47 protein-coding genes and 1 other annotated feature (2 of these 48 only partly in view) are annotated in these 57,671 nt (G+C 39.8%); of the genes, 30 read left to right on the forward strand and 17 right to left on the reverse strand.

The annotated features are described in order from the left end of the window. Positions 1-1,477, reverse strand: the 5' portion of a protein-coding gene (locus RDV63_RS07125) for an insulinase family protein (RefSeq protein ID WP_313908807.1). Its footprint begins 1,319 nt before the window's first position; only the first 1,477 of its 2,796 coding nucleotides appear in the window; its start codon is at positions 1,475-1,477; its stop codon lies beyond the left edge, outside the window. Positions 1,478-1,708: 231 nt separating this feature from the next. On the opposite strand from RDV63_RS07125, the gene sixA reads away from it, so the two are divergent. Continuing rightward, positions 1,709-2,194 carry a phosphohistidine phosphatase SixA gene (gene sixA / locus RDV63_RS07130; RefSeq protein ID WP_313908808.1) on the forward strand — a complete coding sequence of 162 codons (486 nt, stop codon included), beginning with the start codon at positions 1,709-1,711 and terminating at the stop codon, positions 2,192-2,194. On the opposite strand, the gene smrB is transcribed toward sixA, so the two are convergent. Then, entirely contained in the window at positions 2,191-2,742 is a 552-nt protein-coding gene (gene smrB, locus RDV63_RS07135; RefSeq protein WP_313908809.1) for an endonuclease SmrB, read from the reverse strand. The genes sixA and smrB overlap by 4 nt on opposite strands. A 52-nt stretch (positions 2,743-2,794) precedes the next feature. On the opposite strand from smrB, the gene prmB reads away from it, so the two are divergent. The 3 genes from prmB (at position 2,795) to RDV63_RS07150 (ending at position 6,162) form a co-directional block, all read left to right on the forward strand. After that, positions 2,795-3,745: a 50S ribosomal protein L3 N(5)-glutamine methyltransferase gene (gene prmB, locus RDV63_RS07140; protein ID WP_313908810.1), complete on the forward strand. Its 951-nt coding sequence runs from the start codon at positions 2,795-2,797 to the stop codon at positions 3,743-3,745. Positions 3,746-3,787: 42 nt separating this feature from the next. Further along, complete coding sequence (aroC, locus tag RDV63_RS07145; protein WP_313908811.1) at positions 3,788-4,882, forward strand: chorismate synthase; 1,095 nt, start codon at positions 3,788-3,790, stop codon at positions 4,880-4,882. Between the two features lie 110 nt (positions 4,883-4,992). Continuing rightward, positions 4,993-6,162 (forward strand): MFS transporter, encoded by a 1,170-nt coding sequence (locus tag RDV63_RS07150; RefSeq protein WP_313908812.1) that lies wholly within the window; start codon positions 4,993-4,995, stop codon positions 6,160-6,162. On the opposite strand, the gene RDV63_RS07155 is transcribed toward RDV63_RS07150, so the two are convergent. Next, positions 6,140-7,528, reverse strand: a complete 1,389-nt coding sequence (locus RDV63_RS07155; protein ID WP_313908813.1) for a coniferyl aldehyde dehydrogenase — start codon at positions 7,526-7,528, stop codon at positions 6,140-6,142. The two genes, RDV63_RS07150 and RDV63_RS07155, sit on opposite strands and share 23 nt — an antisense overlap. A 185-nt stretch (positions 7,529-7,713) precedes the next feature. Here RDV63_RS07155 and RDV63_RS07160 point away from each other — a divergent pair, with 185 nt between their 5' ends. The 3 genes from RDV63_RS07160 (at position 7,714) to RDV63_RS07170 (ending at position 9,874) form a co-directional block, all read left to right on the forward strand. Further along, the gene (locus RDV63_RS07160) at positions 7,714-8,844 is read left to right on the forward strand and encodes an ATP-NAD kinase family protein (RefSeq protein WP_313908814.1); all 1,131 of its coding nucleotides are present in this window, start codon (positions 7,714-7,716) and stop codon (positions 8,842-8,844) included. 1 nt (position 8,845) lies between these two features. After that, the gene (locus RDV63_RS07165) at positions 8,846-9,157 is read left to right on the forward strand and encodes a YfcL family protein (RefSeq protein ID WP_313908815.1); all 312 of its coding nucleotides are present in this window, start codon (positions 8,846-8,848) and stop codon (positions 9,155-9,157) included. Positions 9,158-9,250: 93 nt separating this feature from the next. After that, positions 9,251-9,874 (forward strand): FKBP-type peptidyl-prolyl cis-trans isomerase, encoded by a 624-nt coding sequence (locus tag RDV63_RS07170; RefSeq protein WP_313908816.1) that lies wholly within the window; start codon positions 9,251-9,253, stop codon positions 9,872-9,874. 79 nt (positions 9,875-9,953) lie between these two features. On the opposite strand, the gene RDV63_RS07175 is transcribed toward RDV63_RS07170, so the two are convergent. After that, the gene (locus RDV63_RS07175; RefSeq protein ID WP_313908817.1) at positions 9,954-10,490 is read right to left on the reverse strand and encodes a disulfide bond formation protein B; all 537 of its coding nucleotides are present in this window, start codon (positions 10,488-10,490) and stop codon (positions 9,954-9,956) included. Positions 10,491-10,660: 170 nt separating this feature from the next. Here RDV63_RS07175 and fadR point away from each other — a divergent pair, with 170 nt between their 5' ends. The 3 genes from fadR (at position 10,661) to RDV63_RS07190 (ending at position 16,439) form a co-directional block, all read left to right on the forward strand. Then, complete coding sequence (fadR, locus tag RDV63_RS07180) at positions 10,661-11,377, forward strand: fatty acid metabolism transcriptional regulator FadR (protein ID WP_313908818.1); 717 nt, start codon at positions 10,661-10,663, stop codon at positions 11,375-11,377. A 181-nt stretch (positions 11,378-11,558) separates the two neighbouring features. Then, entirely contained in the window at positions 11,559-13,811 is a 2,253-nt protein-coding gene (locus RDV63_RS07185) for an aminotransferase class V-fold PLP-dependent enzyme (protein WP_313908819.1), read from the forward strand. Between the two features lie 159 nt (positions 13,812-13,970). Beyond that, entirely contained in the window at positions 13,971-16,439 is a 2,469-nt protein-coding gene (locus RDV63_RS07190) for a prolyl oligopeptidase family serine peptidase (RefSeq protein WP_313908820.1), read from the forward strand. Between the two features lie 87 nt (positions 16,440-16,526). Here RDV63_RS07190 and mscL read toward each other — a convergent pair whose 3' ends face one another. Together mscL and RDV63_RS07200 are read right to left on the reverse strand one after the other, a co-directional pair. Next, complete coding sequence (mscL, locus tag RDV63_RS07195) at positions 16,527-16,925, reverse strand: large-conductance mechanosensitive channel protein MscL (RefSeq protein ID WP_313908821.1); 399 nt, start codon at positions 16,923-16,925, stop codon at positions 16,527-16,529. Between the two features lie 113 nt (positions 16,926-17,038). Next, the gene (locus RDV63_RS07200) at positions 17,039-17,728 is read right to left on the reverse strand and encodes an RluA family pseudouridine synthase (RefSeq protein WP_313908822.1); all 690 of its coding nucleotides are present in this window, start codon (positions 17,726-17,728) and stop codon (positions 17,039-17,041) included. Between the two features lie 137 nt (positions 17,729-17,865). Here RDV63_RS07200 and RDV63_RS07205 point away from each other — a divergent pair, with 137 nt between their 5' ends. Continuing rightward, on the forward strand, positions 17,866-18,540 hold the full coding sequence (locus RDV63_RS07205) for an RluA family pseudouridine synthase (protein WP_313908823.1): 675 nt from the start codon (positions 17,866-17,868) through the stop codon (positions 18,538-18,540). A gap of 18 nt (positions 18,541-18,558) precedes the next feature. Here the strand turns inward: RDV63_RS07205 and rrtA are convergent, their stop codons facing one another. Beyond that, a complete protein-coding gene (gene rrtA, locus RDV63_RS07210; RefSeq protein WP_313908824.1) occupies positions 18,559-19,188 on the reverse strand; it encodes a rhombosortase in 630 nt (209 codons plus the stop codon). A 193-nt stretch (positions 19,189-19,381) separates the two neighbouring features. Here rrtA and ggt point away from each other — a divergent pair, with 193 nt between their 5' ends. Beyond that, a complete protein-coding gene (gene ggt / locus RDV63_RS07215) occupies positions 19,382-21,136 on the forward strand; it encodes a gamma-glutamyltransferase (protein WP_313908825.1) in 1,755 nt (584 codons plus the stop codon). 30 nt (positions 21,137-21,166) lie between these two features. Continuing rightward, positions 21,167-21,916: an enoyl-CoA hydratase-related protein gene (locus tag RDV63_RS07220; RefSeq protein WP_313908826.1), complete on the forward strand. Its 750-nt coding sequence runs from the start codon at positions 21,167-21,169 to the stop codon at positions 21,914-21,916. A gap of 25 nt (positions 21,917-21,941) precedes the next feature. On the opposite strand, the gene RDV63_RS07225 is transcribed toward RDV63_RS07220, so the two are convergent. Continuing rightward, positions 21,942-22,397 carry a hypothetical protein gene (locus RDV63_RS07225; protein WP_313908827.1) on the reverse strand — a complete coding sequence of 152 codons (456 nt, stop codon included), beginning with the start codon at positions 22,395-22,397 and terminating at the stop codon, positions 21,942-21,944. A 141-nt stretch (positions 22,398-22,538) separates the two neighbouring features. Beyond that, a complete protein-coding gene (gene cysK, locus RDV63_RS07230) occupies positions 22,539-23,519 on the reverse strand; it encodes a cysteine synthase A (protein WP_313908828.1) in 981 nt (326 codons plus the stop codon). A gap of 111 nt (positions 23,520-23,630) precedes the next feature. Between cysK and RDV63_RS07235 the strand changes: the two genes are divergently transcribed. Continuing rightward, on the forward strand, positions 23,631-24,476 hold the full coding sequence (locus tag RDV63_RS07235) for a MoxR family ATPase (protein WP_313908829.1): 846 nt from the start codon (positions 23,631-23,633) through the stop codon (positions 24,474-24,476). 4 nt (positions 24,477-24,480) lie between these two features. Continuing rightward, positions 24,481-25,653 carry a vWA domain-containing protein gene (locus RDV63_RS07240; RefSeq protein WP_313908830.1) on the forward strand — a complete coding sequence of 391 codons (1,173 nt, stop codon included), beginning with the start codon at positions 24,481-24,483 and terminating at the stop codon, positions 25,651-25,653. A 33-nt stretch (positions 25,654-25,686) separates the two neighbouring features. On the opposite strand, the gene RDV63_RS15270 is transcribed toward RDV63_RS07240, so the two are convergent. Further along, entirely contained in the window at positions 25,687-25,923 is a 237-nt protein-coding gene (locus tag RDV63_RS15270) for a hypothetical protein (RefSeq protein ID WP_409934854.1), read from the reverse strand. 203 nt (positions 25,924-26,126) lie between these two features. Between RDV63_RS15270 and RDV63_RS07245 the strand changes: the two genes are divergently transcribed. After that, positions 26,127-26,504, forward strand: coding sequence for a diacylglycerol kinase (locus RDV63_RS07245; RefSeq protein WP_313908831.1), 378 nt, complete (start codon positions 26,127-26,129; stop codon positions 26,502-26,504). 42 nt (positions 26,505-26,546) lie between these two features. On the opposite strand, the gene RDV63_RS07250 is transcribed toward RDV63_RS07245, so the two are convergent. Continuing rightward, complete coding sequence (locus RDV63_RS07250; protein WP_313908832.1) at positions 26,547-29,789, reverse strand: PDZ domain-containing protein; 3,243 nt, start codon at positions 29,787-29,789, stop codon at positions 26,547-26,549. A 175-nt stretch (positions 29,790-29,964) separates the two neighbouring features. Between RDV63_RS07250 and RDV63_RS07255 the strand changes: the two genes are divergently transcribed. Continuing rightward, entirely contained in the window at positions 29,965-31,230 is a 1,266-nt protein-coding gene (locus RDV63_RS07255; RefSeq protein WP_313908833.1) for an Nramp family divalent metal transporter, read from the forward strand. Between the two features lie 128 nt (positions 31,231-31,358). Beyond that, on the forward strand, positions 31,359-32,666 hold the full coding sequence (locus tag RDV63_RS07260; RefSeq protein ID WP_313908834.1) for a hemolysin family protein: 1,308 nt from the start codon (positions 31,359-31,361) through the stop codon (positions 32,664-32,666). A gap of 38 nt (positions 32,667-32,704) precedes the next feature. Here the strand turns inward: RDV63_RS07260 and RDV63_RS07265 are convergent, their stop codons facing one another. Continuing rightward, complete coding sequence (locus tag RDV63_RS07265) at positions 32,705-34,048, reverse strand: MATE family efflux transporter (RefSeq protein ID WP_313908835.1); 1,344 nt, start codon at positions 34,046-34,048, stop codon at positions 32,705-32,707. Positions 34,049-34,079: 31 nt separating this feature from the next. Then, entirely contained in the window at positions 34,080-34,826 is a 747-nt protein-coding gene (locus tag RDV63_RS07270; protein ID WP_313908836.1) for a pseudouridine synthase, read from the reverse strand. Between the two features lie 134 nt (positions 34,827-34,960). Between RDV63_RS07270 and RDV63_RS07275 the strand changes: the two genes are divergently transcribed. Then, entirely contained in the window at positions 34,961-35,374 is a 414-nt protein-coding gene (locus RDV63_RS07275) for a GNAT family N-acetyltransferase (protein WP_313908837.1), read from the forward strand. 80 nt (positions 35,375-35,454) lie between these two features. Here the strand turns inward: RDV63_RS07275 and RDV63_RS07280 are convergent, their stop codons facing one another. After that, entirely contained in the window at positions 35,455-36,924 is a 1,470-nt protein-coding gene (locus RDV63_RS07280; RefSeq protein ID WP_313908838.1) for an OmpP1/FadL family transporter, read from the reverse strand. Between the two features lie 287 nt (positions 36,925-37,211). On the opposite strand from RDV63_RS07280, the gene RDV63_RS07285 reads away from it, so the two are divergent. The 6 genes from RDV63_RS07285 to RDV63_RS07310 all read left to right on the forward strand — a co-directional run bounded on the left by RDV63_RS07285 (position 37,212) and on the right by RDV63_RS07310 (position 48,222). After that, positions 37,212-38,270 (forward strand): efflux RND transporter periplasmic adaptor subunit, encoded by a 1,059-nt coding sequence (locus tag RDV63_RS07285; protein ID WP_313908839.1) that lies wholly within the window; start codon positions 37,212-37,214, stop codon positions 38,268-38,270. A 70-nt stretch (positions 38,271-38,340) separates the two neighbouring features. Then, a complete protein-coding gene (locus RDV63_RS07290) occupies positions 38,341-41,613 on the forward strand; it encodes an efflux RND transporter permease subunit (protein WP_313908840.1) in 3,273 nt (1,090 codons plus the stop codon). Then, positions 41,610-44,663: an efflux RND transporter permease subunit gene (locus RDV63_RS07295; RefSeq protein ID WP_313908841.1), complete on the forward strand. Its 3,054-nt coding sequence runs from the start codon at positions 41,610-41,612 to the stop codon at positions 44,661-44,663. Before RDV63_RS07290 ends, RDV63_RS07295 begins: the two co-directional genes overlap by 4 nt. Positions 44,664-44,765: 102 nt before the next feature. After that, positions 44,766-45,350, forward strand: coding sequence for an ATP-binding cassette domain-containing protein (locus RDV63_RS07300; protein WP_313908842.1), 585 nt, complete (start codon positions 44,766-44,768; stop codon positions 45,348-45,350). Further along, positions 45,343-46,443, forward strand: coding sequence for a DUF6136 family protein (locus tag RDV63_RS07305; RefSeq protein WP_313908843.1), 1,101 nt, complete (start codon positions 45,343-45,345; stop codon positions 46,441-46,443). Before RDV63_RS07300 ends, RDV63_RS07305 begins: the two co-directional genes overlap by 8 nt. A 69-nt stretch (positions 46,444-46,512) precedes the next feature. After that, complete coding sequence (locus tag RDV63_RS07310; RefSeq protein WP_313908844.1) at positions 46,513-48,222, forward strand: dipeptidyl-peptidase 3 family protein; 1,710 nt, start codon at positions 46,513-46,515, stop codon at positions 48,220-48,222. A 116-nt stretch (positions 48,223-48,338) separates the two neighbouring features. Here RDV63_RS07310 and RDV63_RS07315 read toward each other — a convergent pair whose 3' ends face one another. Then, positions 48,339-49,979 carry a hypothetical protein gene (locus tag RDV63_RS07315; RefSeq protein ID WP_313908845.1) on the reverse strand — a complete coding sequence of 547 codons (1,641 nt, stop codon included), beginning with the start codon at positions 49,977-49,979 and terminating at the stop codon, positions 48,339-48,341. Between the two features lie 47 nt (positions 49,980-50,026). Then, positions 50,027-51,246 (reverse strand): IS3 family transposase gene (locus tag RDV63_RS07320; protein WP_313908846.1). Its coding sequence is split into 2 segments (ribosomal slippage): positions 50,027-50,958 and positions 50,958-51,246, totalling 1,221 coding nucleotides; the frame shifts between segments, so codons are not numbered across the junction. After that, positions 50,852-50,968, reverse strand: a sequence feature (AL1L pseudoknot). Its footprint overlaps the gene before it by 117 nt. 58 nt (positions 51,247-51,304) lie before the next feature. On the opposite strand from RDV63_RS07320, the gene RDV63_RS07325 reads away from it, so the two are divergent. From RDV63_RS07325 to RDV63_RS07335, 3 genes are all read left to right on the forward strand, one after another. Next, complete coding sequence (locus RDV63_RS07325; protein ID WP_313908847.1) at positions 51,305-51,748, forward strand: hypothetical protein; 444 nt, start codon at positions 51,305-51,307, stop codon at positions 51,746-51,748. 242 nt (positions 51,749-51,990) lie between these two features. Continuing rightward, the gene (locus RDV63_RS07330) at positions 51,991-52,365 is read left to right on the forward strand and encodes a BlaI/MecI/CopY family transcriptional regulator (RefSeq protein ID WP_313908848.1); all 375 of its coding nucleotides are present in this window, start codon (positions 51,991-51,993) and stop codon (positions 52,363-52,365) included. After that, a complete protein-coding gene (locus tag RDV63_RS07335; RefSeq protein WP_313908849.1) occupies positions 52,358-53,611 on the forward strand; it encodes a M56 family metallopeptidase in 1,254 nt (417 codons plus the stop codon). Before RDV63_RS07330 ends, RDV63_RS07335 begins: the two co-directional genes overlap by 8 nt. Before the next feature lie 93 nt (positions 53,612-53,704). Here RDV63_RS07335 and RDV63_RS07340 read toward each other — a convergent pair whose 3' ends face one another. Next, positions 53,705-54,352 carry an energy-coupling factor ABC transporter permease gene (locus RDV63_RS07340; RefSeq protein ID WP_313908850.1) on the reverse strand — a complete coding sequence of 216 codons (648 nt, stop codon included), beginning with the start codon at positions 54,350-54,352 and terminating at the stop codon, positions 53,705-53,707. 228 nt (positions 54,353-54,580) lie between these two features. On the opposite strand from RDV63_RS07340, the gene RDV63_RS07345 reads away from it, so the two are divergent. Continuing rightward, positions 54,581-55,036: an isoprenylcysteine carboxylmethyltransferase family protein gene (locus RDV63_RS07345; protein WP_313908851.1), complete on the forward strand. Its 456-nt coding sequence runs from the start codon at positions 54,581-54,583 to the stop codon at positions 55,034-55,036. A gap of 102 nt (positions 55,037-55,138) precedes the next feature. Beyond that, positions 55,139-57,671, forward strand: the beginning of a protein-coding gene (locus RDV63_RS07350) for an alpha-2-macroglobulin (RefSeq protein WP_313908852.1). Its footprint extends 3,356 nt past the window's final position; 2,533 of the gene's 5,889 nt are visible here — the first part of the coding sequence; it begins with the start codon at positions 55,139-55,141; its stop codon lies beyond the right edge, outside the window.

The following is a 57,671-nucleotide window of genomic DNA, read 5'->3' on the forward strand; positions in this document are numbered from 1 at the left end:
TTGCCATATGGGCACTTTTATCTAAGAGGCTAAGGTTGTCAGTTAGGTAAGGGTTAGGCTTAGGTAAATGTAGTTCAGCAAGCAGGGGGGCTTGATTGAGTTGTTGCAATAATTCAGTAGCTATAGGCTCTGTGCTGTAAGGAGTATGATACCACTGAGCTTGTTTATCGACAGCTACCTTAGAAGCCACTAGCATTAAGCGCATATTAGTACTGCAAAAATATTGTAAAATATGCTGATACAAAGATTCGTTTGGGGCCTCCATCCTGTAATCACCAAAAATAATATCGGTAACGGGATAATGTTGCATATTAATTGATAGATGGCTGGCCGTTTCTAACTCATCGGCGGGCTCTTGATATAAATAGGCCCACTCTAAGAGAATTTGTTTTTCTTGGTATAAATCTATAGGTAAAGGCTTAGATTTAAGCAAAGCCAGATAACTAAATAAGCTGCTAACTATAGCATCACGTTGGCTTAAGCCTTGATCGGTTAGTTCAAAAGCTATGGTAAAATCTTTATAATTGCTGCCATCAATACCGCCACCGGCACTAAGTTGATTTACCCAAGCACGCTGTTTTAAGTAACTGAGTAAGGAGCCATCGGCTTCATCACCTATTAGATGAGCTAAAAAGCTAATAATTTTATGTTTATACCAAGTCTGGATGTCGGGTAGGGCAAAGCTGACAACAAGTTTTTGGCTATCTTTATGTGGCCTAATATTTAATTGAATACCTTGTTGTTCAGGTAAATAAAGCGGTTCTGTTAGCATAGGCTTAACTGGTTGTTGATTAGCGATTGCCGTAAAATACTTTTCAACATATCGGCGCTGCTCATCAAGAGGTAAGGGTGATACTAAAACTAAAGTCATGCGCTTAGCACTATATTGTTGCTGAAAAAAATGCACTACTGCTTGGTGCAGGCTCTCATTAGGCAAGTCTGCTAAGGTTGAGAGATTGCCAACAGAGAACTTTGCAAAAGGGTGGGCGGGGTTAACGGTTTCTTTGTGTACTTGATAAATACGTCGGCTATCATCTTTAAGCTTTAAGCTGAACTCGGCTTCAATAGCGTGCCGTTCTTTTTCAATATGTTCAGGGCTTAATAACGGCTGAGTAAACATATCCGAGAACCGAGCTATTGCTTGAGAAAAATAGTCATTATTTATATCAAAAAAAAAGCTGCTATGCTCAGTACCGGTCCAAGCGTTATGACTTCCACCATGATGACTAATAAACTGCTGATACTCACCGGGCTTAGGGTGATTTTTTGAACCCAAAAACAACATATGCTCCAGAAAGTGGGCTAAACCTTGCCGCTCATTAGGATCGTCAAAGTGACCAACATTTACCGTTAATGCTGCGGCACTTTTTTTTGCATCGGTTTGTTGAATTAACAACACGGCAAGCCCGTTTTCAAGTAGCAAATGCTGATAACTACGCCGATCGTTTACACTTTGCAATAGTTGTTGATTTTTCAAACTTGATCCCTTTGTCTCAACATTGATGTTTGAGCTTGATACTTTGGTAGTAAGATGTTGTCATAGCCATTAGTAATAAAACTTTTAGTTTATATGCATTATTAACAGTTACACTTGGTGCGAGTTTTCTTTATGATAGCGCACAATTTAAACTCAGTAATGTGCCGCTGGCATTTTGTTAACTGCTAATATCTCAAAACAGGGTTTATTAAGTAGTATGGTGTTTTTTTAATGGTAAATCTTGTAATTATGCGACATGGCGAAGCTGCGCCTATAGCGTCTGCTGACAAATTAAGACCCTTAACAACTAAAGGGATAGATGATGTAAAGCAGATGGCAACTTGGTTGTATAAGCAATATGGTAGCTTTGATTATATTTGGGCTAGTCCGTATTTGCGTACTAAGCAAACAGCAGAGTTAATGTTAGCTAAGCAACCTAATTATAGCCAGTTAAATTTAATCTCAGATTTAGTGCCTGAAGCTGATGTAGCTATGCTGCAGTCTTACTTGGATGCTTTTTTAGCGACTAAACCAGACGCTAAAGTATTACTTGTGTCTCATATGCCATTAGTGAGTTTTTTAGTTGCTCAATTTACTGACTATAGCCAAACGCCGGTTTTTAGCCCAGCACAGCTAGCCTGTATCGATTATAAACCACAGCAGCGAGGTCAGTTAGTTAAGTTATTTAATACTGCAGATTTAGCGCTATTAAGTTAAGCTTTTACTTTAAGTAATATTAATAAAGCACCGTGCTTGCCCCAACTTTTAGGTGCAGTGTGAAAAGCTCGTACATTAGGGTGTTGAATTAGCCAGTTTGGCACTTTACGGGCTAAAATACCTAAGCCTTTGCCGTGAATAACACAAGCACAATTAAGATGCTTTTGCTCACAATAAGCCAGTAAGCCAGCAAGTTCATTTTTAGCTTCTGCTGAAGTTAAACCATGTAAATCTAAAATGACTTGAGGTTGAAACTCACCACGTTTTAAGCGGCCACTTAAATATACATCATCGCCAGCTTGGACATAGCTTTGACTGCCATTATGATGGACATAACCTTCATATTGATCAGAAAAGTAAAATAAATCGGTTAAAACGGCTTTAGCAGAGACGTCCGCACGTCTTTTTTGCTTGCTCACAGTAGCAACAGGCGGTATCTTATCTTGTATAATAGGCCTAGCGCCTGCTATGGACTGGCGAAATAGTTGACTATCTTCGGCAGTAACGTCCTGCGATGCTGAGGTTAATTTAGTTTTTTTATTCTGCATCGTGCAAGTCTACTTAATATGAATGATTTTTACAAAAGAGCTTATCTAAACCATGGCTGAATCTAGCGAATTATTTTTAAGCGCTGAGTGTATAGCAGATGCTATCGCTGAGCTAGAAACTGTGCACGATTGGTTACGCTTTGCCGTTAGCCAATTAAATCATGCTGATGTTTATTTAGGCCACGGCACAGATAATCCATGGGATGAAGCAGCAGCTCTATTAAGCTTTGTGTTGCATTTACCCCCTTTAACTAATGATAAACTATTAACCGTTCGTTTAATTAAACAAGAGCGAGCAGCTTTTGTTGATTTATTGCAGCAGCGTATAAGTCAGCGTTTACCAGCAGCTTACTTAACTAATCAAGCTTACTTTGCTGGTTTAGCTTTTTATGTTGATGAACGAGTGTTAATTCCTCGCTCACCTATAGCTGAACTAATAGCTGATAAGTTTTCTGGCCAATTGCAGGGCAAAGCTGTGCACAATATCTTAGATTTGTGTACTGGATCGGGCTGTATTGCTATAGCTTGTGCTTATGCTTTTCCAGAAGCAGAAGTTGATGCCGTAGACATTAGCCCTGATGCTCTAGAAATTGCTCAGTTTAATATTGAGCAGCATAATTTGGAGCATAGAGTCTATCCTATTTTATCTGATGGCTATGATGCTTTAGTTGGTACCAAATATGATTTAATAGTGACCAATCCACCTTATGTTGATGCAGAAGACATGGCCGATTTACCTGCGGAATATCAGCATGAGCCTGAACTAGGTTTAGCTTCTGGAGAAGATGGTTTAGCTTTAACTAGGCGTATTTTAGCTCAAGCTGTTGCCTACCTAAATGACGGTGGTGTTTTAGTTTGTGAAGTGGGCAATAGCATGGTGCAATTACAACAACAACTGCCAGAAGTACAATTTGACTGGTTAGAGTTTAAACATGGTGGTATTGGTGTCTTTGCTATTACCAAAGCGGAACTACAGCGCTGTTTGCATTATTTTGAACAGTAAGCAATTTAAACGAAATGTCAGTTAATCAGTTAAGGAGTAACAATGGCCGGCAATAGTATAGGGCAATTATTTAAAGTCACTACTTTTGGTGAAAGCCACGGCCCTGCTATAGGTGGCATTGTTGATGGTTGCCCACCGGGTATGACCTTAACGGCTGAAGACTTACAACTAGATTTAGATCGGCGTAAACCTGGCACCTCGCGCTATACAACTGCTAGGCGTGAAGCCGATACTGTAAAAATATTATCGGGTGTGTTTGAGGATACTACAACAGGCACCAGTATAGGCTTGTTGATTGAAAATACAGATCAACGTTCACAAGATTACTCAAACATAAAAGATGTGTTTCGCCCAGGCCATGCTGATTATACCTATTGGCATAAGTATGGCATTCGTGATTATAGAGGCGGTGGTCGAGCATCTGCTCGTGAAACTGCTGTTAGAGTAGCAGCTGGCGCTATTGCTAAAAAGTATCTATTTGAGCAATGTGGTGTGCAAATACGGGGCTATTTAGCCCAACTTGGCCCAGTTAAAATGGAAAAGCTAGATTGGGATGAAGTGAATAATAACGCTTTTTTTGCCCCTGATGTGGATAAAGTTGCCGAGTTAGATCAATACATGCGTGACTTAAAGAAAGCCGGCGACTCAGTTGGAGCGCGAATTAATGTTGTGGCTTCTAATGTGCCTGTAGGCTGGGGCGAGCCAGTATTTGATCGGCTAGATGCTGATATTGCTCATGCCATTATGAGTATTAACGCCGTTAAAGCCGTTGAAATAGGAGATGGTTTTGCTGTTGTAGAGCAACGAGGCTCTACTCATCGTGATGAATTAAGTCAGCAAGGCTTTAGTGCTAATCATGCTGGTGGCGTATTAGGTGGTATTTCTTCGGGGCAAGATATTACCGTGAGTATGGCACTTAAACCTACTTCAAGTATCAGTATTCCAGGTAATAGTATTAATAGTCAGGGTGATGAAATTGAAATGTTGACTAAAGGTCGACATGATCCTTGTGTTGGTATAAGAGCGGTACCTATAGCTGAAGCTATGCTAGCAATAGTACTAATGGATCATTACCTTCGTCATAGAGCGCAAAATGCTCATGTTCAAGTGGCAACGCCAGATATAGCTCGTAAATAATGTCAATAAGTTAACTTATATTATTGGCAAGCCAAGCGTACAACTCCTAGCTAGTTGTTAGACAAAAGCTATAATTAATAAGCTTCTTTAAAAGTAACTTTAGGTAATTCATGTCTGCTGTTTCAGCTCGGTCAGCGCTAATGCTGGCCTATTTCACCTACTTTGGTGTGCTCGGTGTTTTTGTTCCATATTTTGGCTTGTTTTTAGACGGTCGAGGCCTAGACTCTGCTGAAATTGGCTTATTACTGGCTATTGTAATGGGCAGCAGAATTATTGGTCCTAATATCTGGGCAGCGCTTGCAGAACGCACCGGTAAGCCCTTGGTAATTATGCGCACTGGGGCTTTTTTAGCCATTTTGGGTTGGTGTGGCAGTTTTGCCAATATAGGATTTTGGCCACTATTGATTGGCTTTACATTATTTAGCTTTTTTTGGACGGCAATTTTACCGCAGTTAGAGGTATCAGCTTTTCATTTTTTAAATGATGACACTCAAGCCTATAGTCGAGTGCGCAGTTTTGGCAGTGTCGGTTATATAGTGTTAGTGCTATTTGGTGGCTGGTTATTTGAATTGTTTGGTAGTGAGTTCTTACCGGTTTCAGCTTTAATGTTTTTAATGCTGTTATTGGCTAGTTTATTTTTGTTACCAGCAGTTAGTTTAAATTTGCATACTAAAACGGTTAGTGAACGTTTTTCAGATGTCTTAAAAAACAAATTATTACTGCGCTTTATGTGCGCTGCTTTATTAATCCAAATGAGCTTTGCCCCTTTTTATGGCTTTTTTACCTTATATAGTCGTGATCTTGGTTATAGTGGTACTGAAACAGGTTTATTTATCGGTGTGGCGGTAGTTGCTGAAATAGTTGCTTTTTACTTTGCTGGCAAAATAATGCGTAATCGAAGTTATAAGCTGTTATTGAGTATTTGTTATAGTTTAACGATTTTACGTTGGACCTTAGTGGCGACGGTGGCAGATAACGCTTGGTTATTAGCCTTTAGTATGATGTTACATGCAGGAAGCTTTGCTATAGCGCACTCTTGTGCCATGCAGTTTATTCAGCAGTTTTTTCCTAAACAGTTGCGTAGCAAAGGCCAAGCATTTTATGCCGGTGTTATTTACGGTGGGGGTGGTGCAATTGGCGCTTATATTTCAGGTATATTATGGCAAGATGGCGCAGGGGCAAGTAATACCTTTCTTGCCGCCGCAGCTTTAGCTTTTTTTGCTACTCTAATTGCCATTAGCTTACCTAAGGTGATACCTAGCGCAACAACCATTTCATAATAAGCCGAAATACAGCGCGGTTAAAGGGCGGGTAGACAAAAGTACCGCTGCTAAAACGACCTTTTTTATGAATAGCTTTTTGATGAGAAAAAGTTAAAAAGCCAGCCTCGCCATGATAAGCGCCCATACCGGATGGTCCTATGCCACCAAAGGGCAAGTCATCTTGGCCAACATGCATTAAACTATCGTTAATACAGACACCACCAGCATGAGTTTGCTGTAGAACTTGTTGTTGCAAGGTGCTAGATGGACTAAATAAATATAAGGCAAGCGGTCTTGGTTGTTGGTTAACAAAGCTAATTGCTTGCTCTATATTGTCGTATAACATGATAGGTAAGATAGGGCCAAAAATCTCTTGCTGCCAAAGTGCTGTTTCTAAAGGTGCATTGATTACCAACTGTGGTGCCAACTTACGCTGTGTTGCTTGTTGCCAGTGCTGATCGTCTAAGGCAATAATTTCAGCTTGGGCTTGTTCGGCTTCGGCTAAATAAGTTTGTAACCGTGAATACTGCTGCTCATTAATAATGGCCGAATAATCTTCGCTTTGCACCCCTTTAGGATAAAACTGTACAAAGCAGCGTTTTGCTTGCTGGATAAAGTCGTTTAATTGCTCACGGGGTAATAATAAATAGTCTGGTGCTACACAGGTTTGGCCGGCATTAGCAGTTTTACCAAATAATAGGCGAGGTACAGCTAACGCTAGTTCGGCATCTGTAGTAATAATAGCTGGAGATTTACCACCTAATTCTAAGGTTACCGGCGTTAGGTTTGCTGCGGCAGCTTGCATAACTTTACGGCCAATATTGCCAGAGCCGGTAAATAGCAAGTGATCAAAAGCTAAGCTAGAAAATTCAGCAGCAACTTCGGCATCGCCTTCAATAACAACCACTTGATCTGGTAAATACTCGCTAAGCATAGCTGTAATAACACTGTTAGTAGCTGGAGTATATTCCGACAGCTTTAGCATCACTTTATTTCCAGCTGCTAAGGCTGCCATTAAGGGACCTGTGGTTAAAAAAACAGGATAATTCCATGGCACTATGATGCCAACTACACCTAAGGGTTGCGGCATTAGCTTATTACTGGCAGGTTTATAGCTATAATGCACCTTATGGTTTTTAACTTGCATCCAGCGTTTAATGTTTTTTATTTGATAAGCAATACCACTTAAGGTCGGCATAATCTCAAGCAGCCTGGTTTCATCCATGCTGCGATGACCAAAATCAATGCTAAGGGCATGGCATAGTTTATCATCATAGTGTCGTATAGCTTGCTCTAAGGCTTGTAACCATTGCACGCGTTGTGCAACATCGGGATAGGGACTCTGGCTAAATTGTTGTTTTAGTTTATTAAGTTGTTGTTTCATTATCTTAGTATCCCATTGCTGTTTAATCCTGTTAGCCGACAAAATTACTCTAAAGTAGTCCGATCAGTTATACAAGCAGTGCTGTTAATAAAGATTAACTCAGGCATAGCTGGGAAATTTAGTGTTATGCCTATACAATAACGGCCATTTTTAAGGTCAGTTTTATCTGAATGTTGAGGAAAGATATGGCTATAAAATTTCGTTTAGGCTTAATTATTAATCCTTTAGCTGGCTTAGGGGGCAGTGTGGGCTTAAAAGGCTCTGATGGCCAAGCTGAACAAGCTTTAGCCTTAGGTGCTGTACCACAAGCAATGAATAGAGCCGAAACCACTCTAACTGAACTACTGGCATTAAAATCACAATTTGAAGTTTATACCGTAGCGGGTGATATGGGTGAAAATGTCTGTAAACAGTTGGGTTTATCCTATCAGATTATTTATAAACCCAAGGCCAGTCCTAGTACAGCACAAGATACCGAGCTAGCTGCCCAAGCTTTAGTTGATGCTAAAGTAGATCTTATTTTATTTGCCGGTGGTGATGGTACAGCTAGAAATATTTGTCATGTTGTCGCAGAAAAAACAACAGTATTAGGTATTCCTGCCGGAGTAAAAATTCATTCTGGCGTTTATGCCATATCACCCACAGCAGCAGGTAAATTAGTCGCTAAACTGGTCGCTGGTGAACTAGTCTCGTTAGACAGTGCAGATGTCATGGACATTGATGAGGAAGCTTTTCGCCAAGGAATAGTTAAAGCAAGGCGTTTTGGTGAGATGCGTATACCCGCGCAATTACGTTATGTGCAAAGTGTAAAAGCAGGCGGCCAAGAATCAGATGAATTAGTCTTAGCAGATTTAGCGGCTTATGTTAGCGAGCAAATGGAAGATAACGTGCGCTATGTTATGGGCTCAGGGTCAACAGTGGCTGCTATTATGCAAGAGTTAGGTTTAGATAACACTTTGCTAGGCGTAGATGTAGTCGAAAATGGTCAATTAATAGCTCAAGATGTGACAGCAGATCAGTTGTTTAGTTTAATTGATGGTTATCCTAGTCAATTAATTATTACTTTAATCGGTGGTCAAGGCCATGTTTTTGGCCGAGGCAATCAGCAGTTATCACCTAAAGTAATACGTTGTTTAGGTCGTAGCAATATCCAAGTCATAGCCACTAAAGAAAAACTAGAGCAGTTACAAGGTCGGCCATTATTAGCTGATACGGGAGATACTGCTTTAGATCATGAATTAGCAGGTTTAATTAATATACTCACCGGCTATAACGACTATGTTATGTATCGATTAGGCTGGGAGGAAGAGGAGTAGCATGAATAGTGTCCTAGACAATAGTGTAAGTAGTAGCACCGAAGTGTATATCAATGAGGTGGCCAATTTTTTTGACCAGTTAGTGCCAGTAGCCACTGATGATGAGTTATTTGCATCAGGCTATTTACGAGGGCACTTCGATCTTATTGTAGGCACCTTACAAGTAAGTGGTGCTGCTTTTACTGCCAAAGATGTAATTAACCAAGTAAATACTAGTTTGCAACAGGCAATAAGCCAAGGTGAGTTAGACAAAACAGATCAAGCTAGCGTAGAAAATATTTGGCTGCAAGTTCAGAAGTTAGCAAGCGAATAATCGGCTTAACAAGACATTAGTATTCGTTTGCGCTAGACTGCGTGGCGAAATTAACCTTGGCTTTAATTAGCCAAAATAAATAAAGTGGGACTCATGGCAGATAAATTCACAACCTTAGAACAACATGCAAGTTATGGTATTGGTTTACAAATGGGGCAGCAACTAGCTGATAATCCATTTGACGGTTTAGATATTGAAGCAGTAGCAGCTGGTGTAAAAGCGGCATTTACTGAACAGGATCCTGAAGTAACTGATGAGCAAATTCGTGAAGCATTTGGCGTTATTAGTGAACGTATGCAAGCTCAACAAGCTGAAAAAGCACAATTATTAGCTGAAGCTGGTACAGATTTTTTAGCTGAAAATGCTAAACGTGCTGAAATAACAGTTACTGAGTCAGGTTTGCAATATGAAGTGTTAACTGCTGGTGCCGCAGATGGCGAAAAACCAACAGCGGAATCAACAGTACGTACTCATTATCACGGTACATTAATCGATGGTACTGTCTTTGATAGCTCTTACCAGCGCGGTGAGCCAGCAGAATTTCCGGTGTCTGGTGTTATCGCTGGTTGGACCGAGGCCTTACAATTAATGACACCTGGTACTAAGTTACGTTTATATGTACCGCATGAATTAGCTTATGGTGAGCGCGGCGCAGGTAATGCGATTGCTCCTTTTAGTACTTTAATCTTTGATGTTGAATTATTAGCTATTATCTAAGCTGCTTAGCAATTAGTTATCTCTAGTTAAAAACGCTCTGTAATCACAGAGCGTTTTTATTTTGAGTTGTTCTAAATTCTTACCCTTTATAAGGGTTTGGATTTAATTTAACCCCTTGGCACAGTAAAAAAGCAGTAACAATAATAATATAACCATATAAGGTTATACTGGTCCAAAAGGCCATACTACGATCGAAAAAACGCCAGCTATCATCACCGCAACTAGCTGTTGGCTCAAACACTGCGGGCAACCACTGTTCAAGCGGTAGCCAACTAGGATATTCGGCAAAGAACGAGCAAGTTGAAAAGCCACCAGCAGCGATAATGCGTTCAATTTCTAATAATTCATTTGTTTGTATTAAGCCAAATACAGCTGCTGCTATAACACCCAGTAGAGCAATACAGCGTATAAATGTTATTTTTGCGCCAAAAAAACCAATAACTGCAGCAGCCAACATGCCACTAAAGGCGGCTCGGATATAAACGCATTTAATGCAAGGTTGAATATTCATGCCATGCTGAAAATACAATGCAGTTGCTAGTAACCCGGCAATAGAGACTATTAACAATAACCAGCTTAAGCGTTTACTAGATAATAATTTTACTTTTTTCAACATTAGATAACCTTATTTATAGTACTTCTGCTTGATGCCGGCTAATTTACGGTATTTTTCTCTGTTCTACAATTAGCGTTTAAGCCGTCTATTTTGCTTAGATGCCTTGTTAACTGATTAAGCTCTGGTACAATCAGTAGAATTTAATTCAATAAGTAGACGGATAGATCCGCATGACCAACCTGATAAAAGCGCAAAGCCCAGCCGGTTTCGCAGAAGAATATATTGTCGATTCTATTTGGAATGGCAAGTTTGCACCTGGCTCCATTTTACCCGCAGAGCGCGAACTGTCGGAATTGATTGGTGTCACTCGTACTACTTTACGTGAGGTATTGCAGCGTTTAGCCCGCGACGGCTGGTTAACGATTAAGCATGGCAAACCTACTAAAGTTAATAATTTTTGGGAAACATCAGGCTTAAATATTCTAGAGACTTTAGCTCGTTTAGATGAAGAGCATATGCCAGATTTGGTTGACGAGCTGTTATCTGCGCGAACCAATATCAGTGCAATTTATATTCGTGGCGCTATTAAGAATAATGCCCAGCGAGTTATAGAAGTGTTTGCTGGCGCAGAGTTGCTTGATGATACGGCTGAAGCTTATGCCGAGTTTGATTACAACTTAAATCATGAATTAGCATTACATTCTGCTAACCGTATTTATGTCTTAATTTTAAATGGTTTTCGTGGCTTGTATAATAAAATAGCGCGCTTTTACTTTTCTCATCCTAAAGCGCGTGAAGTTGCTCGTAATTATTATAATCAAATTAAGCTACATGCTGAAAATGGCAAGTTTGATGAAGTAGTATTTGCTGTGCGTAAATATGGCCGTGAAAGCGGTTTAGTGTGGGCTGAACTGCGGCCAGAAATTCCTAAAGATTTAATTGAGTAATAAGTATGTAACTTATATTTTAATAAACCGCCGTAAGGCGGTTTATTGTTTATAATGCCACTATACTTTAATAGTTTTACTATCAGCTTAAAACAAATTAGATCCTACCTTGAGCTAGTACACCAAGGCGGTTATGATATTGCGCTATATATTATGCTAATTAGTTATAAGGCTGCCTTTCATGTCATCAATTAGACCGTTGTCGTCATTAAGCGAAGTTTATTTAGATAATAATGCTACTACACCGGTATTAGCAGTGGCCGCCGCTGCGGCTATGCATAGCATGCAAAGTAGTTTTGGTAACCCAAGTAGTAGCCACGCAACAGGTATTAAAGCAAAAGCAGAACTTGAAACGACCCGCGCCCTGGCTAGAAAGTTAATTGGCGCAACCAGCGGCGATATTGTTTTTACCTCAGGCGCGACCGAAGGAATTCAAACCTCTATTGTATCGGCGCTACAGTCTGCTCGTGATAAAGGTCAAATAGGTCCAGAGGCATTACTGTTATATAGTTCAACTGAGCATAAAGCTGTACCAGAAAGTTTAAAACACTGGAATCACGTTCTACAAGTTAATGCCACCATTCAAGCTATACCTGTAGATAAAAATGGCATTATTGATTACCAATTCTTAGCTGATAATTTAGCAAAAGCCATTATGGTATGCACCATGGCTGCGAATAATGAAACGGGTGTTAAACAAGATTTAGTCGCACTAGAAAAGCTGATTAGAAGCAGTAATCCTAATGTTTTTTGGATGGTTGATTGTGTACAAGCGCTGGGGAAGATGGCTTTAAATATTGCAAAAACCAGTATTGATTATGCGCCTTTTAGTGGTCACAAATTATATGCCCCTAAGGGCATTGGTTTTTTGTACGTTCGGGATGGCGCACCTTATCAGCCTTTTATTGCAGGTGGTGGCCAAGAAAGTGGTTTGCGATCTGGTACTGAAAACTTACCTGGCATTGCAGCTTTGCATGCTGTTTTTACTGAGTTAACTAAAACCACCGATTCTGCTTTTAAAGATGATGCAACTTTATGGCGTTATCGCGAACATTTATTAGCTGCTTTACGGAGTGTTTTTCCTGCTTTAGTATTAAACAGTGACCAGCCTTATATAGTACCAACTACTATCAACTTTTCGGTGCCAGGGTTTTACAGCAAAGATATTATGGATTTATTTGATGCTGCGGGTATTCGGGTGAGTTCAGGCTCGGCCTGTAGCTCAAAAGTGCCCAGTAGCTTTGTTTTAGACGCTATGGGATTAGAAGCATGGCGCAGCCAAGGCGCGATAAGGCTCTCATTTGGCCCAGCAATGACCGAGCAAGAATGTGAACAGGCTTGTCAACGTATTGCTCAACTGGCAGACGTTGTATGTAAGCACTGTTTAGTCTTAACCGATGCCACGCCTACATTAGAGTTACATGCCCATGGTTTAATTCAGCTAAAACATGAAGCTTTATGTAGTTATATTGTAATCTGTGCTGAAACCCGTCAAACGGTGGTGATAGATCCTGTTTTGCCCTTAGCCAGTCGTATCGCTAATATTGTCTTGGGACAAAATTTAGACTTAGTCGCTGTATTAGATACCCATATTCACCAAGATCATCAGTCTGCTCGTTGTGAACTGCTTATGTTGGCTGGTTTAGAAGATGAAAAGCAAAAGGTGGACAATTTAGGCTGGCCATTGCAGCAAACAAGCATTTTAGTTGGCCAATATCGGTTAGAAAAATGCCAAACGCCAGGCCATACGCCAGAAGCTATTAGTATTTTATTGACTAAACAAGAGCAGCTTCAAGCAGCTTTTGTTGGTGATGTTATATTACCTGGCGGCATAGGGCGTACTGATTTAGTCGGCGGCAATATGGATGATTTAGCGAACAGCATTAGGTTATTAGCACAAAAAGTAGGTAAAGAATGCTTATTGTTGTCTAGTCATGATTATGCACAGCGCTTTTTTACTACTCTTCGTCTTGCGTGTTCCGAGCAGCCTTTATTAGCTCAGCTATTGCAAGGCTTACCAGCCAAGCAGTGGCAAGCAGAACTTCGTGCTCAGGCTATTAAACTACAACAAGTTAGCAATTACTTTTGTGGCTTAGTTGAGGTGAGCTATGCCGATGCTACTGATGTAATAGCACCAGAAAATATCGCAGCATTTTTACAGCAAAAGCCCAATACTAAAGTGATAGATGTGCGTGAACCGCATGAGCAAAGTGCAGGCGCTTTAAGTTTATATTTGCCAAATGAATTAGAAATTAAAGAAATCCCTTTATCTAAATTAGCCGATGCCTTAATTAATGCCGAGTTGAATATTGAACAGCCGTTATTATTGGTTTGTCGTTCGGGAAACAGAAGCTTAGTGGCTTGCAAGATCTTAACTGAAATGGGTTTTACTGAAGTATATAACTTAAAAGGCGGTACAGCTTTATTAAGTTAGAGCTAAAGCCTTAAAATAACTGGTTACTTTAAGGCTTATAACGAGATACCAAATAGTCGTATTTGTACAGCCAATAGCCGCATCTTAAGTGGATATGGTTGCGTTAATTGAATAAGCTTTGTATAACAACAGGACTTTTATTAGCAAAAGCACACTATTATGAAACTTATACTTAAATCCACCCTGAGTATTGCGCTCTGTAGTTTATTGTTTGCAACACCATTGCAAGCTAAAAAATATGAACCGCTAACTTATAACACTGAAACTGTTAGTGTTGCCACAGTATTTGAAGCTGATCCCAGTATTAAATTAACCTTAGAACAAATAATGGCTGATCCAGATTGGTTGGGGCGGCAACCAGAGCGAGCTTTTTGGTCGGCAGATAGTAAAACCGTCTTTTATCAACGAAAACAACAAGGTAATGAGAACCGTGATTGGTTTGAACGGCCGTTAGATGGGACTGATAATGGTCAGCTAGTGTCTCTTAGTCAAGTTCATACTATGGGTGCAGCTAATGCCGTATTTAATCGAGATAAAACTATCCAAGCGTACACTTTTGCCGATAACCTATTTGTACGTAACATGGCATCAGGCAAGATTACTCAATTAACTCAAGATAGCGCTAAACAAAGTGGCCCTCAGTTTTTACTTGATGGCCGTCTAGCTTATCGTCAAGGTTGGCAATTTTTTGCTATTGATTTAAGTACAGGTTTACGTAGCGAGCTAGCCAATTTAAAAACTGAACAGGCGCCAGAAGCACCAACAGTTGCTAAAGGTTATTTAGCCCAAGAACAGCATAAACTTATTAATTATGTTGCTTTAAGCCATAAAAATAAACTAGACCGACATAAGTCTAGTGTGCAGTTACAGCAGCAAAATAAAACCTTAACTCCACAGCCTATTTATTTAGGTAAAGGCATACAAATAGTAGAGGCCAGCTTATCACCTGCTGCAGACTTTATTGTATTAGCCACTCGCAAAGCGACTAAGCGCAACGACAAAGACATAATGCCTAATTATATTACTGCTAATGGTGATGTTGCTGCACAGCCGGTTAGAGCAAGAGTGAATGATGCCAGTCCAGAACCGCAAAAATTATGGTTAATCAATTTAAATAATGGTGAACAGAGCGAGTTAAGCTATGCAAGCTTGCCTGGCTATAATGAAGATGTGTTAGCCAGCGTTAAGGCCGAAAATGCAAAAGCAAAAGGTGAAAAATATAAAAGTGAAAAAATCATTCGTGATATAGGTTTAATGAATGATTGGTATTGGAGCCAAGGAGCAATCCGTTGGCATGCTTCAGGTGAGCAAGTCGCTGTAATGCTAAAAGCCTTTGACAATAAAGATCGTTGGTTAGCAACTATAGATCTTAAAAAACAGCGTTTTGTGCCACAACATCGTTTACATGATACGGCTTGGGTAAATTACGCCTTTAATGATTTTGGTTGGTTGAATAATAGTCAAGCGCTTTATTATCTATCTGAAGAGTCAGGCTATGCTCATTTGTATTTAAAAACTTTAACAGGCAAAGCTCAAAAACTAACAAAAGGTACTTTTGAAGTTAGCGAACCTACGTTAACCCAAGACGATAACTATATTTACTTTAAAGCTAATATGGCGCATCCAGGCCAATATAATGTTTATCGGGCTAATTTAGCTACTAATGCTATTGAGCAGGTAACTAACTTAGTGGGTAGTACTAGCTTTACGCTATCGCCAGATGAAACTAAGTTATTACTACGTTATTCTACAAATTTATTACCTGAAGAATTGTATGTTGCGGAGGCGAGTCCAGCCAAGCAGGTTATCCGTTTAACCGATACTGTTTCTGAGCAATTTAAAGCATTACCTTTAGTTGCGCCAAAAATTGTTGCAGTTAAGTCTTCGCGGCAAGCAAAACCTATTTTTAGCAAAGTGTATCAACCTACTACTGATTCAGCAGAAAAACGTCGTGCTGTTGTTTTTAGTCATGGTGCGGGTTATCTGCAAAATAGTGATATGGGCTGGTCAGGTTATTTCCGTGAGTTTTTATTCCATAACTTATTAGTACAACACGGCTATGTTGTTATGGATATGGATTACCGTGCATCTAAAGGTTACGGCCGTGATTGGCGTACCGCTATTTACCGTCATATGGGTAAACCAGAGATTGAAGATTTAGCCGACGGTGTAGATTGGTTAGTAAAAAATGCCAATGTTGATCGTCAGCGTATCGGCACCTATGGTGGCTCTTATGGTGGTTTTATGACCTTTATGGCTTTATTTACTCAGCCTGATTTATTCCAAGCTGGTGCAGCCTTACGGCCTGTAACAGACTGGGCGTATTACAATCAGCCTTACACGGCTAATATTTTAAATACGCCTAGCATAGATCCTATCGCTTATGAGCGCAGCTCGCCAATCTACTTTAGCCAAGGTTTAACTAAACCATTGTTAATTAATGCGCCTATGGTGGATGATAATGTGTTTTTCCAAGACAGCGTTCGCTTAGTTCAGCGCTTAATTGAGCAAGAAAACTCTAACTTTGAGATCGCGCTCTACCCAGTAGAAGCTCATGGTTTTAGACAACCAAGTAGCTGGCTAGATGAGTACCGCCGGATCTTTAAATTATTTGAACAAAATTTATAATAAAAAAAGCCGCTACCTTTAAAGTAGCGGCTTTTTTATTGCGATAGTTTTATCTAAACACTAAACACTAAACACTCAAGCCTAAGCTCACTTCTTCACCGCGTCTCTAATCTCTCTTAATAAAATAACTTCTTCAGGCACAGGGGGCGGGGTATTAGGCTTGGCTTCTTCTTTCTTTTTCATGGAGGTTATAGCTTTAATTCCAACAAAAACGGCTATTGCAATAATGATAAAGTCTATTATGGTCTGAACAAAAGCACCGTATTTAATTAATACTTCAGCTTGAGTTTCTGTTGCCTGCTGGATAACAATAGCTAAATCTCTAAAATTTACACCACCCAACAAGACACCTATTGGTGGCATAATGACGTCATTAACGAAAGACGTCACAATTTTGCCAAAAGCGGCTCCGATAATAATACCAACAGCCATATCAACCACATTACCCCGTAAGGCAAAGGTTTTAAATTCTTGTAACATGCTCATATCTACTCCTTAATTATTAGGTTGGCTACTGTTGTTATCACAGAAAAAATTAGATACGCCAGTTAGCTAAAGTAATATAAGCAGTAAAAGCAAAATTTAACAATTAATATGAATTAATTAGCGATTAAACAACCTGCCGCAGTTACAAAATCGCTATCCGCGCTGAAGTTGAGTACTTGGCCAGTATAGGGTTGCTGTAATTGCAGATGAGCAGCGTGTAGTAATAATCTAGGGGCAGCAGCGCAAGCGTGCTCTGAAGCATAAAAACGATCCCCTACAATGGGTAAACCTAAAGCCTGCATATGCACCCGTAATTGATGGGAGCGACCTGTAATAGGCGTTAGTTCTACTAAGGCGCTATCCTTGAATTGTTGCAATAGCCTATAGTGGGTGATGGCGGCTTTACCTTGTTGGTAACAAACATAATTTTTTGGCGGATCACCACCGGCTGAGGATAAAGGTAAATCGACAGTGCCATATTGATGCTGTAATTGGCCCCAAATAACGGCTAAGTAGCGTTTATGTACTTGCCGCTTGGCAAATTGTTGTTTTAAGTGTCGCTCGGCTTTGCGTCTAAGTGCAATAACAACAAGACCTGACGTTGCTAAGTCTAGGCGGTTAACTATTTGGGCAAAGCCATACTCTGCTTGCACTCGGCTTAATAGACTATCGGCTAGATGCTCGCCACGACCTGGAACGCTGAGTAAGCCACTGGGTTTATTTAAAACTAATAAATCTTTATCTGCAAAGATAATATCAAGCCAAGGTTGCTGCGGTGGTTGGTAGTTAAAAGGTGCTGACATAAGGATTAAGCTGTACTTTAAGTTGGTGGTAGCTTAGCGGAATTTGCACAGAGCCACTAGCTCTTTGTCTGCAAGCACTTTAGTAGTGACTAGCTTTACGGCATAATAACTCAGTAATAATGATTATTGAGATAAGTATGACAGATGCCATTGATACCTTAGCAAGGTTAGAAGCAAGTAGTGAAGATTATAAAATTTTATATCAAGATGATATTGTCTTAGTGGTTAATAAACCAGCCAAGTTATTAACAGTACCGGGTAGACACCCTGATAATGCAGATTGTTTAATTAGTCGGCTACAGCGAGAGTTTTTAAGCGCCAGTATTGTGCATCGATTAGACTATGATACTTCTGGCCTTCTGATTATTCCGTTAACTAAGCGGGCTTTATCTGATATTAGTAAACAATTTCAAGTCAGAACCGTTGTTAAACAATATATAGCGGTTGTTGACGGTATTATTAAAGCTGACTCACAGCGAATTGATTTACCTTTAGCGGCGGATCTGGAAAATAGGCCTTGTTATAAAGTGTGCCAGCAAAGTGGTAAACCCTCAGTTACTGATATGAAAGTAATAAGCCGCGATTTACAGCTGCAGCAAACGCGAGTGCAATTAAACCCTATTACTGGTCGCTCGCATCAGTTACGGGTGCATATGCAAGCTCTAGGGCATACCATTTTAGGTGATAGCTTATATGCGACAAAGGCAATAGCCGAGGCCAGCCCACGTTTATTGTTACACGCCGAGCAAATACAGTTTACCCATCCACTGACAGGGAAAAGTCTTAACATTAGTGCAGCGCCAAACTTTTAATATAGTTTGGCTGTTATCTTATTTAGGCTTTGTCGCGGTTTTTAATGCTTGGATAAAAGCTGTGCTGCTTAGCATAAAAGCTAATATAAAGCCTGAAATAACACCATATAAATGGGCATCAATAGCTACATTAGCATTAATTAATTGCGCTAAATCGGCATCTGGTCCTTGCCATTGCTCATAACCAACTTTTGCTATTAAGCCAAAAAATAATATTTTCCCTGTAGGCTCTTTATGTTGAATATCTTTAAAGGCGCCAATACAAAGTAAGGCGTGTAATACGCCAGACAAGCCAACATATACTTTAATCTCAGGGGCAAAAAATAGTAATAAATAACTAATGCCTAAAGCTGTACAACCAACATATAAAATAATTGACCATGCGGTGTAATAACGACCATGTAATAAGTAAACTAAGCCTAATCCTGCTAAGTTCATCACTAAATGCCAATTATTAGAGTGCATTAAATGTCCGGTTAATAACCGCCAATATTCGGCTTGTTCTATAGCACTATACTGGTAGAAAAATAGTTGCTGTATTTGCTCGGGCAGCATGATTGCCACACAACTGATAATGGTTATAAAAGCAAAGCCCAACCAAGTTTTGCTTCGTCTGTTTTGCTGTAGCCAAGCGCTTAATGTAAACAAAAGATAATCCTAATTAATGGCCACTAGTTGCCAGCTATTGGTAATAATAGTAATAAATACAGTTTAGTACTTAAGCTTACTATAAATAGCAGATTTACAGCAGCGATAAGCATGACTTTTCAGCAGTAACTTTGTTGATCTTCCTGCATTAACTGGGTAGGGTGAAAGTTCTAATTTTAGTGAGACTTTCAAGATGCAATTTAGGTTTAAACAGACGCTAATAATTCCTATATTTTTGTTAGCTAGCGGCTTAAGCAGTTTTGCTATTAGTGCTCAGCAAGAAACCCGCGAGCCGGAAGCTGCTACCGGACTTTATCAACAGCAACTGGTAACAGCCCAACATTATATGGTGTCTGCTGCTCACCCATTAGCAGTACAAGCAGGTAAAAATATATTAGCCAAAGGTGGCAGTGCGGTTGATGCCGCTATTGCTACTCAGTTGATGTTAGGTTTAGTTGAACCTCAAAGTTCGGGTTTAGGCGGTGGGGCTTTTATGCTGCATTGGCAAGCCGATAATCAACAGTTAACCACCTTTGATGGCCGTGAAAAAGCCCCTGCAGCCGCAACAGAAAAGCTGTTTTTTCAGTATGATAAAGTGATGGATTGGCGTAGTGCTTATGTTGGTGGTAAGTCGGTTGGCGTGCCAGGTGTAGTAGCTATGATGGAAAAAGCCCATCAGCAGTTTGGTCAATTAGCATGGGCAGATTTATTTACTGAGACAATAAATATAGCTAAGCATGGTTTTGCCGTGTCATCTCGTACAGCTGAGCAATTAGCTAAAGGCTGGAATAAAGGTGTTTCTGAGTTTCCTGAATCGCGACAGTACTTTTATCCTGATGGCCAAGTGGTTAAACAAGGGGAGCTATTAAAAAATCCTGCTTATGCTAAAACATTAGAAATAATCGCCAGTAAAGGTGCAGCAGGTTTTTATAGTGGCGAAATAGCTGCTGCAATAGCGCATGCGGTGCAAACAGCCAGTGTTAATTCTGGCCAATTACAACTTAGTGACTTAGCAAATTATCAACCTGTTCAGCGCGAACCGGTGTGTATGCCTTATCGGATATACAAAGTCTGTGGTATGGCACCACCTAGCTCGGGCGGCGTTGCTATTTTACAAATTTTAGGCATGCTGGAACAATATAACTTAGCTAACATTAAGCCCAATAGCGTGGAAGCTATTCACTTGCTAAGCCAAGCGGCTAAGTTAGCTTTTGCCGATAGAGAACGCTATATGGCCGACCCGGATTTTGTTTCTGTGCCTATTAGCGGCATGCTAGCAAAGGATTATTTAACTGCACGAGGTAAGTTAATTAATGCAAAAGCTGCAGGACCAAAAGCTAAAGCGGGTTTACCCTTAGCGGCACAGGTTCTAGCTGCTAGTCAGGCCATTGAGTTGCCCAATACCAGCCATTTATCTATTGTGGATGCAAAGGGTAATGCTGTTAGTATGACAACCAGTATTGAAAATGTTTTTGGCTCAGGATTAATGGTTGCTGGGTTTTTATTAAATAATCAATTAACTGATTTTAGTTTAGAGCCAGTTGTAGCTGGCAAAGCTGTGGCCAATAAAGTGCAAGGCAATAAAAGACCTCGCTCATCTATGGCGCCAATGATGGTGTTTGATCAACATAATAAATTAATCTTAGTTATTGGCTCACCAGGTGGCAGTCGCATTATTAATTATGTTGCCCAAACCATTATTGCGGTTTTAGATTGGCGGATGAATATGCTTGATGCGATTGCCTTACCTAAGTTTACCCATCGTAATGATTATCTGGCTTTAGAAAAAGATACCATTTTACAACAGCAGCAAACTAAGCTGGAAAAGATGGGCTATAAAGTGCAAATACAAGATTTAAATAGTGGCTTGCATGGCATTATGCTGACAGAGCAAGGCTTACAAGGTGCAGCTGATCCGCGTCGAGAAGGTCGTGTAGCTGGCAATTAAGTTAATTGTTTAATAAAAGAGTTTATAAGCATGATTTTAACTGAACTGAATCAGGGTGTATTAACTATTACTTTGCACCGACCTGAAAAGAAAAATGCTCTTAGTCAACAGATGTATCGCGACTTAGTGCAGGCTTTGCAGCGAGCAGAAGCTGATAGTGGGATAAAAGTGGTGTTACTAGCTAGCAGCAGTGATAGCTTTTGTGCAGGAAATGACTTGCAAGATTTTTTAGGTGCTGGCGAATTAAATGATCAGCATCCAACAGTGATTTTTTTGTATCAATTAGCTCGATTTACCAAGCCACTAATTGCTGCCGTTGATGGTTTAGCTATAGGTATAGGTACTACGGCTTTATTGCATTGTGACTTAGTATATGTAACAGAGAGAGTCAGGTTTCAATTACCCTTTACTGCTTTAGGCTTATGTCCTGAAGCTGGCTCTAGCGTGTTATTACCACAAGTAGCGGGTTACCAAAAAGCAGCGCAATATTTGTTATTAGGTGAAGATTTTGGCGCTAATGAAGCACTGCAAATGGGCTTAGTTAATCAAGTGATAAACGCGGATAAGCTTATGACATTGGCTACTGGAAAAGCGCAGACTTTAGCTCAGTTACCAGATGCAGCTGTGTTAGCCACTAAAAAACTACTGCGTCAGCAGCTGCAGCAACCAACTTTAGCGGCTATAGCCAAAGAGTTAGAATTGTTCCAGCAACTGTTGGTCAGTGATGATTGTCAGCAACGGGTAAAGGGCTTTTTCGGTACTAAAAATAATAAGTCTTAAAGCGAGAGCCGGTATTAATGCATTGTTAATGAGCGGACCGGCTTAGTTTGTCTTCTTTTACACTGTTAACTAGCCAGCGACCACCATGCTGAACCAATGTTACTAAGCGTACTTCAGCTATTCTTTCATTTTCATAGTGGCCTATTAACACAACAGAAATATCAGCTTCCTCTTCATATTGTTGTCTGACATTTTGGCTGCTAGGGTTAATACTGATATCAACATTATCAAAAGAGATATTTATTAAGATCCTGCTAACTTGTCTTGTTGTACCATAACTGTCTAGTAGCGCTGCATACTTTTTGGTACTGAAGTATTTCACTTTTTCAAAATCATCAGTGTTATATAAAGCATCAAAAAATTCTGTCGCTATAGCTTCAGGGGTTCCCCACTGTGTAGCTATAGATGGCGCGGGATCACTACAAGCATTTAGTAGTAATAATAGTAAAAAACAACAAGCGGACTGACAACGAAACAACATGAATATCAACACCAATAAAGAATTTACTGCTCAGTGTGACTTTAGTCGTTATAGATGTAAAGCAAAAGGGCAGTAAGAACTGCCCAAATAATTATAAAGCAAAGGGTTAAGTAAGCTTAGTCGTTAAAGTTGTAAATAAGCTTAAACACTTAACTCTTTATCGGTAAACATATCTGTAAACAAGGCGCTAGATAAATAGCGCTCCGCCGCACTAGGCAAAATAATAACGATATTTTTACCCGCATATTCTGGTTTTGCCGCTAAACGCTGGGCTGCAACTAAAGCGGCTCCTGAAGAAATACCGGCTAGAATACCTTCTTCACGCATTAAGCGGTGAGTTGCGGCAAAGGCATCTTCACTGGATACGGTTTCAACTTGATCAATAACGCTTAAGTCTAAATTACCTGGAATAAAGCCTGCTCCTATTCCTTGAATTTTATGTGGTCCAGGAGTTAATGTTTCGCCTTTTTTCGCTTGGCTAATAACAGGTGATTCTGTTGGTTCAACCGCAACGGTTACTACATTTAATTTTTTCTCGTGTTTTAAAAAACGACTTACACCCGTGATAGTGCCGCCAGTACCTACGCCGGCAATAAATACATCAACTTTACCTTCTAAGGCGGTATAAATTTCCGGCCCTGTGGTATCAAAGTGAATTTGTGGGTTAGCAGGGTTATCAAATTGGCCTAATAAAATGTACTTACTGGGATTTGAGGCCGCAATTTCTTTAGCTTTAGCAATAGCGCCATTCATGCCCTTGGCCGCTTCAGTTAACACTAAATTAGCGCCTAGAGCTTTTAATAATTTACGCCGCTCTAAACTCATGCTTTCTGGCATGGTGAGAGTTAATTTATAACCACGACTGGCAGCAACAAAGGCTAAAGCAATACCCGTATTGCCAGATGTTGGTTCGACAATCTCTTGCTCAGCTGTTAGTTTACCTTGTTTCTCGGCATCCCAAATTAACGCGGCGCCTAAACGACATTTTACACTAAAGCTGGGATTACGAGATTCAATTTTAGCATAAACATTAGCCCCATTAGCGCTGGGAATAGTCCGGTTTAATTTGACCAAAGGGGTGTGACCGATAGACAATGAATTATCAGCGTAAACGTTTGCCATCTTAAAGCTCCATAATAATAAGAAATTGCTACCAGAATACGCTACATAGAAAAAATTAAAACAAGCTTTTTGCTATAACATATACCGTTTTACTACTAAAAAGAGGATGCAATGGCATTTGTAAGTACAGAGCACTATATCGTATCAGATGAGTTAGCCTTAGCCGTTAATGCTGCGGTTACACTAGAAAAGCCGTTATTAATTAAAGGTGAACCAGGTACAGGGAAAACCCGCTTAGCAGAAGAACTGGCCGCAAGTCTAGGCACCGATTTAATTCAATGGCATGTAAAGTCAACTACTAAGGCTCAGCATGGCTTATATGAGTATGATGCAGTATCGCGTTTGCGTGATAGCCAGCTAGGTAGTGATAAAGTGCAAAATATTGCCAACTACATTCGCCCCGGTAAATTATGGCAAGCCTTTACGGCTGAAAAACGACCGGTGTTATTAATAGATGAAATTGATAAAGCGGATATTGAGTTCCCCAATGACTTGTTGCATGAATTAGACCAAATGGCATTTCATGTTTATGAAACAGGCGAACAAATTAAAGCCAAGCAAAGGCCTATTGTTATTATCACATCGAATAATGACAAAGAACTCCCGGATGCTTTTTTACGCCGTTGTTTCTTTCATTATATTCGTTTTCCTGATGCTGATACCTTAAGAGACATTGTCGCTGTACATTACCCACAAATCCAAGCGCAGTTATTAAATACAGCTTTAGAGATATTTTTTGATTTACGCCAAATGCCAGGGCTGAAGAAAAAGCCTTCAACTTCAGAATTACTTGATTGGTTAAAGTTATTATTAGCTGAAGATATTTCACCAGAAGTCCTGCACGATAAACAGCATCAAGGTGGTTTAATGCCCATGTTTGGCGCTTTATTAAAGAATGAACAAGATGTTGAGCTAGTCGAAAAGTTAGCCTTTATGGCTAAGCGGCAGGGCAGGTAGCTTAATGCTGATTGCGTTTTTTTTCACTCTTAGAAACTATGGCTTAAAAGTCAGTATTACCGAGCTACTTGATTTACTTAATGCGCTTAAGCAACAAGTGGTCTTTGCTGATATTGACGCCTTTTATCACTTATCGCGGCTATGTTTAGTTAAAGATGAAACTCAGTACGATAAGTTTGATCGCGCTTTTACCGAGTATTTTACAGGTGTAGCCGAAGTGGATATTGCCGCTAGTATTCCTCCTGAGTGGCTAGTGCCTAGTATTCTTAAACAGCTCACGGATGAAGATAAGGCTAAGTTACAAGCTTTAGGCGGTTTAGATAAGTTACTAGAACAATTTCAACAGCGCTTAGCCGAGCAACAAAAAAAGCATAGTGGTGGTAATAAATGGATAGGCACTGGCGGCACTTCGCCTTATGGTGCTTATGGTTTTAACCCTGAAGGTATTCGTATTGGTCAGCAAGGCAGTGGGGCTAGACGGGCCGTTAAGGTATGGGATAAGCGCGAGTTTAAAGATCTCGACACTGATACCGAGCTGAATAATCGCAGTATTAAATTAGCCCTAAAGCAGCTAAGAAAATTTGCCAGAACAGGCGCTGAAACTGAGCTTGATTTACCCACTACCATTCAAGCAACTTCGGCTCAAGCCGGTTGGTTAGACTTACACTTTATGCGCGAGCGGCATAATGCCATTAAGCTATTAGTACTGTTTGATGTTGGTGGCTCTATGGACGACCATATTGTGCAATGTCAGCAGTTATTTGCCGCAGTTAAGTCTGAATTTAAACATTTAGCTTTTTACTATTTTCATAACTGTGTATACGAAGCGGTGTGGCAAAACAATAAACGCCGCCATAATGAACTGATTAGCGTTAACGATATTATTCATACGTACGGCAGTGATTATAAATTAATACTGGTAGGGGATGCGACTATGGGGCCCTACGAAATTGAATACCCAGGAGGTAGCGTCGAGCATTGGAACCCTGAGCCAGGCAAAGTATGGATGCAACGGCTATTAAGCCATTACCCTAAAGCTGTTTGGTTAAACCCACAGCCAGAGCGATATTGGCCGCATTATCATTCCATTAGTATTATGCAGAGGCTAATGGAAAATAGAATGTATCCATTAACCTTAAATGGTATTAATCAGGCGATTAAAACCTTAGTTGGTTAAATAAAAAAGGTTTTATTAACCGCCTTGAACAAGCTAAGTTGTTTTATTTTTTAAAGGAATAAGCAGAGTTAGCGTGATCTGTTGCTGGTGCAACTGAGCGGTTAATGTACTATTTATAGCTTTAGCAAAAGTATCCGCGATGGAAAGACCTAACCCATAGTTACCACTTGCACTTCTGGCTGAGTCTTTTTGCCACAAAGGTTCAAATAATTGCTTTAAATCGTCGTTGCTAAGTTTTGTTGCGCAAGTATTGCTAATAGCTAATTTAATTGCGTTTGCAGCTGGGTTATAGCGTTAGTAACAATGACTGCGTAACTCAGCAAACTGCGTTATCTTTTTCGCATGATAATATCTTTGATACTTTGCTCGGTCTTAGTCACGTTGATTCTAAGCTGTATCGTCCTGAGTTAGATATTTTGCAACCTTGCCAGAGAGCTTTAGTGGCACAAGGATAATCATAAGAAGAGGTAGTCATGAATTTTGAACCTAGTAAAAAACCGATAGGTTTAAGCCGAATTTTGTTAGCGTTTAAAAACTCTTGTCGTGCTTTTAATTGGCTAATAAAAAATGAAGTGGCTGTTAGGCAAGAAATTATTTTGTTAGTTATAAATATAGTATTAATTAGTATCTGGTCTATTAGTGTTTATGAAAAGTTACTTTTGCTTTGTGCCGTGTTATTTTTACTTTTTGCCGAAGTGATTAATACTGCCATTGAAGTGACAATAGACAGAATTAGCTATGAAATAAACCCCTTATCTGGCTTAGCTAAAGATCTTGGTTCTGCTGCGGTGTTAATTGCTACAGTTATTTATAGTATGGTCTTATTAACTATTTTATATGTGAATTTTTAGATTAAACAAAGGCTGCATTAAGCAGCCTTTGTTTGGTTAATACTATAGGCCTAGTTGTTTTGGCATAGCTGGGGCTTGGCTATGATCCGCTGGTGGGTTAGCGTTTAATTGTTCTAAGGTATGCTCAATTGCCCGTTCTAATTGCACATCTATACCTTTATTTACGGCTATAGGGTCAAGCTCAACTTCAATGTCAGGGCTGACGCCTTCGTTTTCTATGCGCCACTCGCCATCAGGGGTATAAAAACGGAAGAAAGGTACAACATGAAAGCCGCCATCTATCATGCTTGGGTTGGCAGAAATACCTATTAACCCCCCCCAAGTTCTAGTGCCTATAGTTTTGCCCAAGTTTAAGCGCTTAAATGCCCAAGGTAAAAAGTCACCACCAGAGCCGGCATCTTGATCAATAAGCATTGTTTTAGGGCCATAAATAGCGCCACCTGGCGTAGTGAAGCCTAAGCCATCTCTGTCTTTCCAGCCAGATAAAAATGGCCGACTTAAGATCTCAGTAATATAGTTAGCCGCTTGGCCACCACCATTTTTGCGCTCATCAATAATTAATGCGGCTTTATCTACCTGAGCAAAAAACATTCGGTTAAAGTAGTAAAAACCGCCATCTGCTGTATTGGGTAAATACACATAAGCCAGTTTACCATTTGATTTTTTGGCAACTAATTGTCTATTTTGCTCTACCCAATGCCATAAACGTAACTGGCTTTCATTAGCAATGGGCTCAACTGTGATATTACGGCTGTTTTTACCTTTGCTGTTGTCGGCAATGGTTAGCACGACTTGTTTACCAACAGTGTTTTCTAATAATTGATAAATATTTTGCTCAGCAAATAATTCTTTGCCATTAATGGCTAATAAATATTCACCTGCTTTAACAGCAGTACCAGGAACGGCCAAAGGTGCAATTACAAAAGGCGCCCAGCGATCACCTTGGTAAACTGTACTAAATAGGTAACGGTTATTACTAATGGTAAAGTCAGCGCCTAATAATCCAACTTGGCTAGATTTTTCTTGATGGGTGTCGCCACCACCAATACGGTTGTGGCCAACTTGTAGTTCAGCAATCATTGCCACTAAAACATCATTTAAGTCTTCACGGCGCTGGACATGGGCAAGCATTGGTTGGTATTTATCGTAAATAGATTGCCAGTTAATACCGTGCATATTGGCATCATAAAAATACTCTTTTTGCATCCGCCACGCATCATTGAAGATTTGCTGCCATTCTTGCACCGGATCAATAAAGCTTTTAACGTCAGCTAAACTAATAGTTTCAGGTTTTGGCTCGGCTACGGCATCTGCAACTTTATAGCTGTTATCAGTAGCAACCAATAATATCTTTTTACCATCAGCGCTTAAACTAAAGCTAGCTAAATTATCTTGAATTTTAGTGCTGGTTTTATCTTTAAAATCAAATCGATATAAACTAGCGCCCTTGTTAGCTCTAGCCTGAGGTAATTCGTTGCTGCTGCCTGGTTGATTGTGTTGTAAGTAAAATAATGCACCATCATTGGCAATGGCTAAGCTGTCGTAATTACGCTCTGCTATCGGTAGCGCCACGATACGATTGCTCAAACCAGCTAAGTCTATTTTTACAGCTTTAACTGCTGCATTGGTTTTAGCTGTCTCTTTGGCTTTTTCTGCTGTTTTGGGTTCATCACCTGTTTTTGCTAATAAAGGCGACTTTCCATCAACCGCTAATACCGCAACATAAATACCTTGGCGTATAGGTCTTTCACGGGTAGATAAGTCTAAACCAACTTGAGAAGGACCTGTATTAACTGAAGCGGTAAAGTATAAATAATCTTGAGCAAAAACCGGATCATCAACATGACTCATGCCATCAGTAATTAAGGAGCTGTTGTTATTATTAAAGTCGAATAGCTTAATTTGGCTAAAGTAGTTTTCACCTGCAACTGTATAAGCTAGATAGCGGCTATCAGCTGAAAAGCTAACTTTAAAATCAGCTCTGCGCAAAGATGTATCTAGTTTTTGAGTGTTTTTAGTTTTTATATCAAAGGCATAAAGGTTTAAATGATTGTCTTGGTATATCAGTTTTTGACCATTAGGTGACCAGCTTAGCAAAGTTAAATAGCCATTATTGTTTAAATCATAAGTTTTGCCAGCGCTTAAGCCGTCTTGGCTGCGGATAATAAGTTGATGTTTATTACCCTGATCTGAAATATAGGCTACTTGACTGCCATCTGGGCTCCACAAGCCTGAAAATTCACGAACACCTGAGGTTTGAGTAAGGTTACGGGTTGAGCCTTCATCTACCGGCACAGTAAAAATATCACCACGAGCACTTACTATTAATCGTTGGCCAGTACTAGATAATTGTGCGGAAGTGATAGTTTTGCTTGCGTCTTTCCATTGCGGGCGGCGCTGTGCAGATTGGCTATTAATAGTAACAGGTATTGGCTGGCTTTGGCCGTTAGTTATATTTAACTGATATAAGTAGCCACCGGCAGCGTAAATAATATCATTATCATAACCTGCTGCAGATTCTATATCCCACTCTGTAAGTTGGGTAAGCTGGTTGACAGTCTTGGCCGAATAGCTAAATAAATTGACGGCTTGGTTATCGCGATCAGATAAAAAATATACCGTATCACCAAGCCAAAATGGATTAAATTCATTCGCATTAGGGTGAGGGATTTTCTCTAGCTTTTGCTTGGCTATATCAATTATCCATACTGGCGGGGTGCTACCACCGCGATGTAACCGCCAACCACTAGTACCGCTATAAGCCATATTGTTGGGACGATAGGCTAATTTTTTACCATCATCAGACCATTTACCTTCAAAGGCTATGGCTGGCATGACCTTTTGCTCATAGCCGCCAGTAATGGCAACTTCATATAATTGATTGCTCCGACTATTGGCCACTTCGCGATTAGAGGCAAATAACACTTTTTTGCCGTCTGGGCTCCAACCATTAACGGTATCTGCTGACGGATGCCAAGTTAAACGTTGAGCCGTGCCGCCTGTGCTTGGCATAACATAAACATCGGTATTATTGTCGTAGTTAGCCGAAAAAGCGATCCAGTTACCATCAGGAGAAAAATGCGGTGCAAATTCATCAGCTGGGTGGCTAGTAAGTTGCCGAGGATTTTGCCCATCGCGTTCGGCTAACCAGATATCGCCACCATAAACAAAGGTTAGCTTATCGGCCGAAATATCAGGTTGCCGTAATAACCGACTACCTTCACTGGCACAAAGGCTAGTGGAAGTTAGTATTGCCACTAACCATAAATGTCGAGGAGAAAACATGTAAAGTCCTTGAGTTAAGCATTCTAATATTTTTAATTATAGCATTTAATAGCGAGAAAGAGTTCTGACTTCTGCTACTAAAACTAACAAATATAAACTGCAACACCTGTGCTAAAGTAGCGTAATATTAATGTTTTAGGCTAATAAACAATGGCAGCTAAATATGGTAATAAAAATGGCAAAGAATCCAGCTAATAAAAAAACGTTTTTAGGTCCTGCTGTATTAGTAACTGCGGCTTTTATTGGCCCAGGTACTGTTGTTTCAGCGTCATTAGCCGGGGCCAACTTTGGCTATGCCTTAATATGGGCCTTAGTGTTTTCGGTTTGTGCCACTATGATATTACAGGAGATGGCGGCTAGATTAGGCATAGTGACAGGGAAAGGATTAGGTGAAAATTTACGTAATCTAGTTCAGCAACCTTTATTACGTTGGCCCTTATTGTTATTAGTTATTCTGGCTATAGTGATAGGTAACAGTGCTTATCAAGGTGGCAATATTACCGGTGCCTCTATGGGCGCTGAAACGCTCTGGGGTAAGAGTGCATGGCTGCAAAGCTGGTCACAACTGTCTAGTTTAAATCCTTGGGCATTAATCTTAGGCTTGCTGGCTGCATCGGTATTATGGTTTGGTAAATATAACGTTATAGAGCGTTTTTTAATTGTTTTGGTGTTGTTAATGAGCTTAGCCTTTATTAGCACTATGCTACTGACTAAACCAGATATTTTAGGCCTTTTACAAGGTGCATTTATCCCCAGTATTCCAACTGGGGCGACTTTGACTGTTGCCGCTTTAATTGGCACTAGCGTAGTGCCTTATTCCTTATTTTTACATGCTGCTAGTGCCGCTCAAAAATGGCCAGCAGAGCAGGTAGAGATCCCTGAAGCCTTAAATGCGGCAAGGCGAGATATAGTTGTCGCTATTCCTTTAGGTGGTCTTATATCAATTGCTATTGTCTCAGCGGCAGCAGCAGCCTTTTTTGGCCAAGCTAAGCAATTAGAAAATGTTAGTCAGCTTGCGGTTGCCTTAGAGCCTTTATTTGGCAAAGCGGCCACTTGGGGCTTATCTTTGGGCTTGCTCGCATCAGGCTTGTCTTCTGCTATTACAGCGCCGTTAGCAGCAGCTTATGCCATGGCTGGTATCTTAGGTAAACCTTTAGATTTAAAACAGCCGGTATTTCGAGTCACTTGGTTATTTATTATTGTTAGTGGGGTGATTTTCGCCTCTTTAGGCATTAAGCCAGTATCAGTTATTTGGTTTGCCCAAGTAGCTAATGGCATTTTATTACCGCTAATATGTTTTTGTTTATTATTAGCGATGAATCATAATATCTTAGGCCGTTATAAGAATAATAAATGGCAAAATATACTGGGTTCAATTGTGCTGTTGCTCAGTGTTATTTTAAGTTTTCGCAGTTTAGGCTTGGCTTTTAATTTATTTTAAGCTTTGGTGTTTACTACAAAGTACTGATAATTGAATAAACTGCAGATAAATAGCACGTTTTACTAGTAATTACCGCTATAATAGCCACTAGGAATAGCATAACAGTTGTGATGCTAGTGGGAGTAAAAATGACAACCTTTGAATATGTTCTGTTAATGCTATTGTTAGTAGCGGGCAGTGCCTTTTTTTCTATCTCAGAAATTGCATTAGCTGCAGCGCGCAAAATGCGGCTGCGCTTTATGGCCAGTGAAGGCAATATTAACGCTGAAAAAGTATTAACGTTACAAGAGCAGCCGGGCAACTTTTTTACCATAGTACAAATAGGCTTAAATGCAGTGGCTATATTGGGTGGTATTTTAGGTGAAGCTGCTTTTACGCCTTATTTTACACAATTGTTAGCGTTGTTCTTCACTGGCACTTGGTTATCTAGTGTTGCTTTTGGCTTATCAGTCTTTTTTATTACCTCATTATTTATTCTATTTGCCGACTTAATGCCTAAACGACTGGCGATGATAGCCCCAGAATATATAGCAGTGCGGGTTGTTAAACCTATGCTGTTTTTAATTATGCTATTAAAGCCCTTTGTCTGGTTATTTAATGGCTTAGCTAATGTTATTTTCAGCTTATTTAAAGTACCCACTATGCGAAAAGATGATATTACGCCAGATGATATTATCGCCATGATGGAAGCAGGTGCCCAAGCAGGGGTATTACAGCAGCATGAGCATCAATTACTAGAAAATGTATTTGATATGGAGTCGCGTACAGTAACTTCTGCTATGACAGCGCGGGAAAGCTTAGTGTTCTTTATGAAAAGCGAGTCTTTAGCCGATATTAAAGATAAAATTTCTCAGCACCCGCATGCTAAGTTTTTAGTCTGTGATCAAGTGCTAGATCATGTTGTTGGTTATGTCGATGCGCGAGATATTTTGCTGCAAGTGTTACATGAACAACCGATATCTCTGAACAAAGAAGGCATAGTTCGTACAGCACTAATTATTCCTGATACTTTATCTTTATATGAAGTCTTAGAGCACTTTAAATCTGCAGGGGTTGATTTTGCCGTTATTATGAATGAATACGCTTTAGTGGTAGGTATTATTACTCTTAAAGATGTGATGAGTATAGTTATGGGCGAATTAGTGAATTCTGAAGAAGACCAAATCGTTGCTCGCGACAGTAATTCTTGGTTAGTAGAAGGCTTAACCCCGCTAGAAGATGTGATGCGAGCTTTGTCTATAGACAGTTTCCCCAATCAAGAAAACTATGAAACCATTGCCGGCTTTATGATGTATACCTTGCGCAAAATTCCTAAGCGGACCGACTTTGTTATTCATCAAGGTTATAAATTTGAAGTGGTCGATATTGACAGCTATAAAATTGACCAGCTTTTAGTGACCAAAATAGGCGCTGAGCCTTTGGATATAAGCGCTTAATTCAGAAGTTGCTTTAAACCACTTTAACTCATTGAAAATTAATGGTTTGGTATGAGTTTGTGGTGCCGTAATTGGTTAAAAAATACTAGTGCTAAGCTAATGCTGCGTAACGCCATAAAGCCGCATAAGGCCAGCCATAAAGCATGGTTTTGCCATTGCTTAAATATTGTAAATAACACTACAAAACCAATTAAAGCAATAAACATAGTATTACGTAAGGTTTTGCCTTGGGTGGCGCCAATAAATATGCCATCTAGCAAGTAGGCCCAGCTGGCAACTAAGGGTAGCAGTATCATCCAAGCTACATATTTAGCGGCTTCAGCTTGCACTTCAGGGATTGACGTTAGTAAGTTAACAAAAGCTTGCCCTGCGACAGCGTAGCTAAGACTAAATATAACCGACAGTATTAAACACCACAGGCTTAACACTACTAGACTCTCAATTAACTGGTTGTTATTACGCTGGCCTATGGCTTGGCCGGTAATGCTTTCTGCAGCATAAGCTAAGCCATCTAAGGCATAAGAGACTAGCATTAAAAAGCTTAGTAATACGGCATTAGCTGCTACGGTATTATCGCCATAAGCCGCGCCTTGAAAGGCAATAAAAATAAATACCGCTTGTAAGCATAAACTGCGTAAAAAAATGTCTCTATTTAACGAAAATAGCGGTTTAAATTGGGCAAGCTGTAATGATTTTCGCCATGTTAGTCTAAAATGGTTAATAATATGTGTGCGCATAGTGCTGCGGTAAATAAAGCTGATGGCTAAGCCTAAGCCCGCAAAATCGGCTATTACTGAAGCGGCAGCAATGCCTGGTACCTGCCAATGAAAGTACAATACAAATACCAAGTCTAAAATAATATTAATACTGTTACTAAAAATTAGCATCCACATGGCATAGCGGGCGTTTTGCTGACCTAAAAACCAACCCATTAATACTAAATTAGTTAGCAGAGCAGGGGCGCTCCAGATCCTAATTTGAAAATAACTAATGGCCTGTTCAGTTATTGCAGGACTGGCATCGCTAAAATAAAACAGTAGGCTTAAAGGGGCTTGCAGTAGCAGCAAAATAATAGCCATACTTAATGCGAGTGTAATGCCTTGGAACAAGTGGTTTAGTTGGCCTTGCATATTGTTTGCACCATAGGCTTGAGCGGTTAGCCCTGTGGTACTCATGCGTAAAAAACTTAGTAAAAAGAAAAGCAAACTAATAGCACTACTGCCAAGCGCTATACCCCCTAGATATTGAGCATCATCTAAATGGCCAGCAACAGCGGTATCGACTAAGCCGAGCAGGGGCACACATAAGTTGGATAACACCATAGGTAAGGCTATAGCGCCAATCTGTTTCTGTAATGATAAGTTAAAAAAGCGTGCAAACATCTATAGAGTAAGCCTTTAATTTAATGAGACATTAGTCAGCGGTACAATGTATATTTTCAGTTTGTACTAACTGTAATAAGCTGGTTAATGCTTCGTCTTGAATTGGCTCTATTGCCGTAACTGCTAAATTAGCTAATTGAATATTATGTAAGCTGATCCGACATAAATTAAGTACATTTACGCCTTGGCTTTTGCACATATAGCGAATTTGTCTATGTAAGCCTTGGGTTAAGGTGATAATAAATTCGCGCTTATTGATGGGCTCTAATTGACAAGGGCGAGAGGTATAGATTTTGCTGCCGAGCTGCCAGCTTACACCTTGGCTTAATTGGCTGATAAAATTGGCATCAATATCGCGGTCTACTTTTACTCGATACGACTTTTTATGATGAAAGTCAGGGTGAATTAATCTTTGACACAATAATCCGTCATTAGTTAAGAGTAAAAGGCCACTAGAGTCTTTATCTAAACGGCCGACGGCAAAGACTCGCTGAGGAATTAGCTGTAAAACATGATACAAACTGGCACTATCGTCTGCTTTAATATTGCAGTCAATGCCCACAGGTTTATGGTATTTATAATAAACGCGTTCAGGGTTAATTATTAAAGGCTGCTGGTCAATTATAATGGTGTCGTTAGCTGTTACTAAGTCGGTATGCTTGGCTATTTGGCCATTAACATTTACCTTAGAAGCGCTAATTAAACGCTCAGCATTACGCCTTGAGCAGTAACCATTAGTGGCTATCCACTTCGCTAAACGTTGCGGTTTAAGATTCATGATATTTGCCTGTTACACACACTAGTTGACCTTATTATGCGACAGACGGTCTGGGGTTACATCTGTTCTATGTTTATCTATTTTGGCTGCTTATGGTATCTTAATCCAATAAATCATACCTGAGTTATTGCACCATGCCAGAGTTTATAGCCGATCATACTGAAAGTTTAGCCACGCTAGCAAAACAAAAAATTGCGGAATTTAATGCTTTACATTGGGATGCCAGTCTACGCCAGCCGTTAGGTTTGAAAAAGCTGAATGATGCCGGTGAGGTTATAGCTGTTTTAACCGGCCGCACTTTTGGTAATTGGTTCTATTTAGAATCGTTTTGGTTAGATAAACAGTATCGGGGGCAAGGGCTTGGTAAAGCTATGCTAGTAGAAGCAGAGCAAATTGCTAAACAACGAGGCTGTCGTTATGTCTTATTAGACACGCTTAACTTTCAGGCTAAACCATTTTATCAGCAACTTGGTTATCAGATAACCTGGACGCAATTAGATTACCCTTTTGATGGCGGTGCCAAGTATTTTATGCAAAAAACGCTTTAAAACAGCAAAGTGCAAGCAAAAACTTGCACTAATTTAGTTAAGACAATGCTATTTTACAGTTGCGTTTTTAACGTTATCGCTTAAAACCGATAATTAGCTTGTACAGCCAACACTTGGGCTTTATTGCTATAATCACCGGTTAAATTACTGCGGTAAAGCGGTTGCTCTTGAACGTTATATTCATGCTCATCAATACTCACATCACCGGTAAATAAATAGCCATAGGCAAAATCTAAGCTAATTTTTTCGCTAACTACCCAGTTAGCGCCAACAGTTAACCAAGTTCTATGATCAGTAGGAATACGGGCGGTTTTTTGCGCTTGTGGGATAGGGTTTTCATCATAAGCAATACCAGCCTTTAAGGTTAATTCTGGTTGCACAATATAAGTTGCGCCTAAAGCATAAGACCAAGAGTTTTGCCATTTTTCTGGGATATAGCCAATGTAACCAGGCGCGTTTAAGTTTGGCGGTAATTGGGTATTGTTAGAGATACTGGGATTTACATCGTTACTAACAATATCAATGCTTTGAAACTTACTCCACTGGGTCCAAGCTGCAGTAAACTGCAACGAAAAGGCAGTAGTAAACTGCTGGTCAATGCTAAGCGCGGCTGACGCGGGCGTGGTTAAGGAGAGCTTACTGGCTTCAGTTAAAAGATTGTTTGATGCCAGTTTACCGGTAGAGAGGTCAATAGCCGGTAATTGCGGTGCGACTACAATAAAGTTTGGATTACCTACTACGTTAGCACCGGTAATAGGGGTGTTGGTGATGGTTGAATCGCCTTTTAAGGTATAACGAACCTGTGAATGATAACTTAGCGCTAAGCGAGTACCAGCTATAGGTTCACCATGAATACCTAAGGAGTAACCAAAAGCGATATCATCTCCTGTTACTTCATACTGGCTGTGGCAATAGGCATCATTGTAGACAGGGGCGCCAAATATAGTGTTAATTGCTGTTTCGCCTAGTTCGCATAAGCCTGTATGATCTTTATATTTAGATAAAGTCCCCGCGATTCGGTTTACTGAAATTGCAGCGCCAATAGACCATTGCTCATTTAATTTATAGCCAATAGCAGGTTGTAAGCTTAATACTTGAATAGCCGTTTCATCGGCAAAGTAACGGCCCACAAATTCATTGTCATAATCTGATGATAAGCCAAAAGGTACATAAAAGCCTATGCCCCAACTTAGTTGCTCAGAGTAATGATCTGCATAGAATAAAAATGGTACGGCTTCGGTTAAATTATTTTGTCCATAATCGTCACCTTGAACAGCCTGACCATTAGCGCTTTTAGCTTGCATGTTCTGATAATTAGTTTTGGCATCAATAAGACTTACACCACCTGAAAATTGGCTGCCAGCTAATTGAGTTAAAGCTGCTGGATTTGAGTAAACTAAAGTAGCGTCAGTGATCTGTGCACCACGACCAGCATAACCATTGCCCATGCTACTGACAGATTGTTCAAATAACTTATAGCCTTCAGCTTGGATCTGAAAACTTGAAATAGCAGCGAATACAGCAACGGCGATGCCTGTTTTTCTAAACATGATAAAAATCCTATTGAAAAAAGTAGTTTAGTATATTCAGGTCAGACCTGAGAGTAAACGCTCTAACTCTTGATAAATTGTGCATTGGTCGTGATTTTTAATTAATTTGACTAATCTTTAGTTTATTTGACGAAATTATCTGAAATTAATGTGCTAGGTTTCACAGATATTTTATTTAAGTTATTGATTTTAAATGCTATATTGTAAGTTTGAAATACTGGCACAGTGCCTGCTTTATAAGTACAGAGTCTATAGAGAACTGAAATAGTCAATTCAAGGAAGTTTATATGAAATATTTTGCCTTAATGATGGCAATTACCCTAAGCAGTGTTTTAATTGCTGGCTGCCAACCTGCAGAGAGTGCTGCTTCAGCGACTAAAGCGGATGAAGTAATGGCTATCCCTATCGAAACTAGTTTAAGTCGCAAAGGCGAAATTAGCAGTAGCTACCAAACTACGGCGACACTAGAAACTCGCACTGAAGCGCAAGTTGTCAGTAAAGCCACCGGAATTGTAAAAACCATTTTAGTTGAAGAAGGCCAGCAAGTTGAAGCCGGCCAGTTATTAGCCACCTTAGATAACGAACGTCAGCAATTTAGTTTACAAAAAGAACAGGCTGAATTAAGCCGGTTAACTAGTGAGCTAAAACGCATGGAGGAAATGTATCAACGCAAGTTGATTAGTGCCGATAATTTTGAAAAGTTAAAATGGCAATACGATGCTGTTTTAGCCTCAGTTAACTTAGCTCAGTTAGCCTTAACTGAAACAGAAATTCGCTCACCTATTAAGGGTGTGGTGGCAAGACGTTATGCAAAAGTGGGCCAGTTAATTAGTCAATATCAGACTGAATCATTATTTCATGTTGTTGCTAATCAGCAACTTGAGGCCATTATTTACTTACCTGAGCAACATTTAAGTCAAGCTGAAATTGGCCAAAATGCCATTTTGCATTTTGTCGGTTCTCAGCCAGTGAATGCCAGTTTAGTGCGGATCTCACCGATAGTGGATGCAGCCTCAGGTACGGTAAGAGCAGTATTAAAAGTCGATAACAGTCAGTTGCAATTAAAACCGGGCATGTTTGCGCAAGTTCAGTTGCAATTTGATGTAAAAACAGATGCCTTATTAATCCCAAAACGGGCGCTTATGACAACAGATAATGTAGCTTCTGTATTTGTGGTGTCTGCAGATAACACCGTCAGCCGTCAAGTTGTTGAGTTAGGCTATCAATCAGATAATACCGTTGAAATTATTGCTGGCTTATCGCTAGAGCAACAAGTGGTTATCGCCGGTCAAGCCGCACTTAAACCCGATGCACTTGTTAATGTGGTATCTGTCCGTCAGTTTTAATGGCTAAATATTCTTCTCATTTAAAAGCTGTAATTAAACACAACAACAATAATAAATAGGATTTTAAGCCATGAAGCTAGTGGATTTAGCCGTAACAAGACCCGTTACTATATGGATGTTTACGCTTGGTATTTTACTTTTTGGCTTAGTTGCAGCCGGACGCTTAGCGGTAAACTTATTGCCTGATTTATCTTATCCCTCTTTAACCATCCGCACAGAATTTATTGGTGCTGCGCCGGCTGAAGTTGAACAGTTGGTCAGTAAACCCATTGAAGAAGCTATTGGCATTGTTAAAGGAGTGCGAAAAGTTCAGTCGGTCTCACGCTCGAGCCGCTCAGATGTGGTAATGGAGTTTGATTGGGGCACCGATATGAATATAGCGGCGCTTGAGGTGCGAGAAAAGCTGGATGTGTTGTTTTTACCGCTAGAAATAGAAAAACCGTTATTGCTTAGGTTTAATCCTAACCTTGATCCTATAGTGCGTTTAGCTTTAAGTCGAAAAGATAAGGATCAAGCATTAACAAATTCGCAATTGGTTAGTTTGCGTACTTATGCTGATGAAGATTTACGCCGAGCCTTAGAATCCTTATCAGGTGTGGCTGCGGTTCGTCCAGATGGTGGCTTAGAGCAAGAAATTCAAATCTTGGTTGATCCACATAAACTTAGCCAATTGCAGCTAGATATTAGTCAAATAAGCCAGCGCTTGCGCCACGAGAACTTAAACCAGTCTGGCGGTAGGTTAGAAACCAGTAGTTTTGATTACTTAGTGCGTACTATTAATCAGTTTAGTAATTTACAGCAGATTAAAGATTTATATGTTGCCGAAGTCGCCAATAGCCCCATTCGTTTATCTGATGTTGCTGAAATACGCGATGGCTTTACAGATCGTAAAAGCATTACTTATGTCAATGGTAAAGCGGCCATCGAAGTTGCCTTGTACAAAGAGGGTGATGCTAATACGGTTCAAGTTGCTAAAACAATCTTAAGTAACTTAAGTAAATTACAGCAGGCTTTACCCGCTGATTATCAACTGGATGTAGTTTATGACCAGTCAGAGTTTATTAAACAAGCAATAGATGAAGTGAAGTCATCAGCCCTTATTGGTGGCTTACTGGCCATGCTAGTACTGTATTTATTTTTAGGTAATGCTTGGGCCACGTTAATTATCTCAATTTCAATTCCGTTATCTGTTATTGCCACTTTTAATTTGATGTACGGTCAGGGCATATCCTTAAATATGATGAGCTTAGGCGGCATTGCTTTAGCCGTTGGTTTATTAGTAGATAACGCTATAGTAGTTTTAGAAAATATTGATCGCCATAAAAAGCTAGGTAAAACAGCCTTTGAAGCTGCCAAGCTTGGTACTAAAGAAGTGTCTATGGCGATTACTGCTTCTACCTTAACCACAGTGGCAGTGTTTTTTCCTTTAGTCTTTGTTGAAGGCATTGCCGGACAATTATTTCGCGATCAAGCCTTAACGGTAACCTTTGCTTTATTAGCCTCTTTAGTTGTTGCTTTAACCTTAATTCCAACCATGGCGGCACGTGAGCGGCAAGTTAAAGTCAACGCTAATCAAGCTGGCCATGACAGCGAACTCGTAGCAAATAGAAAACCTAGCAAAAAAGCTTGGTACTACTGGCCAACCTTACCGCTTCGGCTGCTAGGGCAATTATTTAAAATCAGCATTGTGGCTATTATTACTGTTATTACCTTATTAAGCCGTTTGGTCTCTCGCCTTTTTGCTTTACTGTTTAAGCCCGTTATTGCAGCTGTGCGCTGGTTTTTAAGCCAGTTAGAATTAAAGTATCAGTGGTTTTTGCAGCAGGCATTACAGGCAAAAAGTTTGACTATAGGTTTAACTTTAATCATAGCCGCCGCTTGTTATAGCTTATTACCGCGCCTTGGTGCTGATGTTATCCCTAATATGAACCAAGGTGAGTTTTATGTTGAAATTCAGCTACCAGTAGGTAGTGCTATTGAGCAAACCGATAAATTAATGACGCGCTTAGCCTTATTAGCTAAAGAGCAAACTACAGTTGAAAAAACCTATGCTCAAGCGGGTACAGGTGCTCAAATGACGGTAGACCCAAGCATTGGTGGTAGTCATTGGGGCCGATTAAATGTGGTATTACAGCCTAATACTACCACTGAGCAGCAACAGCAGTTAATTACATTATTTCGTCAAGAGCTGGCGTTATGGCCTGATGTAAAGGTTAAAATTGATCAGCCGCAATTACTTAGCTTTAGTACGCCTTTACAAATTGAGTTGTCAGGTTATGAGTTAAGCCAATTAAAGCAAGCGGCCGATGCGCTAGTGATCCGTTTAGCGGCAGAGTCACAATTTACTGATGTAAAATCTAGCCTAAGACCTGGCCAGCCGGAGATTAGTTTATATTTTAATCATGATCTATTATCGCAACTAGGTTTAAATTCTCACGATATAGCCAAGCGGGTAGCGGCTTATGTCGGCGGAGAAGTTGCTGGCCAATATTCAATTGATGATCGCAAAGTGGACATTCGGGTGCGCTTAGCTGAGCAATATCGCCAATCGCAACAGCAACTGGCGCAGTTAATTATTAACCCTAATAGCAGTAAGCCTTTGCCGCTTTCTGCGGTTGCAGAAATTAAAAGTGAAATTGGCCCCAGCGAAATTACCCGCATTGGCCAACAACGTGTTGCCTTAGTTACTGCTAACCTTGCTTATGGTGACATTGAGCAAGCTAGCAAAAATGCTGCGGCTATACTTGCTAAGCAACCTTTATCTTATGGTGTTAGCGCTTTTGTAGCGGGGCAAAGCGAAGAGATGGAGCGCGCTTATTCCTCTTTAGTTATGGCGCTATTACTAGCAATATTTTTAGTTTACTTAGTAATGGCATCACAGTTTGAAAATTTGCTGCAGCCGTTATTAATATTATTTACTGTTCCTTTAGCTGGCGCTGGTGCCATATTAGGCTTGTGGTTAACCGATACTCGACTATCAGTCATTGTTTTTATCGGCTTAATTATGTTGGCAGGTATAGTGGTTAATAATGCCATAGTACTGATCGATCGGATTAATCAGCTACGAGCCGAAGGCATAGATGTACAGCAAGCTATTATTGCTGCCGGCACTAGTCGATTACGACCGGTATTAATGACAACGTTAACTACTATTTTAGGCTTATTGCCAATGGTATTAGGCGGTGAAGGTAGTGAGATTAGAGCGCCTATGGCAATAACCGTTATTTTTGGTTTAGCGCTGGCAACGTTATTAACCTTAGTCTTTATCCCAGTGTTATATCATTTAGTTAGTCACAATAAACCTAATGCTGTATCCGCTGTAAGTCAGGAGACCTTGCAATGAAGGAACAACCTTTAGCCCTGACAAGATTTGCGCTAAACCGGCCTGTTACTACTTGTATGCTGTTTTTATCCATGCTGGTGTTTGGTGTTTTAGCTAGCCGCATGTTGTTATTAGAACGATTTCCGGGGATTGATATTCCGCAAATCTTTATCAATGTGCCTTATGCCAATGCAACCCCAGCTGAAATAGAACGCTTAATTACTCGGCCATTAGAAGAAGCGCTAGCGACAGTAACAGGCATTAAACAAATGCGCTCTTGGTCCAATGAAAATAGCGCTGAAGTGTCGTTAGAGTTTAATTGGGATCAAGATATAAACAGTAAAAGTATTGAAGTACGTGAGCGCTTAGATAGTATTAAACATTTACTGCCCAAAGATGTTGAACGGGTATTAGTGTTTCAATTTAATACCAATGATATGCCTATTTTTCAGCTAAGAATTTCTAGCCAACGCGATTTGGCAATGGCATATGATTTGCTGGAGCGTCAAATAAAGCAGCCTTTAGAGCGGGTTCAGGGCGTATCAAAAGTCGAGCTATATGGCGTGCAAAAGCGCCAAGTCGTGATCCGTTTAAATCCAGATAAAATGCGGGCCTTGAATATTGATGCTGCTATGATTGTTCAGGTGCTTAGGCAAAACAACTTTGCGTTAACAGCTGGCGAATTACGTAATGCTGAGCATAGTATTTTGGTAAAACCCATTGGCGAATATAGCCAACTAAGCCAAATAGCCGCGCTACCTTTACGACCCGGATTAAGCCTGCGTGAAGTTGCAACTGTCGCCTTAGAGTTACCTAAAGTAGAAGATGGTCGGCATTTAGACCAAACTTATGCCGTTGGCATGAATGTGTATAAAGAGTCTGGCGCTAATTTAGTTGAAGTAGCAAAAGCAGCTTTAGCAGTAGTGGCGACCGTAGATAAAGATCCGGCTTTTAATGGCATCAGTTTATTTATTATGGATGATATGGCTGAGGGCGTAACAACCTCATTAAAAGATTTATTAATGGCAGGCGCTATTGGAGCCTTGTTATCATTTTTAGTCTTATATGCCTTTTTACGCCACTTAGGCAGCACTATGGTAGTAGTGTTAGCTGTACCTGTGTCAATTTGTATTGCGTTAGGTTTTATGTACTTTCTTGGCTATAGCTTAAATATATTAAGCATGATGGGCTTAATGCTAGCCATAGGTATGTTAGTGGATAATGCTGTAGTAGTAACTGAAAGCATATTTCGGGAGCGGGCAGTTGGCGGCGATGTTAAAACAGCAACAGCGCGTGGTGTGCGTCGTGTTAGTTTAGCGGTAGTTGCAGGTACAGCCACTACCGCTATTGTTTTTTTGCCCAACATTATTGGCCAAAAGATGCAGCTAACCATATTTCTTGAGCATGTGGCTATCGCTATTTGTTTATGTTTAGCAATTAGTTTATTAATGGCTTTAACCTTGATTCCTTTGCTTAGCACTAAACTGAAGATGCAGTTAAATGCTAATAATAACTCGACCAAACTAGGCCGAGCTTATCGTAAAGCTTTAACTAAAGTGATGGCTTATCCAAGATGGTCTAGCTTTGTAGCTATAGTTATCTTATTGAGCATAGCTGTACCTATAGCAGCAGTATCAGGTGGTGAAGATAATAATCAAGATACTAGCCGCATTTATATTAATTATAATATTCAAGGTAACTATGCTTTAGCTGAGGTGGAAGCTGAAGTGGTTAGCATGGAAAACTACTTATATGCTAATAAAGAAAAATTTGATATAGGATCTGTATATAGCTACTACAGTACAGGCCAAGCTTCGTCTACCCTTATTTTAAACCAACCTCTTAGCCAACCTTTTGCTGAGTTAAAGCAAGAAATCCGAGAGAACTGGCCAAGTTTAGTTCGCTCTAAACCTACTTTTGGTTGGGGCGGTAATGATGGCTTGCAAGTGCACTTATTGGGTCGCTCTACAGAAGTACTAATACGCTTAGCTAAAGATATTGAACCCATCTTAGCCAATATCACTGGCTTAGACGATGTAAGCTCTGCAATTACCGATGGCCAACAAGAGTTACAAATTAAGTTGCAACTAGAGCAGCTGCAACGCCATGGCTTAACTGCTCAGCAAGTTGCTGATGCGGTTTCACTGGCTTTACGTGGTGTTAATTTACGAACATTTCGAAGCGCAGAGCAAGGCGAGTTATTAATGCGAGTGCTTTATGATGAGCGAGTTAGCACTTCTATGGCTGAATTAGCCGCTTTACCAATTTTAACTAAAGACGCTATTGTGATTAGCCTTAATCAAGTTGCTACCTTATCAATAGTCCCTAGGCTTGATAGAATTAGTCGCTTTAATCGGCAAACGGGTATTGCCTTTCAAATGAACTTAACTAAAGACGCCACTATGGATAAAGTGCGTGCAGATATTAAGCAAGTGATGGATCAAGTTGCGCTACCCACTGGCTACACTTGGTCATTTCAGGGCGGGTTTTCCAATCAAGATGAATCGCAACAAGTGATGCTGGTTAATATGTTACTGGCTGTAGCTATGATCTATCTGGTTATGGCGGCTTTGTTTGAATCTATTTTATTACCCACAGCTGTGATTGGCTCTTTATTGTTTTCGTTAGTAGGTGTCTATTGGACCTTCTTAATTACCGGCACCAATATGGGCATGATGGGAATGATAGGTATGCTGGTGCTAATGGGAATAGTGGTAAATAACGGTATCGTCTTGGTGGATAGAATTAACCAAGATAGACAAGCTTTTCCCGAGCAACCATTATTAGAGGTTATTATTACCGCTAGTGAGTCACGTTTACGGCCTATTTTAATGACAGTGGCCACAACCATATTAGGCTTGCTGCCATTAGCTTTTGGTGGTACGCAAATTGGTGGTGACGGCCCAAGCTATGCGCCTATGGCTATTGCTATTGTCGGCGGCTTATTATTTTCTACCTTAACCAGTTTAGTGTTGGTGCCTTTAACCTATTGGGGCTTAATTCAACTGAATAGTAAATGGTTAAGCTGGCGCCAAACGGCGACGCGTTGGGCGAATAAAATATTTATTTAATTGGCTCCGTTAATTATACTAAAGCTGTTTTTGATACAGCTTTAGCAGTTGGCTTTAGTAATGCAGCTGAAGTAATGGAATTGCAGTAATGGATGCTAGGTAATGTTAAGTGTAAGCAACCTTGTTAAATACTATGGCCAACAGCCGGTTATTAAAGAGTTATCGTTACAGTTTGCTAATAAGCGCAGTTGCATAGTCGGTGCTAATGGTAGTGGCAAAACAACCTTTTTATTTATTTTAGCCGGCTTAATTAAGCCAGATTCTGGCCAAGTGTTATGGCAAGGAAAAAAGTTAATTTCGCCGCAGTCGATAACAGCAATAGCATCAGATGCTATTAGGAACCCAAGCTTTTTAACAGTAAGGAAGTTGTTTTTATTAACCCAAAGCATGTGGCAGCTAGATTTTCCCGATAAGCTAATCGCTGCTTTTGGCTTAACACCACACCTAGATAAGACCCTGGATCAATTATCGGCTGGTAATTTAAAAAAGGCGCATCTAATCAATGCCTTTATGCGTAACCCTAGGTTATTGTTACTAGATGAACCTAATATTGCTTTAGATGAGAACAGCTCTATGGCCTTATGGCAGGCTATTGATGACTTCTCTGGCGATATTATTGTTGCAAGTAACGAACCGGCCGTTTTTACCGGTAAGGGCTTTAATTTGCAGGGTATAAGCGGTGATTAGTCGTTATATTAGTTATCGCTTTGAGCTGTTCAGGTTTGAGATAAAGCATTGGCTGGCGCAGCTATCGGGCTTATCTTTATTTTTAGTTGGCATCTTAGGCTCGGCAATACCAGTAGTTTTTTATCTTACTTTGCTCGGTTTTGGCATGCTGTTTGAGAATAAGCTGACTATCAATGAGGCCATCTTTTTTGCTGCGACTGTGTTACTTTTTCAGACAGTTTGTTTAGGCTTATGCAAAGCTGCTATTACAGGTCAGCGCTTTATTGCTTTTACCCTGTCTCTTACCGATAAAGCTTGGCTGGCCAAACTAACTGACATCTTGCTAGCAAGTCTTTGTAACCCGCTGTTACTGCTTCATATTATTCTTATTGGCTCTGTAAATATAAAGTACTGGCTTAATTTCCCGCATATGTTTTTACTTCTGCTGTTGCAGATCTTGTTCTCTATTATGGCTTTTATATCAGCTAAGCAACTTTATGTAGTTTTGGCTTTGTTGTTTGTGGCTGCTCAAACTGAACTTATACCAAGTATAGAAGTAGGGTTGCTTATACCTTTACTGCTTTTAGCTCTGTTTCAGCTTATGCCTAAAATATCTCTTATGTTTAAGAGTCAGCTAAGACACAAAGTAACAGCTTATTCTGCTTATAACTTTTGGTTAGATTTTTGGCGCCAGCATAGTCGGATCCCTCTTTTAGTGCTGGCTGTAACGGGAATAAGTTTGCTTATTAGCCATATCTTTGTTCAGCAAAGGCCCGATCTAGCACCGTTTGTGTTTTTATTTTGTGGCCAGTTGTTAGTGCTGGTGGTGAGTGCTTTACCATTAGAGTTAAGTAGGCAAATACAAAACAATCAGCACTTTTATGCTTTGTTTGCCATTTTTCCTGCTTTTAATTTGATTAAAAACCTGTTTTTAGTGGTGGCAGGCTTATTGGTGTTTTTGTTTTTTGCATTTATTTCAGCCAGTTTAGGCATGGCATTAGTGCACTTTTCGATGCTGTTAGGTTGTTTTTATATAATAAAAACTCGATCTAATTATTTAATTTTTGCCTGGTTATTTAGCTTTGTTTTTGTTGTTGGGATCTCAAGTTTATAGCTGTTGCACTCTAAGAGCACTTTACTTACTCTATAACTCAAATTTCTCTTTTAATCATACAGGTTTTTTATGCGTATTAATTCAGTTCTTAGCGCCTTGTTTATCGCCGGTGTCTTATCTATTTCGGCTTGTTCAGATAACTTAAGCCCAGAAAATACTATTTCTAAAGATGCTAACCAAAACACTATAGACTCACCAGCAGCTGAACAAAGTAGCGTTAGCTTAATTCCTGAATTTGCATCCCGCTTAGATATTTATTATCCAGTAGATTTAACGGCAGATTTGTCAGGCCTTTCGGCTAATCAACACAAAATGCTGGCTTTACTTATTGATGCGGCCAAAGTGATGGATGACTTATTTTGGCAGCAAGCCTTTGGCGAGCCAAAAGCTGAATTTTTAGCCAAATTACCACAAGGTAAAGTTCGTGATTTTGCCGAAATTAACTATGGCCCTTGGGATAGATTAAAAGGCGATCAGCCATTTCTTACAGGTTATACCGCCAAAGCACTAGGCGCAGAGTTTTATCCGCATGATTTAACTAAAGCTGAGTTTGCTTCAGCCAACTTTGCCGATAAAACCGGATTATATTCAATAGTGCAGCGTGATAGCCAAGGTGATTTAGTTACCATAGCCTACTCAAAACACTATGCTGCAGAGCTTGAAAAAGCGGCTAAGTTATTAACTCAAGCAGCGGCCTTAGCTGAAGATAAAGAATTTGCTCATTATTTAACTCTAAGAGCCCAAGCCTTATTAACTGATAACTACCAAGCTTCAGATTTAGCATGGATGGATATGAAAAATAATCCAATAGATGTTGTGATTGGGCCTATAGAGAATTATGAAGATCAGCTATACGGTTATCGCACCGCCTTTGAAGCTTATGTGTTAGTTAAAGATCAAAGCTGGAGCGAAAAACTGGCTAAATACGCAGCTACTTTACCTGCATTACAAAAAGGCTTACCGGTAGATGCAAAATATAAAGCAGAAGTGCCAGGCAGTGATGCCGATTTAAATGCTTATGATATTATTTATTATGCTGGTCATGCTAATGCTGGCTCTAAAACCATTGCAATTAATTTACCTAATGATGAGCAAGTGCAATTAGAAAAGGGCACGCGGCGCTTACAGCTAAAAAATGCCATGCAGGCTAAGTTTGAGCATATTATGTTGCCTATAACTGAACTGCTAATTGCGCCAGAGCAGCGCCAGCATGTAACTTTTAATGCCTTTTTTAATAATACTATGTTCCATGAAGTTGCTCATGGCCTAGGCATTAAAAATACCATTAATGCTAATGGCACAGTGCGCCAAGCCTTAAAAGAACACGCTTCTGCCTTAGAGGAAGGCAAAGCCGATATTTTAGGTTTGTATATGATCACCCAATTGCATAAACAGGGCATGTTAAGTGAAGGCCAGTTGGAAGACTACTATACAACCTTTATGGCGGGGATCTTCCGCTCTGTGCGCTTTGGTGCATCAAGTGCTCATGGTAAAGCGAATATGATCCGCTTCAACTACTTTGCCGAACAGGAAGCCTTTGTCCGTAATAATGATGGCACTTATCAAGTAGACTACCCGAAAATGCAGTTGGCTATGGCCTCGTTATCTGAATTAATTCTAACCTTACAAGGCGATGGTAATTATGACGGCGTGGCGTCTTTAGTTGCTGATAAAGGGGTAATTAAACCACAACTTGCTAAAGACTTGGCACGCTTAGCCACAGCGAATATCCCTGTTGATATCGACTTTAATCAAGGTAAGCAAGTATTAAAGTTATAACTTTAACGGTTAAGTTTTATTAAGCATAACACTACCCGTTTTAACTGTAGTGACTAAGTTTTTTAGCTTAGTTCAGCAGCAACTATGGGTAGTTTTTAATGTTAGTGTTAAAATAATTAAAGTTGCAATCTAAATTTATTTACTTCTGTTGTTTCTGTCACGTTAAGATCTGCATTGATTTTAATCAGTTTTTCATATTCTTCGGGGAAAAATCTTTTAATTCTAGCTACTCTTGAAAAGTGGCTTAACTCAAATTCTTTAACTACTGTTAACACTGGAATTAAACTTGGGTTCAACAGACCTTTTTCATAACTGTCTTCTAATAAAAAGTCTAAAACATCTAGCCCAAGGTGATTAAGGCTAGGTAAAAAACCATTGTCTAATAATAACTGGACAGCTTGTTCAGAGTGTAATGCTGCTGGCAAAAACATATCATTGCCATATTGATCTTGAAGTGAGAAATCAAACCCACGCAGCATTAATAAATGCCACTGTTTAATATTAAAATATTTAAAGCTAATGAGTGCGGAAGGCTGCTTTGACGTTATTCGCGAATTCCAAATAGGTAAAACCGCATCTATATTTTGTAGCAGTGCAAACACTAACATATCAATTTCTTCTGTAGTTAGTGGTGTTGTAGAACTGTACTCAAGCGCATCTTGGTATTGCTCCGCTCGTAACAAGTCAATCAACCTGCTTTCATTATTAAGTGAACCGCTGTTAGTTGGGTTAGCTCTCCGCCATAAATTGACTAAAACAGGATCAATTTCATGTAATCGCTCAGCAATGTTTTCTCCATCATTTTTAATATCGTTTATTATTTTATATGCTTCGCTAATATCTATAAAACCTTCGGCCACTAATAGCTCTTTTTGAATATTTTGACAAGCATCCGAATTATCGTATATGGCTGATTTTCTTATTTCAATTGCTTCAATTGCACTAGCCACTAACGAATTATCAACGGCGAGTTGTTTGCTAGCTTCATTAGAGCCTATTAATGCGATCTTATTCATAACAGCTCTTAGTTTAGGCTCTAATATTTCAGAGCTTTGAACGCCTCTACTGAATGGAGCTTTGAATAATATTATCGTTTCATGATCGGTTTGATGGGTTATACCATGGGCATTGAAGCCTTTTTCAATCAAATAGTTTAATGTTTCTATGTATTTATCCGGAAAAGACTGTAAATTTTGGTATTCTGCTGCTGCGGTTGGAAAGTTCATTATTGCAATATCTAAGCCTGTAATCACGCCCGGTTCGTTGGTTGCATGAACGCCATGCGTTTCCAGTAACTTAAGAAGCGGGACGTTATGTTGAGCTACTGCGACATCAGCTAGATTGTTGTATGAGGAATATTCTGTGTGTAATACCAAAGGCATATCTGCAACTGATTCCGTTTGTGCGAAAAGTAATGTTAAGTATGGCATCGGTAAATTATTTTGTATGGCTACTGCAAGATCATTTACAGTAAATGATTGCAAAGTGACAGCTTGTTCAAATTCATCAAGGCTAAGTTGGCTTGCCGTTAAAACAAATAATATAGAGGGTGATATAACTGAGCTACCATTAATACTGAGTGGGGATTCCAGATAGGTATTAAAATTTTCAGTATTATCTAACAACTTATAAATTTCTGTTTTGCTAATATTATTATTTAGCGTTAGATGCATCGTTAAGCCATTACTTTTACCTTCGAATGCATTTAATCCTTTAATAACTGTAGAAATATTCTCTTCTGAAAACCCAGCTATCACTGATAGTCTGAATCGCCCCGAGTTCATCGGAGACCAGTTTGTTTAAGTCAGGCCACTTTACCTGACTCGTTTAAATTATCATAGTAGTCTGTTTCATATTGAGCTGGTGAAATATACCCAATTGAAGATAATAGGCGTTGATTATTAAACCAATTGACCCACTCTAACGTTGCGTATTCAACAGCATCAACATTCTTCCACGGGCCATTTCTGCGAATAATCTCTGTTTTAAATAATCCATTTATTGTTTCAGCCAATGCATTGTCATAAGAGTCACCCACACTGCCTACAGACGCTTGAATTCTAGCTTCAGCAAGTCGCTCAGTGTATCGTATAGACAAATATTGGCTGCCTCTGTCGCTGTGGTGAATTAACCCTTCGGGGTTGCCACGATGCCAAATAGCTTGCTCTAACGCATCAAGAATAAGCTCTGTGTGCATTGTCGTTGATACACGCCAACCTACAATGTATCGTGAAAAAACATCTATCACGAAAGCGACATAAACAAACCCACTCCATGTGGCAACATAGGTGATGTCAGCTACCCAAAGTTGATTTGGCTGCTCAGCAGTAAATTGACGATTAACTAAATCAAGTGGCTTATCTTGTTGCTCGTCAGGTATCGTTGTCTTATGTGCTTTACCCCGACGAACACCTTGAATTCCCATAACTCGCATCAATCGTTCGACTGTACAGCGGGCGACTTGATGGTCGTCAAGCTGTAGCTGCTTCCATATTTTTCTTGCACCATAAACTGACATATTATCCTCCCACACTTCGCGAATGAGTATTATCAGCTCAGCATCACGCTTTTTGCGGTTAGACAGTCGCTCAGGCTCTCTTTGTATCTGTTTATGAGAATAATACGTTGATGGTGCAATCGGCAATTCCTTGCAAATTGACTCGACACCGTAATGCTCTCTGCAAGCATCAATAAAATCCACTGTTACTTCTGTTTGCGGTCGAGCTCCGCTTGGGCGAAAAAAGCGGCAGCTTGCCTCAGGATATCATTCGTTCGCTTGAGCTCTTTATTCTCGCGCTCTAAGGCGGCAAGGCGTTCTTCAGTTGATTGCGTATTAGAAGAGGGTTTAGACGGTTGAGCTTGAGATTTCTTGACCCATGCTCTAAGTGTTTCTGGGGTACATCCCAGTTTATCTGAAATCGATACTAGCGCAGCCCAAAGAGAAGGGTATTCATGCTGTTGTGTGGTAACAAGCCTAATTGCACGTTCACGAAATTCTGATGTATAGCGATTTGATTTTTTCATAGTTCCAGTTTCTCAAGTTATTGAGTCTCTGGCAAACACGGGGCGATTCAAAGCGGCTATGGATAATCTGCTAGGCGATGGTAAGTACGGTGCTGCAGTTAATATGGCACTTTACCAGTTTGGATCTGTAGAACATGCGCAAATGGCAGCATTAGCCGCTAATTCAGCAGGCCGAATGTCAGATATTAGTACTCAAGATTTATATGCGTTAGCTAGTTGGTTCAGTCATGGCCCTGTGCGGAGTGCGGCTGACAATGAAATGGCCAAGCGAGGTACTGGTTTAGAAGGTACCTTTGGTACCGGCACTAATCAAGCTGGCGCTGCAGATGCACGTTGGAAACAGCAATACGGCAGCAGCGCACTTAAACCTGCATCATCAAGTTATGCGCCAAACCGTCCTTCTGTACTTAGCTCTTCTGAAGCGGCCAAACAAACTCGTGAGAAATACCGTACAGCTCATTGCACTATGACAGGGAATGCAAACCATAATCTCTGCCGTTAGATCTTTTTAATATAAGTCGCCAAGTCTCTATAATTTTGGCGGCTTATTACCTCTAAACCATCCCAAATAAAACGATAACAATTTTCTGGTCTAACTTCTTATTGCCACCTATAACGCACTCGAAATAACTGTGGTTCTAAATCTAGTATAAAAATTAGTATAAAAATTAATGTTTAACTTGCACTTATTGATTACATCTGTAATATTTAATGTATTACAGATGTAATCTTATAGGTGAATGGATGATTGAAATTAGCAATGCTGAGCTGAGAGTTATGCAGGTGCTTTGGCAAAAGCAGCCACAAACCGCTAATGAAGTGGTTGCTAGTTTAGGCCAAGACTGGCATGAAAAAACGGTTAAAACCTTACTTAATCGCTTAGTAAGCAAAGGGGCATTGGATTTTGATAAAAATGGCCGCGCTTATCTTTATTATCCGCTTATTAAAGAAACAGAATATCAGCAGCAACAAAGTCGGACTTTTGTTGAACGTATTTTTGCTGGCCGTATTGCACCTTTAGTGGCGGGGTTTGCTAATCAAAATAAGCTTAAGGCAGATGATGTAGAGCAGTTAAAACAGTTAATAGCTAATTGGGAGCAGGAGCAAAAAAATGACTGAGTATTTATTGTATTTAATGCTGCCATTGTCCTTATTGCTACTGCTGTTAATGATAGTACAACACTTTTTTATGGCGAAACTTGGAGCCCGAACAATTTACGCTTTATGGTCCAGCGTGCCGTTGTTGCTGTTATTGAGTGTCATTAGCCCATTATTGCAAAACTTTATACCAGCCTTTGCATCTGCTGCACCATTTCAGCATTATCAAGTAGGTGTACAGCAACTAACCGTAACAGCTAATAATACTAATTGGCTATTTGTCTTGTGGTTAACTGGAGCCTTGCTAGGGCTAGGTTATTTATTCTTAAGTTACCTATATAGCCTAGTGATTTTTCGCCGTGCTACACCGGTTTTAGTTAAGTCTGTCAAGCTAGTCTGTTATCAGTCAGATACTAAAGATGGGCCTTATATCAGTGGTTTTTTTAAACCATCAATATTATTGCCGCAAGACTTTTTTACTCGTTTTAGTGACTTGCAGCAACAACTTATTGTGCGCCACGAACTAACGCACTGGCAGCGCGGTGATATCTATTTAAATTGTATAGCTTTAGTGGTTTTGTGTTTATTTTGGTTTAATCCACTGTGCTATTTAGCTTATCGTCAATATCGGCAAGTACAAGAGTTAGCATGTGATGCACAAGTTACTGCTAATGCTAGTCACGACGAAAGAATTGCTTATGGTTATGCTTTACTAAGCAGTGCCCAGCAGTCAGTTAATTTAACTTGGCCGCTTACTCATCATTATGGAGATTTTAAAATTATGAAACAACGAATTACCCAATTGCAATTTCAGCGGGGCGTAAGCAAAAGTATAGTACTTAGTGTTATAGCTATAGTCGTTATTGCCTCCTTATTTATCCAGCAACCAGCTCAAGCAACAGGTGTGAAAACACCAAGTTTAGCACCTGTTACCCGGATAGAGCCACGTTATCCTTTGCAGGCAGCAAAAGAGGGTATAACCGGTTTTGTTCAGTTCGAGTTTGATGTTGATGCTAAGGGTAATGTTATTAATGCCAAGGTGCTTAAAGCAATTCCTAGCAATGTCTTTGAAAAAGAGGCCTTAAATGCGTTACAGCAATGGCAATATACGGCTACGGGTAAATTGCATAAATCACAGCGGGTACAATTAAATTTTGAGCTAGATGTAATAAAATCTGATATGGAGCGCATTAGTGTTACGCCGCCAGCTCCTCCAGTACCACCTGCGCCTGTGGCTCCACCTGTAGCACCAGAAAAGAATATGTAATAACGTTGCGAATGCGATAAAGCAGCGGTGTAACCAGCAGTGCTAATAGCGCTGCTTTATCGTATTTGAATATTGCGTCACTAGTGCTTTAGCTTAGCGTTCAGGTGATAAGTATTCTCGATCATAAAAAGTGCGTAACCAATGCGGTTGATATACCGCCATTAAGGTGATGGCGCCACCATTAAGTAAGGCTTCTGGAAACCACGTTAATATTGATAGTTTAAGGTAATTATCATAAATAATATCCCAAGCAAAACGGCCTTCTGCATAAAACCATAATGAGACTAATAGCATATGCAGCGCTATGGTTAAAGCTGCAGCTAAAAAACCTGCAACAAAAATATAAATAAATAAATGTCGGGTTAAATAACGATAACTGGCTAAAAATAATAAATAACTAAATAGGCCAGGTAAGATAAAAGTAGTGAAAGCATAGAGGCCAGCATCAGCTATAGGAACTTGTTGTAATAAAATTAATATAAGACTTACAAATAGGCACAGCAGCATAGCAATACGCCAACCATGGCAAAGAATTAGCGTAGTAAGGAGTAAAAAGTGAATGTTTAAACCAGCTATAATGCCTGCCTTTACACTCCAGAGCGCGCTTAGGCCTAACACAGTGGCAAAAACAAAGTGCTGATAACCTGGTTCAGTTTTTAATTTAGGCCAAAATTCACGCGGAAAATAACGAACGATTATTAGAAGCCATAAAATCCAACCGGCTATTTGCCAGACACTCATTCATCTTCTCCACTTAACTAAGTTGTTGTTTAATTATGTAATTTAAAGCCTAAATCACTGAGTCAATTATTTACTGACTATCTTGCTGAATACGCTATATTTATTATGATAGAGTCTAAGACTGTTATTATAACGTTTATTAGGGTTAACTTTAATTTCTTGAATGTAAATTACGCTAAGCACTAGATACACTTTTGCTGTTATAAAGTATTAATGTAGGTGTCGACTATGAATAGATTAGAAAAAAAGCTGCCACCCTTAGCGCTGGTTATTATTGTGGCGATATTAATGTGGTTAATTTCTATTTATGCACCGCTTATCTTTATACCTTATAGGTTAGGTATAGTAACGCTATTAGCATTAGTCGCGCTAGGAATAATTTTTGCTGGTTTATTAGCGTTTTGGCAAGCAAAAACTACGGTTGATCCTAGCACGCCAGAAGCTGCTTCTGAATTAGTATCATCAGGTATTTATAAGTGCACTCGGAATCCAATGTATCTTGGCTTTGCGTTTTTACTTTTAGCTTGGGCGGTATTTTTAGCATCCGTTTGGTCAATGCTGATGATTGGAGTTTATATTCTGTATTTAAATCGCTTTCAAATTCAAGCTGAAGAGCGAGCATTAACCGATATTTTTGGTGTTAAATATCAACAGTATCAGACCAAAGTTAGGCGTTGGCTGTAGTAATGCTTGCTAACTTAAGTCGCTATAGTTCATTTAAGATTAACCTTCATAAGCTAGTATTATGAAGCTTTAGTGTGCGCTTTTAAAAAACTAAGGATAGTCATGTCTGAATCATCATCATTTTTTAGTAAGCTTTTTGGTTCGATTAATTGGATTGCGCCTCCTTGGTGTCAGCAATTAAAATCTTCAGCTCAACAGCAACCAGCAAGGTTTTGGTCAATTATTGTTGTTATATTATTAGTGTTTAGTGCAGTTGTTGCTGGAAGCTATTACATTAATCAATTGCCTAAACCTATGCAGGTTATAGCAGAAGTTAGTGCCCCCGAAATTGGCTACTATCAAGATGATATAGAGCAACCTAGCACTCTGACTCTGGCTTTTTCTTATGATGATCAAATTACCAATTTGCCTGATGATGCACCAATCAGCCCAAGAGTTTTGCCGCCCACTCAACCACAGTCTACTCTTTCAGCAGCAAAATTAGATTTAATAGGCGAAGTATTAACCTCTGGCATTTCGCTAAGCCCAAATATTAACGGTAAATGGTTGTGGCAAGATGATAATACCTTAAGCTTTACGCCCGATCAGGCTTGGCCAGCAGGGCAGGAGTATACAGTAACATTAGATAAAGCTATTTTTGCCCCTGACATTAATTTAAAACAAAGCCGTTATCATTTTTTATCTGCAGCTTTTACGGCTGAATTAATAAATTTACGGTTTTATCAGCATCCAGAGCAACTTAAACAACGCCATATAGTGGGCACGCTCAACTTTAGTCATCCTGTTGAACTAGCTAGCATTAAGTCATTATTAAGCCTGAAAATGCGTAAAGATGGCGCAGAAAAGTCAGCTAAAGGCTTAACGTTAGATTATAGCCTTACTAGCGATAAATCAGGGCGTGAGGTTTATTTTAAGTCTGCAGCCTTAAGCTTACCTGAGCACGAACAGTATTTAACCGTAACTTTAGAGCAAGGCGCACGGGCAAAACAACCTAACTCAGACACAACAGTGGCAAAAGTTGCGAAAATAACCGACAAAATTAGCCAGCAATTACTGGTGCCAGATCAAAGTAGCTTTTTAAAAGTAACTCAACCTACGATTGATATTGTTAATAATCCAGAGCAGCAGCCTGAACAAGTATTAATGCTAGGCTTTACTGACCGCATTGCTAGAGTTGAATTAGCGAAAAAATTAAAGTTATACACTTTGCCTAAGCATCCCAAACGTCGCTCTGGCAATTGGATGGCCAGTGAAGTTAACGCTAAAGTGTTAGCGGATGCTAAATTGCTAGAATGGCAGCTGATGCCAACAACTGAAAGCCATGCTAGTCAGTTTAGTATTAAGCTAGATTTACCGGAAAAACAACATGTTTTTGTCCAAGTTCCGGCTGGTTTAACCTCAGTGGCTGAATTTGCTTTGGCCAATGAATTTCGCTCTGTATTGCAAGCACCGGCTTATCCTAAACAAGCAAAAATCATTGGCGAGGGTGCCGTTTTATCCTTAAGTGGTCAGCAAACCTTGCAATTACTTAGTCGTGGCTTACCTGGCATTAAAGTAAAGCTACATAAGTTATTACCTAAGCAATTAAATCATTATGTTAGTCAAACTAATGGTGATATTAGCCAGCCATATTTTGATGGTTACCGTTTTGATCAAGAGAATATAACCGCAGTTTATGAAAAAACTTTTACCCTTACTAATGTTGATGCCAAGCAAGCTAACTACTTAGCCTTACCGCTAAAACCATACTTAGATAAAAGTGGTATGGGCTTATTTATTATTGAGCTTACGGCTTATGACGCTAATCAGCCAAATAGCTATCAAGAAACGCTAGATAAGCGCATGGTGTTAGTAACGGATCTGGGCTTATTGGTTAAACACAATGCTGACTCTAGCCAACAAGTGTTTGTGATGTCTGTTGCAACTGGTAAGCCTGTAGCTAATGCTACGGTTGAATTATTGGGTAAAAATGGTGTGCCTTTATATAGTGAAAAAACTGACAGCCAAGGCCAAGTAAGTTTTGCTAAAACAAATCACTTTTCCCGCGAGCGTCAGCCGGTTGTTTATCTTGCGTCTTTGCAACGAGAGGGCATCACAGATAGTAGCTTTATTCCTTTTCAACGTTATAGCCGCCAGTTAGATTATTCTAAATTTAATACTTCGGGTGATTATTACGATGCTGTAGATACTACAGCACTTAATGCTTTTATATTTACTGATAGAGGCATTTATCGACCAGGTGAGCAAGTTAATGTTGCCGCTATTATACGCCAAGCCGATATGGCAGTAGCCCAAGGTAGCAAGCTGCCGCTTAACATTCAAGTTGAAGGGCCACGCGGTAATACTTTTTGGCAAACTAAATTTTCATTATCGGGGCGTGGCTTGCATAGCTTTACTATTGATACCGAAAACAGCAGTGATACCGGACGTTACACCGTTTCCGTCACTTTATTAGATGACAAAGGCGTAACCCAACGTTATTTAGGCTCTGCCAGCTTTCAAGTTGAAGAATTTACGCCAGATCGATTAAAAATAGCTAATAAGTTTAACCAAAGCGCGAAAGGTTGGTTAGCACCAGCAGACTTAGTTGCCCAAGTGCAATTAGATAATTTGTTTGGTACCCCAGCGCAACAGC

The sequence above is a fragment of the Rheinheimera sp. MMS21-TC3 genome (genome assembly GCF_032229285.1).
GTDB lineage: Bacteria > Pseudomonadota > Gammaproteobacteria > Enterobacterales > Alteromonadaceae > Alishewanella.

Excerpts from the sequence above, each read along its gene's own strand:
- sixA (WP_313908808.1), top strand. The coding sequence starts at position 1,709 with ATGGTAAATCTTGTAATTATGCGACATGGCGAAGCTGCGCCTATAGCG.
- smrB (WP_313908809.1), bottom strand. The coding sequence starts at position 2,742 with ATGCAGAATAAAAAAACTAAATTAACCTCAGCATCGCAGGACGTTACT.
- prmB (WP_313908810.1), top strand. The coding sequence starts at position 2,795 with ATGGCTGAATCTAGCGAATTATTTTTAAGCGCTGAGTGTATAGCAGAT.
- aroC (WP_313908811.1), top strand. The coding sequence starts at position 3,788 with ATGGCCGGCAATAGTATAGGGCAATTATTTAAAGTCACTACTTTTGGT.
- RDV63_RS07150 (WP_313908812.1), top strand. The coding sequence starts at position 4,993 with ATGTCTGCTGTTTCAGCTCGGTCAGCGCTAATGCTGGCCTATTTCACC.
- RDV63_RS07155 (WP_313908813.1), bottom strand. The coding sequence starts at position 7,528 with ATGAAACAACAACTTAATAAACTAAAACAACAATTTAGCCAGAGTCCC.
- RDV63_RS07160 (WP_313908814.1), top strand. The coding sequence starts at position 7,714 with ATGGCTATAAAATTTCGTTTAGGCTTAATTATTAATCCTTTAGCTGGC.
- RDV63_RS07165 (WP_313908815.1), top strand. The coding sequence starts at position 8,846 with ATGAATAGTGTCCTAGACAATAGTGTAAGTAGTAGCACCGAAGTGTAT.
- RDV63_RS07170 (WP_313908816.1), top strand. The coding sequence starts at position 9,251 with ATGGCAGATAAATTCACAACCTTAGAACAACATGCAAGTTATGGTATT.
- RDV63_RS07175 (WP_313908817.1), bottom strand. The coding sequence starts at position 10,490 with ATGTTGAAAAAAGTAAAATTATTATCTAGTAAACGCTTAAGCTGGTTA.
- fadR (WP_313908818.1), top strand. The coding sequence starts at position 10,661 with ATGACCAACCTGATAAAAGCGCAAAGCCCAGCCGGTTTCGCAGAAGAA.
- RDV63_RS07185 (WP_313908819.1), top strand. The coding sequence starts at position 11,559 with ATGTCATCAATTAGACCGTTGTCGTCATTAAGCGAAGTTTATTTAGAT.
- RDV63_RS07190 (WP_313908820.1), top strand. The coding sequence starts at position 13,971 with ATGAAACTTATACTTAAATCCACCCTGAGTATTGCGCTCTGTAGTTTA.
- mscL (WP_313908821.1), bottom strand. The coding sequence starts at position 16,925 with ATGAGCATGTTACAAGAATTTAAAACCTTTGCCTTACGGGGTAATGTG.
- RDV63_RS07200 (WP_313908822.1), bottom strand. The coding sequence starts at position 17,728 with ATGTCAGCACCTTTTAACTACCAACCACCGCAGCAACCTTGGCTTGAT.
- RDV63_RS07205 (WP_313908823.1), top strand. The coding sequence starts at position 17,866 with ATGACAGATGCCATTGATACCTTAGCAAGGTTAGAAGCAAGTAGTGAA.
- ggt (WP_313908825.1), top strand. The coding sequence starts at position 19,382 with ATGCAATTTAGGTTTAAACAGACGCTAATAATTCCTATATTTTTGTTA.
- RDV63_RS07220 (WP_313908826.1), top strand. The coding sequence starts at position 21,167 with ATGATTTTAACTGAACTGAATCAGGGTGTATTAACTATTACTTTGCAC.
- RDV63_RS07225 (WP_313908827.1), bottom strand. The coding sequence starts at position 22,397 with ATGTTGTTTCGTTGTCAGTCCGCTTGTTGTTTTTTACTATTATTACTA.
- cysK (WP_313908828.1), bottom strand. The coding sequence starts at position 23,519 with ATGGCAAACGTTTACGCTGATAATTCATTGTCTATCGGTCACACCCCT.
- RDV63_RS07235 (WP_313908829.1), top strand. The coding sequence starts at position 23,631 with ATGGCATTTGTAAGTACAGAGCACTATATCGTATCAGATGAGTTAGCC.
- RDV63_RS07240 (WP_313908830.1), top strand. The coding sequence starts at position 24,481 with ATGCTGATTGCGTTTTTTTTCACTCTTAGAAACTATGGCTTAAAAGTC.
- RDV63_RS07245 (WP_313908831.1), top strand. The coding sequence starts at position 26,127 with ATGAATTTTGAACCTAGTAAAAAACCGATAGGTTTAAGCCGAATTTTG.
- RDV63_RS07250 (WP_313908832.1), bottom strand. The coding sequence starts at position 29,789 with ATGTTTTCTCCTCGACATTTATGGTTAGTGGCAATACTAACTTCCACT.
- RDV63_RS07255 (WP_313908833.1), top strand. The coding sequence starts at position 29,965 with ATGGCAAAGAATCCAGCTAATAAAAAAACGTTTTTAGGTCCTGCTGTA.
- RDV63_RS07260 (WP_313908834.1), top strand. The coding sequence starts at position 31,359 with ATGACAACCTTTGAATATGTTCTGTTAATGCTATTGTTAGTAGCGGGC.
- RDV63_RS07265 (WP_313908835.1), bottom strand. The coding sequence starts at position 34,048 with ATGTTTGCACGCTTTTTTAACTTATCATTACAGAAACAGATTGGCGCT.
- RDV63_RS07270 (WP_313908836.1), bottom strand. The coding sequence starts at position 34,826 with ATGAATCTTAAACCGCAACGTTTAGCGAAGTGGATAGCCACTAATGGT.
- RDV63_RS07275 (WP_313908837.1), top strand. The coding sequence starts at position 34,961 with ATGCCAGAGTTTATAGCCGATCATACTGAAAGTTTAGCCACGCTAGCA.
- RDV63_RS07280 (WP_313908838.1), bottom strand. The coding sequence starts at position 36,924 with ATGTTTAGAAAAACAGGCATCGCCGTTGCTGTATTCGCTGCTATTTCA.
- RDV63_RS07285 (WP_313908839.1), top strand. The coding sequence starts at position 37,212 with ATGAAATATTTTGCCTTAATGATGGCAATTACCCTAAGCAGTGTTTTA.
- RDV63_RS07290 (WP_313908840.1), top strand. The coding sequence starts at position 38,341 with ATGAAGCTAGTGGATTTAGCCGTAACAAGACCCGTTACTATATGGATG.
- RDV63_RS07295 (WP_313908841.1), top strand. The coding sequence starts at position 41,610 with ATGAAGGAACAACCTTTAGCCCTGACAAGATTTGCGCTAAACCGGCCT.
- RDV63_RS07300 (WP_313908842.1), top strand. The coding sequence starts at position 44,766 with ATGTTAAGTGTAAGCAACCTTGTTAAATACTATGGCCAACAGCCGGTT.
- RDV63_RS07310 (WP_313908844.1), top strand. The coding sequence starts at position 46,513 with ATGCGTATTAATTCAGTTCTTAGCGCCTTGTTTATCGCCGGTGTCTTA.
- RDV63_RS07325 (WP_313908847.1), top strand. The coding sequence starts at position 51,305 with ATGGATAATCTGCTAGGCGATGGTAAGTACGGTGCTGCAGTTAATATG.
- RDV63_RS07330 (WP_313908848.1), top strand. The coding sequence starts at position 51,991 with ATGATTGAAATTAGCAATGCTGAGCTGAGAGTTATGCAGGTGCTTTGG.
- RDV63_RS07335 (WP_313908849.1), top strand. The coding sequence starts at position 52,358 with ATGACTGAGTATTTATTGTATTTAATGCTGCCATTGTCCTTATTGCTA.
- RDV63_RS07340 (WP_313908850.1), bottom strand. The coding sequence starts at position 54,352 with ATGAGTGTCTGGCAAATAGCCGGTTGGATTTTATGGCTTCTAATAATC.
- RDV63_RS07345 (WP_313908851.1), top strand. The coding sequence starts at position 54,581 with ATGAATAGATTAGAAAAAAAGCTGCCACCCTTAGCGCTGGTTATTATT.